This window comes from Streptomyces sp. RLA123 (assembly GCF_056270165.1).
Map to the genome: position 1 here is coordinate 3,152,816 of NZ_JBWDOR010000003.1, position 57,671 is coordinate 3,210,486.

Here is a 57,671-nt window from a genome sequence, read left to right on the forward strand (position 1 = left end):
CGCCGACGCGGGGACGGGCAGGTCGCGCACGAAGGGCTCCAGCTCGCCCACGGTCTTCGCCGCGTACACACCGTCCAGCCGCTCCGAGTGCTCCTCGGTGCTCAGACGCCCTTCCGCCAGGGCATCGCGAAGAATGTCGGCCACCCGGTCGCGGTCCGCGTCGGACGCACGGATGTCGGCTTCGGCGACAGGGGGAATCAAGGGCTGCTGCTCACGCTTCCGGAGCGAGGACTCATCCACGCGACTACGGTACACAAACGCGATAGATCGCGACTAGGCCCCTGCCCCCGGCAGTGAGGGTCACCTCACACACCCGGCGACCCGTCCGCGTTCTACGCTTGTCGGGCTTCTATGACGCAGCGCAGTGAGGATGTCCCTAATGCCCCCCTCGTCCCCCCCGGCCCGTCCCGCGTTCTCCTACACGGATCTCCTCCCCCTCGGTGAGGACACCACCCCGTACCGGCTCGTCACCTCCGAGGGCGTCAGCACCTTCGAGGCCGAGGGCCGGACCTTCCTCACGGTGGAGCCGGAGGCGCTGCGCACGCTCGCCGCCGAGGCGATGCACGACATCTCCCACTACCTGCGCCCGGCGCACCTCGCCCAGCTGCGCCGCATCCTGGACGACCCCGAGGCGTCCGCCAACGACCGCTTCGTCGCCCTGGACCTGCTGAAGAACGCCAACATCGCCGCGGCCGGCGTGCTGCCGATGTGCCAGGACACCGGCACCGCGATCGTCATGGGCAAGCGGGGACAGAACGTCCTCACCTCCGGCGGTGACGAGGAGGCCCTGTCGCACGGCATCTTCGACGCCTACACCAAGCTCAACCTGCGCTACTCCCAGATGGCCCCGCTGACCATGTGGGAGGAGAAGAACACCGGCTCCAACCTGCCGGCCCAGGTCGAGCTGTACGCGACCGACGGCGGCGCCTACAAGTTCCTCTTCATGGCCAAGGGCGGCGGCTCGGCCAACAAGTCCTTCCTCTACCAGGAGACCAAGGCGGTCCTGAACGAGGCCTCCATGATGAAGTTCCTGGAGGAGAAGATCCGTTCGCTCGGCACGGCCGCCTGCCCGCCGTACCACCTGGCCATCGTCGTCGGCGGCACCTCCGCCGAGTTCGCGCTGAAGACCGCGAAGTACGCCTCCGCGCACTACCTGGACGAGCTGCCGGCCGAGGGCTCGCCGGCCGGCCACGGCTTCCGGGACAAGGAGCTGGAGGAGAAGGTCTTCGAGCTCACGCAGAAGATCGGCATCGGCGCGCAGTTCGGCGGCAAGTACTTCTGCCACGACGTCCGCGTGGTGCGGCTGCCCCGGCACGGCGCCTCCCTGCCGGTCGCCATCGCCGTGTCCTGCTCCGCCGACCGCCAGGCCGTCGCGAAGATCACCGCCGAGGGCGTCTTCCTGGAGCAGCTGGAGACCGACCCGGCCAAGTATCTGCCGGAGACCACCGATGACCACCTGTCGGACGAGGACGTCGTGCGCGTCGACCTCAACCGGCCGATGGACGAGGTCCTTGCGGAGCTGTCCAAGTACCCGGTCAAGACCAGGCTGTCGCTGACCGGCCCGCTGGTCGTCGCCCGCGACATCGCGCACGCGAAGATCAAGGAGCGGCTGGACGCGGGCGAAGAGATGCCGCAGTACCTGCGCGACCACCCGGTCTACTACGCGGGCCCGGCCAAGACCCCCGAGGGTTACGCCTCCGGCTCCTTCGGCCCGACCACCGCCGGCCGCATGGACTCCTACGTCGACCAGTTCCAGGCCGCCGGCGGCTCCAAGGTCATGCTCGCCAAGGGCAACCGCTCCCGGCAGGTCACCGACGCGTGCGCCGCGCACGGCGGCTTCTACCTCGGCTCCATCGGCGGCCCGGCGGCGCGCCTGGCCCAGGACTGCATCAAGAAGGTCGACGTCCTGGAGTACGCCGAGCTCGGCATGGAAGCGGTCTGGAAGATCGAGGTCGAGGACTTCCCGGCCTTCATCGTGGTCGACGACAAGGGCAACGACTTCTTCACCGATCCCGCTCCGGCGCCGACGTTCACGTCGATCCCGGTGCGGGGGCCCGGTCTGGCCTAGCACCTGGGGAGCGACGGGGACGGGTTTCGCCCCGCCGCCCCGGCCTGTCCCCGGCCGAGGGGCTCCGTCCCTTCGACCCCTCTGGGGCCGCCTGCCCGGATCGCGCCCCGGCCCGGACGGCCGCGGCCTCGAGCGCCGGGCACCTGAGCCCGCGGTCGTCCCCTCTCCACCCCCGGTGCCCCACGCGCCGGGGGCGGAGGTGTTCCGGCGCCCGTACGGGTAGACGTCCCCAAGGCGGCGCCAGGAATGATTCACGCCGCGCCGCTGTCCTACCGACCAGTACTCTCCCGGCGGCGGTGGGACGCTGGGAGCGGTCCCGAGGGAAGGAACTCCAGCGATGTCCGAGCAGGGCGCAGGCGACTACCGCATCGAACACGACTCCATGGGCGAGGTGCGCGTTCCCGCCCACGCCAAGTGGCGCGCCCAGACGCAGCGGGCGGTGGAGAACTTCCCGATCAGCGGGCAGCGGCTGGAACGCGCCCACATCGCGGCGCTCGCCCGGATCAAGGCGGCCGCGGCGAAGGTCAACGCGGAGCTCGGCGTGCTGGACAAGGACGTCGCCGAGGCGGTCCAGGAGGCGGCCGCGGAGGTCGCCGACGGGCGCTGGGACGAGCACTTCCCGATCGACGTGTTCCAGACGGGCTCGGGCACCTCGTCCAACATGAACGCCAACGAGGTGATCGCGACCCTGGCGAGCGAGCGGCTCGGCCGCGACGTGCACCCCAACGACCACGTCAACGCCAGCCAGTCCTCCAACGACGTCTTCCCCTCCTCCATCCACATCGCGGCGACGGCGGCGGTCACCGGTGACCTGATCCCGGCGCTGGAGCACTTGGCGGCGGCCCTGGAGCGCAAGTCCGCCGAGTTCGCCGACGTGGTGAAGTCCGGCCGTACGCACCTGATGGACGCGACGCCGGTCACCCTCGGCCAGGAGTTCGGCGGCTATGCCGCCCAAGTGCGCTACGGCGTGGAGCGGCTGCGTGCCTCGCTGCCGCGGCTGGCGGAACTGCCGCTCGGCGGGACGGCCGTCGGCACGGGGATCAACACCCCGGCCGGCTTCTCCGCGGCGGTGATCGCGGAGGTGGCGCGGGCCACCGGTCTGCCGCTCACCGAGGCGCGCGACCACTTCGAGGCGCAGGGCGCACGCGACGGCATCGTGGAGACCTCCGGTCAGCTGCGCACGATCGCGGTCGGCCTGACCAAGATCTCCAACGATCTGCGCTGGATGGCCTCCGGCCCGCGCACCGGCCTCGCCGAGATCGCCCTGCCCGACCTCCAGCCCGGCTCGTCGATCATGCCGGGCAAGGTCAACCCGGTCATCCCGGAGGCGGTGCTGATGGTGGCCGCCCAGGTCACCGGCAACGACGCGACCATCGCCACGGCCGGCGCCGCGGGGAACTTCGAGCTCAACGTGATGCTCCCGGTGATCGCCAGGAACGTCCTGGAGTCGGTGCGGCTGCTCGCCAATGTCTCCCGGCTGCTCGCCGACCGCACCGTCGACGGCATCACGGCCGACGTCGAGCGCACCCGCGAGTACGCCGAGTCCTCGCCCTCCGTCGTCACGCCGCTCAACCGGTACATCGGCTACGAGGAGGCCGCCAAGGTCGCCAAGCGCGCGCTGGCCGAGCGCCGCACGATCCGTCAGGTCGTGCTGGACTCCGGGTACGTCGAGCGGGGCCTGCTCACCCTGGAGCAGCTGGACGAGGCCCTGGACGTGCTGCGCATGACCCGCCCGTGACGGGAGCCGTCCGCCCGGTCACGTCCCGTGGCGGCCCGTGATGAAGGTTCGGCGCAAGGTTGACGCCACCGTGACCCGTCGTCCGTAAGATCACGTCATGACGGCGGACATCCTTCTTCATCCGGGTACGGAGCAGGGCGGCGGCGAGGACCACTGGTCGCCGGGCGACCAGGTGCTGTGGCGCTATCGCGGCAACGCGACGGACCGGGTGCACATCTGCCGTCCGGTGACGGTGGTGCGCGACGACGCGGAGCTGCTGGCCGTCTGGATGGCGCCGGGCACCGAGTGCGTGCGGCCGGTGCTCTCCGACGGCACGCCGATCCATCAGGAGCCGCTGGAGACGCGCTATCTCAAGCCGCGCACCACGAGCGTCGACCGCTGGTGGGGCACCGGTGTGCTGAAGCTGGCCCGGCCCGGTGAGCCGTGGTCGGTGTGGCTGTTCTGGGAGCGGGGCTGGCTCTTCAAGAACTGGTACGTGAACCTGGAGGAGCCGCGACGCCGCTGGTCGGGCGGCGTGGACTCCGAGGACCACTTCCTGGACATCCATGTCGACCCGGACCGCGGCTGGCACTGGCGGGATGAGGACGAGTTCGAGCAGGCGCAGGCCGCGGGGCTGATGTCCGCCGTGACGGCGGAGCGGGTGCGCGAGGCCGGAAGGCGCGCGGTGGGCGTCATCGAGGACTGGGGCCACCCCTTTGACGAGGGCTGGCAGCACTGGCGTCCGAATCCGGCGTGGCCGGTACCGGCTCTTCCGGTTGACTGGGACCGTCCGGCAAGGTGACCGCGTGAGTCTTGCCGGGCCCCCCAGCCCCGATCGTAAGATCGTGCCTCATAGTGCTGCACAAATCACATGCTCACACTAGAGTTTGACGCTACGTCACACAGGTCATCACGGGAGGCCCAGGCTGTGGGAGACGGCGGCTACGAGGACATACGGCTGGACCGCACCGGGCAGGCGGAGGCCTTCGACGCCATAGGCGACCGTTACGACGAGGCCTTCCCGCACAAGGAGGGACAGCTCGCGGCCGGCGAGTGGCTCCTGGCGCGGCTGCCTGCCGGTTCCCGCGTACTGGACCTGGGGTGCGGCTCCGGACTGCCGACCTGCCGTCAGCTCTCCGACGCCGGGCACGAGGTGACGGGAATCGACCTCTCCCCCGTCATGCTGTCGCTGGCCCGCCAGTACGTGCCGCCGGCCGCGTTCCACCAGGGCGACATCGCCGACCTGCGGCCCGGCGGCCTCTTCGCCGCGGGCGGCCGGCACGATCTGGGGCGCTTCGACGCGGTCACCGCCTTCTTCGCGCTGCTGATGCTCTCCCGCGCCGAGATTCCGCTGGTCGTGCGGGCCGTGCGCGATCTACTCGTCCCTGGCGGGCTGTTCACTCTTTCGATGGTAGAAGCCGATGTGGATGACTTCCCGATTCCGTTCCTTGGTAACACCATCCGGGTATCGGGTTATCTACGGGATGATTTGCGCCAGATGGTGACCGACGCAGGATTCGAGGTCCTGAGGGAGGAGTCGTACGCCTACGCGCCGCACACCACAGAAGTGCCGCCGGAGGAGCAACTCTTCCTGCACTGCCGCCGACCCGCCTGACGCGGCCGCCCCGCCACGTGCCCCGCACGTGACGCACCCGACCGGATGGAACGACCAGCGTGAGCACGGAGCGCATTTCTGAGCAGGCCGCCGCCCAGGCGACAGCGGCCGGCCCGGCACGTCCGGGCGACCCCGAGCCGGTCCCCGATCCGCGGACCGGTTTCCGGCTGACCCCGGACGGCGCGGCGGCCGGTGAGGCCGGCACGTCCTCGCCCGGCGCGGGGCAGCCGTCACAGGACCAGGCCCCCGTCCCCTCCTCCACCCCGGCCGGGCCGTCCTCCGGCCGTCCCCGGCGGCCCCGGCGCGGCGGCACCGGAGGCGCGGCCCAGCGCGCCGCCGCCGGTGGTACTGCCGGGAGCGACCCCGGCACGCCGTCCCTCCAGCCCGTACCGCCCACCCAGCGGCAGTCGGGCGGCGAGGCCGGCGCACCCGCCAAGGCCGGCCGGACCGGCCGCCGCGGCACTCGCGGCACCCGTCCCGACCGCAGATCCGCCGAGGTGAGAGACCGTCAGGCCGTCCGCGTGGTGGCCGGGGAGGCCCCCACCGGCGTCCAGCACGTGATCGCGGGCACCGCCGCCGAGTCCGCCCCGGACCGGCAGTCCACGCATCCGCGCCTGCCCGGTTCCCCCGGCGAGGAGTCCGCCGGTAAGCCATGGGACGGGCCCTCCACGCACGACCTGCGGGCGGCCACCGCCATGGCCGCACCGGTCGAGCCCGGCCGCCGCACCTCCGCCGCCGCCGGCACCCCGGGCACGCCCGGCTCCGCCGGTCCCGCGCAGCCCGAGGGCGGCGAGCCGCGCACTCGTCCGCGGATGCCGGACACCGGCGTCCCCGCCGCCCGTTCGGGCGGCCGGACCGGCGGCCCCGGCGCCCGGCCCGACGGCCACCCGGTCGACGACGACTCCACCGCCGGCCGCCCGCTGAAGAAGGTCGGCCCGCAGAACCGCGGCCGGGCCGGGCAGGCCGAGGCCGAACGGCTGCGCTACGTCGGCGCGGCCACCCGCCGCATCGCCCGCGGCCTGGACCTGGACGAGATCGTGCTGGGCCTGTGCCGCTCGACGGTGCCGGCCTTCGCCGACGCGATCCTGGTCTATCTGCGTGACCCGCTGCCGGTCGGCGACGAGCGTCCCTCGGGCCCGCTCGTGCTGCGGCTGCGCCGGACCGACCGGGTGCCGGACGACACCGAGCAGCCCGTCGAGGGCCTGATGATGCCGGTCGTGCCGTCCACCGAGGGTGAGTACGGCGCCGCCCCCGAGGTCGTGAACGTCGCGCTGGACGGTCCGCTGGCGGAGGTGCTGCGCGGGGTGCGCCCGATCTTCTCCGACAGTCCGCAGGCCTCGGCCGCGCTCCTGGAACTGGTGGGCGGCTGCCCGGACGCGGGGTCCGGCGACACGTTGGACCTCCCGACCGGCCGGCGCGCCATCCTGGCCCCGCTGCGCGGCCGCCGCCGGGTGATCGGCGCGACGGTGCTGCTGCGCCGCCCTGAGCGCACCCCCTTCGACCCCGACGACCTGCTGGTGGCCGCGCAGTTGGCCACCCACACCGCGCTCGGCGTCGACAAAGCGGTGCTCTACGACCGCGAGGCGTCGATCGCCGACTCCCTGCAGCGCGAGATGCTGCCGGACTCCCTGCCGGAGCCGACCGGGGTGCGGCTCGCCAGCCGCTATCTGCCGGCCGCCGAGTCCGCCCGGGTGGGCGGCGACTGGTACGACGCGATCCCGCTGCCCGGCAGCCGGGTGGCGCTGGTCGTCGGTGACGTCATGGGCCACTCCATGACCTCGGCGGCGATCATGGGGCAGCTGCGGACCACCGTGCAGACCCTGGCCGGACTGGACCTGTCGCCGCAGGAGGTCCTCTACCACCTGGACGAGCAGGCGCAGCGACTCGGCCAGGACCGCATGGCCACCTGCATCTACGCGGTCTACGACCCGATCGCGCACCGGGTGACCATCGCCAACGCCGGTCATCCCCCGCCGGTGCTGCTGCACGCCGACGGACTGGCCGAGGTGCTGCGCGTGCCGCCGGGCGCGCCGATCGGCGTGGGCGGCGTGCCGTTCGAGGCGGTCGAGCTGCCCGCCCCGGCCGGGGCGACGCTGCTGCTGTACACCGACGGCCTGGTGGAGTCCCGGGCGCGGGACGTCTGGGGCGGCATCGAGATGCTGCGCGAGCGGCTGCAGACCGCCGCGGCGGTGATGTGCCCGCCGCCGCTGGAGCCGCTCTGCGACGAGGTGCTGGAGATCGTCGGCCCGGGCGACCGGGACGACGACATCGCGCTGCTCGCCGCCCGTTTCGACGGCATCGCGCCGCGCGACGTGGCGTACTGGTTCCTCGAGCCGCGCGCCCAGACCGCGGGCCGGGCCCGGCGGCTGGTGCGCCAGGCGCTGAACCGCTGGGGGCTGGAATCGCTGGCGGAGGCGACCGAGCTGCTGGTCAGCGAGGTGGTCACCAATGCGGTGCGGTACGCCGAACGGCCCATCACCCTGCGGCTGCTCCGCACGGACGTGCTGCGCTGCGAGGTGGGCGACGACGCCCCGACGCTGCCGCGGATGCGCCACGCCCAGCCGCAGGACGAGGGCGGCCGTGGGCTGTACCTGGTCAACCGGATGGCCCAGCGGTGGGGAGCGACCCGGCTGAGTGCCGGAAAGGTGGTCTGGTTCGAAATGGGTATTCCGGGCGGTGTCCAGCGCTAGACGCTCCGTGTCCGTAACGGATTTATTTCTGGACTTTGTCCAGAACGGCCGCCGGAAGGCATTGCCCGGCGTGCCGAGCCGGTGATTCAGTGTTTGTGTGGTCGTGAGCGACCAGGAGCCCCCGACGGACTCTTCCGAAGATCGACGGGAGGACACATTCACATGAGCACCCCTTACACCACCAACAACGCCGGGATTCCGGTGGAGAGCGATGCCCATTCGCTCACGGTGGGCTCGGACGGGCCCGTCCTCCTTCAGGATCACTACCTGATCGAGAAGATGGCGCAGTTCAACCGCGAGCGGGTTCCGGAGCGCGTGGTGCACGCCAAGGGTTCGGGCGCGTACGGCGTCTTCGAGGTGACGAACGACGTCAGCCAGTTCACCAAGGCCGACCTCTTCCAGCCGGGGCGGCGAACGGAGATGCTGGCCCGCTTCTCGACGGTCGCCGGCGAGCTGGGCAGCCCCGACACCTGGCGCGACCCGCGCGGCTTCGCGCTGAAGTTCTACACCGAGTTCGGCAACTACGACATGGTCGGCAACAATACGCCGGTCTTCTTCGTGCGCGACGCGATGAAGTTCCAGGACTTCATCCGCAGCCAGAAGCGCCGCCGCGACAGTTCGCTGCGCGACAACAACATGCAGTGGGACTTCTGGACGCTGTCCCCGGAGTCCGCGCACATGGTCACGTGGCTGATGGGCGACCGCGGCGTGCCCAAGTCGTACCGCCACATGAACGGCTACAGCTCCCACACCTATATGTGGGTCAACGGCGGCGGCGAGCGGTTCTGGGTCAAGTACCACTTCAAGACCGACCAGGGGATCGACTTCCTCACCCAGGAGGAGGCCGACCACTACGCGGGCGCCGACGGCGATCTGCACCGCCGTGACCTGTACCAGGCCATCGAGCGCGGCGATCACCCCTCGTGGACGCTGTACATGCAGATCATGCCGTTCGACGACGCGGCCGACTACCGGTTCAACCCCTTCGACCTGACCAAGGTGTGGCCGCACGGCGACTACCCGCTGATCGAGGTCGGGCGGATGACGCTCAACAAGAACCCCGAGGACTACTTCATCCACATCGAGCAGGCCGCTTTCGAGCCCAACAACATGGTGCCCGGCATCGGCCCCTCCCCGGACAAGATGCTCCTCGGCCGGCTGTTCTCGTACGCGGACACCCACCGCTACCGGATCGGCCCCAACTACGCGCAGCTGCCGCCGAACCGTGCGCACACCGAGGTCCGCTCCTACGCGAAGGACGGCCCGATGCGCTACGAGCCGTCGCGCACCGCGGCCCCGTACGCGCCGAACTCCTTCGGCGGGCCCGAGGCCGACGTCCAGCGCTTCGGCGACCCGGCCGGCTGGGAGGTCGCGGGCAACATGGTGCACGAGCCCTACAAGCTGCACCGCGAGGACGACGACTTCGGCCAGGCCGGGACCATGGTCCGGCAGGTCCTGGACGACGCCCAGCGCGACCGGCTGGTCTCCAATGTCTCCGGGCACCTGAAGAACGGGGTCAGCGCACCCGTCCTGGAGCGCGCGGTCCAGTACTGGCGCAACATCGACAAGGAGGTCGGCGACCGCATCGCCGCCAACGTCAACGGCTTGTGACCTCCTCCTGATCGCAGCCCCGGCGCACGTGATGTCCGTCCGTGCCCCGGGGCTGCATCGTGTCTGCGTTCTCGTGAAATGCCTGTTCAGAGCAGGTTCTGTCACACCCTCGTCACTATGCACAAGATCTATACACCGCAGGTATACCCCTCATGTAGAGTCCTCCGCATGAGTATCGGCCACACCCTGCTCGGGCTCCTGGAGTCCGGCCCTCGCCACGGGTACGACCTGAAGCGGGAATTCGACGACAAGTTCGGCCACGACCGTCCGCTGCACTACGGCCAGGTCTACTCGACCATGGCGCGGCTGCTGAAGAACGGGCTCGTCGAGGTCGACGGCATCGAGACCGGCGGCGGCCCGGAGCGCAAGCGGTACGCGATCACCGACGCCGGGATCACCGACGTGGGCAAGTGGCTCGCGGAGCCGGAGAAGCCCGAGCCCTACCTGCAGAGCACCCTGTACACCAAGGTCGTCCTCGCCCTGCTGACCGGGCGCAGCGCCGCGGACCTGCTGGACACCCAGCGCTCGGAGCACCTTCGCCTGATGCGGGAGCTGACCGTGCGCAAGCGCGACGGCGATCTCGCGGACCAGCTGGTCTGCGACCACGCCCTGTTCCACCTCGAGGCGGACCTCCGGTGGCTGGAACTCACCACGGCACGACTGGACCGACTCGCGGAGGCACTCGCATGACCACCACGGACCTGCTGCTGGAGGCCGTCGACCTGCACAAGGCGTACGGGCCGACCCCGGCACTGGACGGCGCCGACTTCGGCATACGCGCCGGCGAGGTCGTCGCCGTGATGGGGCCGTCCGGCTCCGGCAAGTCGACGCTGCTGCACTGCCTGGCCGGCATCGTGCGGCCGGACTCCGGCCAGGTGCTCTACCGGGGAGGGGACCTGACCGTGATGAGCGACGCCGAGCGCAGCGCGCTGCGCCGCGGCGAGTTCGGCTTCGTCTTCCAGTTCGGCCAGCTCGTTCCCGAGCTGACCTGCGTGGAGAACGTGGCGCTGCCGCTGCGCCTGAACGGCGTCAAGCGCAAGGAGGCCGAGGCCCGTGCCACGGAGTGGATGGCCCGGCTGGAGGTCGACGACCTGACCGGCAAGCGGCCCGGCGAGGTCTCCGGCGGTCAGGGCCAGCGGGTCGCGGTGGCCCGTTCGCTGGTCACCGGCCCGCGGGTGGTCTACGCCGACGAGCCGACCGGTGCCCTGGACTCCCTCAACGGCGAGCGGGTGATGCGCCTGCTGACCGACGCGGCCCGCGACACCAACGCCGCCGTCGTCCTGGTCACCCACGAGGCGCGGGTCGCCGCGTACTCCGACCGCGAGGTCGTCGTCCGCGACGGCAAGTCGCGGGACATGGAGCGGGTGGCATGAGTTCCGGAACCGAAACACGGGGCGGCCTCCTGTCCGGCTGGGTCCGCGACGTGGGCCTGGGCTTCCGCTTCGCCACCACCGGCGGCCGCGAGGGCTGGACCCGCACCGTGCTGACCGCCGTCGGCGTCGGCCTCGGCGTGGCACTGCTGCTGGTGGCCGCATCCGTCCCGGCGATGCTGGGTGCCCGCAACGACCGCGGCTACGAACGGGACTACTCCTGGTTCCACGACCCGCCCAAGGTCAGCGCGAGCACCGTGCTGTACGCCGAGATGGACACCACCTTCCACGACGACGACATCCGGGGCCTGCTCCTGAAGGCCGACGGCGACCGGCCCGTGCTGCCGCCCGGTGTCAAGGCGATGCCCGCCCCCGGCGAGATGGTGGTCTCCCCCGCTCTGAAGCGCCTGCTCGACAAGCCTGGCAGCAAGCTGCTGCGCGAGCGCCTGGACTACCGGATCACCGGCACCATCGGCGACAAGGGCCTGGTCGGACCGGCGGAACTGACCTACTACGCCGGCAGCGACAAACTCGTCGCCTGGGGCACCGGTGACAACGCGGGTACCGGGAACGCCACCCGCATCCCGTACTTCGGACGCGGCACCACCGGGTCGGATCCGCTCGGCGGGATCCTCAGCCTTCTGGTGATCATCATCTTCGTGGTGCTGCTGCTTCCGGTGGCGGTCTTCATCGGCAGCGCCGTCCGCTTCGGCGGTGAACGACGGGACCGCAGACTGGCCGCGCTGCGACTGGTGGGCGCGGACAGCCGGATGACCCGGCGGATCGCGGCCGGGGAGGCGCTGTTCGGCTCACTGCTCGGACTTGCCGTCGGTGCCGCGCTGTTCCTGGGCACCCGGCAGTTCGCAAACGACGTGACGCTGTACGACCTCAGCGTCTTCCCCTCCGACATCACGCCCGGCGCAGGCCTCGCCCTGCTCGTGGCCCTGGCGGTGCCCACCGCGGCGGTCGCCGTGACCCTGCTGGCCATGCGCGGCATCGCGGTCGAGCCGCTCGGTGTCGTGCGCAACGCCACGGCGCGCCGCCGCCGGTTGTGGTGGCGGCTGCTGATCCCGCTGGCCGGCATCGGGCTGCTGGCTCCGCTCTTCGGCGCGATCAGCCAGGAGAGCGAGGTCAACTCGTACCAGGTGGCCGCCGGCACGGTCCTGCTACTCGTGGGGCTGACCGCCCTGCTGCCCTGGGTGGTCGAGGCGGTCGTCGGCCGGTTCCGCGGCGGCCCGGTGCCCTGGCAGCTGGCCACCCGCCGGATCCAGCTCAACAGCGGCGCCTCGGCCCGCATGGTCAGCGGCGTGACGGCCGCGGTGGCGGGGGCGATCGCCCTGCAGACCCTCTTCACCGGAATCCAGTCCGACTTCGTCACCGACAGCGGCAAGGACCCGCACCGGGCCCAGATGGTGGCCACCACGCAGGTCACCAACGGCGCCGAGGCCCAGCGGGCCGAGCAGGCCTTCGCCGCCACCCCGGGCGTGCGCGCCGCCCTCGGCATCGTCTCCTCGAGCGCCGTACCGGCGGACACCTCCACCAAGAAGGCCACGACCGACATGCCGTCGGTGCCGGTCCTGGTCGCCGACTGCGCCACGCTGCGCGAACTGGTGAACACCGGCCCCGGCTGCAAGGACGGCGACGTGTTCCTCGCCGACGACCCGAACGGCTACGGCGACATCGACGCGTTCGTACGGGCGGGGCGCGCGGTAGACCTCAACACGCCCCTGGGGGACCACTACACCGGCACGCCCGAGCTGTGGACCGTGCCGGCCGGAGCGCACCGGGTGACCTCGCGCACCTCCCCGGAGGGCAACCAGGAGTGGGGCGTGCTCGCCACCCCCCGGGCCCTGGACGTGGCAATGCTGCACAGCCCCGACGTCAGGATCATGCTGCGGACCGACCCGCACGCGCCGGACGCGTTCGAGCAGGCGCGCAACACCTCCGTCCGCCTCGATCCACTCGACGGCGACATCTACCAGCTGCAGGGAACGAACGAGAACAAGAAGTTCGCCACCATCCGGCGCGGTCTGCTCATCGGTGCCGCCGCCACCCTGGCTCTCATCGGCGCGAGCCTGCTCGTCTCGATGCTGGAGCAACTGCGCGAACGCAGGAAGCTGCTGGCGGTCCTGGTCGCCTTCGGCACCCGGCGCTCGGTGCTCGGGCTGTCCGTGCTGTGGCAGACCGCGCTCCCGATCGGGCTCGGTCTCGTCCTGGCCGTGATCGGCGGTGTCGGGCTCGGCGCGGCCCTGCTGAAGATGGTCAACGCGCCGCTGCACTTCGCCTGGGGCAGCGTCGCCACCATGAGCGGCATCGCCGCGGGGGTCGTCCTGGTGGTGACCCTGCTCAGCCTGCCGCCGTTGTGGCGCATGATGCGCCCGGACGGACTGCGCACGGAGTGACGCCCGGCCGGTGCGGTTCAGCAGGCGAACCGCACCGGCAACGGCTTGAGGGCACCGCGCAGCGCGGAGGCGAACGCCTCGAACTCCTCCGCGCGCGCGGTGCCCGTGCGCATTGCCAGGGCGATGCGCCGCGACGGCGCCGGGTGCGCGAAGTAGCCCGTCGCGAGGTCCGCGCTGCGCCCCGTCTCCACCGTCACCGCGGTGCGCGGCAGCAGGGTCACCCCGAGCCCGCCGGCCACCAGCTGCACCAGCGTGGACAGCCCTGCGGCGCTGGTCGTCGCGACCGCGCCCTCCGTGCGGCCGGCCTCCCGGCAGACGTCGAGCGCCTGGTCGCGCAGGCAGTGGCCCTCGTCCAGGAGCAGCAGATCCAGCTCGCGCAGCGTCTCGCGGGGCAGGTCCACGCGTCCGGCCAGCCAGTGGTCGCTGGGCGTCACCAGGACGAAGTCCTCATCGAAGAGCGGCAGTTCGACCACGCCCGGCGCGGCCAGGGGCACCGCGAGCATCAGCAGGTCCAGCCGTCCGGCCGCCAGGCCCTCCAGCAGGGAGGCGGTCTGCTCCTCGTGCACCTGAAGATCGAGGTCGGGATACGCGCCGTGCACCAGCCGCAACACGCTCGGCAGGAGGTAGGGCGCGACGGTCGGGATCACCCCGAGCCGCAGCACGCCCGTGAACGGGGCCCGCGCCGCGTCCGCCTCGTCCTGGAGGTCGCCCACCGCCTCCAGCACCGCCCGCGCCCGCACCGCGACCCGCTCACCCGCCGAGGTCAGCAGCACCTTGCGGGTGGTGCGCTCGACCAGCACCACGCCGAGCGCCTCCTCCAGCGCGGCCAGCGCGCCCGACAGGGCCGGCTGGCTGGTCCCGATCGCGGCGGCCGCGTCCCGGAAGTGCAGGTGCTCGGCTACGGCCGCGAAGGCCCGCAACTGGGACAGACTGGGCTGGCGCCGGGTTACGCGCTGAGTACTGATAACCGTCTCCTATCAACGGCCGCACAGTTTAGCCGCGCAAGCGGACCGGAGCCGTCCGGGCCGCCCCGCCGCCTCAGTCGACCAGGCGTGGACTGTGGGCGGTCACCGGGAACTCCGTGTGCGCACCGGAGACGGGCACCGGTACCGACGCGTCCGCCGGGCTCCCTGTCGCGTCGACGCGCACCTCGATCCGGAAGACGGGAGGCGTGCCGGAGCAGCCGACACCCGGTCCGTACGGCGGTGCCGCTGTCTCCGGCGTGAGTAGGCGCCGGGACGTCGGACTCAGGGAGCCGTTCGCCGGGACTGCGGTGCCGCGGTCGCCGGGAGGCGGCCGCTCCGCCTCGTCCCGGACCGTCCAGGCCTCGTACGACGGCCGTCACTGTCCGCAGCGCCCGCCCGCGAAGCACCGAGCCGATAAGCGCAACCGATCAATGTGACCCGCTGGGACGATTTCACTGATCAATGGGCTTGTGGCAGGGTGATCGCGACCAGCCCATGGGACCGTGCGGCCACCCCGCAGCCGGCTCCCTACCCTCACAAGGAGTACGCGTGCTCACCGTCGGTGACAAGTTCCCCGAGTTCGAACTGACCGCCTGTGTCGACCTCGACCCCGAGAAGGCCTTCGCCCAGATCGACCACAAGTCGTACGAGGGCAAGTGGAAGGTCTACTTCGCGTGGCCGAAGGACTTCACCTTCGTCTGCCCCACGGAGATCGCGGCGTTCGGCAAGCTGAACGACGAGTTCGCCGACCGCGACGCGCAGATCCTCGGCTTCTCCGTGGACTCCGAGTTCGTGCACCACGCCTGGCGCAAGGACCACGACGACCTGCGCGACCTGCCGTTCCCGATGATGTCCGACATCAAGCGCGAGCTCTGCGCCGACCTCGGCATCCTCGGCGAGGACGGCGTCGCCCAGCGCGCGACCTTCGTCGTCGACCCGAACAACGAGATCCAGTTCGTCATGGTGACCGCCGGCTCCGTCGGCCGTAACCCCAAGGAGGTCCTGCGGGTCCTCGACGCGCTGCAGACGGACGAGCTGTGCCCCTGCAACTGGAAGAAGGGCGACGAGACCCTCGACGTCGTCAAGCTGCTGGCCGGTGAGTGACCGTGTCGCTCGCTGAGCTGAAGTCCGCGCTGCCGGACTACGCCAAGGACCTCAAGCTCAACCTGGGCTCCGTGATCGGCAACGCCGAGGACGCGGGCCTGCTCACGCGGCAGCAGCTGTGGGGTACGGTGCTGGCCACCGCCATCGCCTCCCGCTCGGCGATCGTGCTGCGCGCGCTGGAGCCGGAGGCCCGCGAGAACCTCACGCCCGAGGCGTACCAGGCCGCGAAGGCCGCCGCCGCCGTCATGGCGATGAACAACGTCTACTACCGGACCCGGCACCTGCTGTCGGACCCGGAGTACGGCAACCTGCGGGCCGGTCTGCGGATGAACGTCATCGGCAACCCGGGCGTCGAGAAGACCGACTTCGAGCTGTGGTCGCTGGCGGTCTCGGCGATCAACGGCTGCGGGATGTGCCTGGACTCCCACGAGCAGGTGCTCCGCACGGCGGGAGTCGAGCGCGAGACGGTCCAGGAGGCGTTCAAGATCGCCGCCGTTGTGCAGGCCGTCGCCGCGACGCTGGACGCCGAGGCGGTCCTCGCCGGCGCGTGACGCGTACCCGACGGGCCCGGCCACCCTTGCGGGCGGCCGGGCCCGTCGGCTGCCGGCCGAAGGCGGCTCAGACGCCCTGCTCCGGGGCGGGGCCGGGGACTCCGTGCGCGGCCGCGGGGACGGTCCCGTCAGTGGCGCTCTGCGTTCCTTCCCCGGCTTCGCCCTCGGCGGACAGCGCCGACGTCTCCCGGGAGTTGGCCCGCAGGTGGACCACAACGGCGTTGGTGACCGCGACCAGGGGCACGGCCACCACCGCGCCGCCGATCCCGGCGATGAGCGATCCGGCGGCGACGGAGAGGATCACGCCCAGCGGGTGCACCCGCACGGCCCGGCCGAGGATGAACGGCTGGAGGATGTGGCCCTCGATCTGCTGCACCGCCAGCACGACGACCAGCACCATCAGCGCGGTGAACGGCCCCTGTGTCACCAGCGACACGACCATCGCGATCGCACCCGAGGCCACCGCGCCCACCAGCGGCACGAACGCCGCCAGGAAGATGATGACGGCGAGCGGCACCGCCATCGGCACCCCGAGGAAGTAGATGCCGATACCGATGAATATGGCGTCGATCAGCGCGACGATCACCGTGCCGCGCACATAGAGGGTGAGGGTGCGCCAGGCGCGCGGGCCGGCCCCGCCCAGTCCGTCGCGGGCGGCCACGGGGAAGAGCTTGAGGCACCAGTTCCAGATGTTGCGGCCGTCGTAGAGCAGGAAGAGCGTGCTGAACATCGCCAGCAGGATGCCGGTGAGCAGTTCCACGACGACGGTGACGCCCTGGAGCCCGGCGTCGGTGAGCGCCTTGGAGTTGGTGCCGATCGCGTCCTGGAGGTTCGAGGCGATCTGGTTGATCTGATCCTCGGTCACATGGAACGGGCTGTTGAGCAGCCAGCGCTTCAGCTCGTTGATGCCGTCCTGGAGGCTGCTGGAGAGGTTGTCGACGTTCTCCATGACCTGCCAGACCACGAACCAGCCGACCAGGCCCATCACCACGAAGCCGCCGATGAAGACGATGGCGGTGGCCACTCCGCGCGGCACCCCCAGCCGCTTCAGCCGGCCCACGAAGGGCTGCAGCAGCGCGGTGATCAGCAGCGCGGCCACAAAGGCCAGCACCACCAGCTGGATCGTGCCGATCACCCGCATCAGCACCCAGACGGTGCCGGCCAGCACCAGCAGCCGCCAGCCGGCCTCGGCGGCGACGCGCATGCTCCACGGCACCTGGGCGACCGGGTCGCCGGGGCCCGCGCCGCGGGGCACGGACCGGCGCGCGGCAGCGGCCTGTTCCTCCTGACGGCGGGTCTCGGCGCGCGCCTCCGCGCGCGCCTTCTCGGCGGCGGCCCTGCGCTGCTCCTCCAACCGGCCCGCCAGCCTGGCCACTTCGGCGGCCAGACCGGCGCCCCACTGGCGCTTCTCCGACATCGTTGTACCCCTGTCCCCCGCCCCCCGCGGCCTTTCCGACCGCACCACCGTACGCGCACAAAGCCCCCGACCCCACATAGGGGGTCAGGGGCTCGGCGGAGCTTTGCGGCGGTACCGGGAGGTACCAGGCGAATCGCCTAGTACCAGTGGTTGTTCTGCCAGAAGGTCCAGGCGCCGCACGGGCTGCCGTAGCGGCTGTTCATGTAGTTGAGGCCCCACTTGATCTGGGTGCCCGGGTTGGTCTGCCAGTCGGCGCCCGCGGTGACCATCTTGGAACCGGGCAGGGCCTGGACGAGGCCGTACGCACCGGAAGAGGAGTTCGTCGCGGTGTAGTTCCAGCCGCTCTCGCGAGTGACGATGTTGGAGAAGCACTGGAACTGGCTGGAGTCGCCGATGATCCCCTGCGCCATCGCCTGGACCTCGGCGGTGGAGTAGGAGGCCTTCACGACGAGGGCGGCGCGCTCGGCGGCACGGGAGGCGGCTTCCTGCTTCCGCTGCTCCTCGGCCTTCTTCTCGGCGTCCTTGCGGGCGGCGGCGTCCTTGGCGGCCTGCTTGCGGGCAGACTCCTCGGCGGCCTTCCTCGCGGTCGCGTCGGCGGCGTCCGTCTGTGCCTGCACCTGCTGCGTCAGCGATGCCTGCTGAACCTGCTGTCCCGCGGGTATGTCCGCGAGAACGGTCATCGCGTCGGTGGCGGCGACGGGCTGCAGGCCCGGCTGCTCGCTACCAGAGGCGACACCGACGACAGCGCCCACGGTGGTGACCGCAGTGGCCGAAGCCACCGCGAATCCCCGGACCGAGATCCGGCTCACACGGTTTCCTTCCAGCGTCGCCCGTTGGACCTCACGGACGCGATCGTGCCCCTCGCACTGGCTTCTTCATGCACCGGTCACAGAAGCTTCTGGCCCGGTGGGTCTCCCACCTGCTGGCGGGAGTCCGCTGATTCAGCTCGGGCGGCCCACGGCGAACGCTGTTCAATTCTGGGGTTCCGCACGCTTGTAGGTACGGGTGTGCCATGGGCAGGGCCTGACAGAACCGACAGCCTGCCCTAGCCCCACACGTCAACGCAATTCCCTGTCAGGTGTCAAACCTCACACGGCACGTGGGCCACGGAATTTTCTCGTACCCCCCAGTAGCCGCCCCGGACGCCGCTAGGCTGCTGCGTCCTTGCGGCGCAGCAGCCTAGCGGTGTTGTCCCACTGCCGTGACGGCAGGGTCAGGTCACGTCCGCCCGTCCTCCAGCATCTCCGTGACGAGCGCGGCGATCGGCGAGCGCTCGGAGCGGGTCAGCGTGATGTGCGCGAAGAGCGGGTGCCCCTTGAGCTTTTCCACGACGGCCACCACGCCGTCGTACCGACCCACCCTCAAGTTGTCGCGCTGGGCGACGTCATGGGTGAGAACAACCCGGGAATTCTGTCCGATGCGCGACAGAACGGTCAAAAGGACGTTACGCTCGAGGGACTGCGCCTCGTCCACGATCACGAAGGCGTCGTGCAGCGACCGCCCGCGGATGTGGGTGAGGGGCAGGACCTCCAGCATGCCGCGGGCCACGACCTCCTCGATGACGTCCTTGGACGTCACCGCGCCCAGGGTGTCGAAGACCGCCTGCGCCCAGGGGCTCATCTTCTCGGCCTCGCTGCCCGGCAGGTAGCCGAGCTCCTGCCCGCCCACGGCGTACAGCGGCCGGAAGACCATGACCTTCTGGTGCTGCTGACGCTCCAGCACCGCCTCGAGACCCGCGCACAGCGCGAGTGCCGACTTGCCGGTGCCGGCCCGGCCGCCCATCGACACGATGCCGACGTCCGGGTCGAGCAGCAGGTCGAGCGCGATCCGCTGCTCGGCGCTGCGGCCGTGGATCCCGAACACCTCCCGGTCCCCACGCACCAGCCGCACACGTCCGTCCGCCGTGACCCGGCCGAGTGCCTTGCCGCGCTCGGACTGCAGGACCAGACCCGTGTGCACCGGCAGCCCGTCCGCCTCGCGCAGATCGACGACCTCGCTCTGGAAGAGCTCGTCCACCTGCTCGGCCGGGACCACCACCTCCTCCATACCGGTCCAGCCCGAGGTGATCGCCAGCTCGGCCCGGTACTCCTCGGCCAGCAGGCCGACGGCGGACGCCTTGACCCGCAGCGGCAGGTCCTTGGACACGACGGTCACGTCGTAGCCCTCGGCCTGCAGGTTGCGGGCCACCGCCAGGATGCGCGAGTCGTTGTCGCCGAGCCGGAAGCCGGCCGGCAGCACCCCCGGGTCCGAATGGTTCAGCTCGACGCGCAGGGTGCCGCCCAGCTCGCCGATCGGGATGGGCGCATCCAGCCGCCCGTACCGGACCCGGTACTCGTCGAGCAGCCGCAACGCCTGGCGGGCGAAGTAGCCGAGCTCCGGGTGGTGGCGCTTGGCCTCCAACTCGGTCACCACCACGACCGGAAGTACCACCTCGTGCTCGTCGAAGCGGAGGAGGGCATGCGGGTCGGCAAGCAGCACGCTGGTGTCGAGTACATATGTGCGCCGGTCGTGCTCACGGCGATTCTTGCTGGTCACCACGTGTGGACGAACCCCCTCGGAAGAGGTCGGGGTGCGACGGCGTCGCGCGGGACAGGGCCGGGAGCGACCACCAGGGCCGAACCACGGCCCTTCGAGTCGACGCGGTCAGTGCCGTATGAGTCAAGTGCTGACAACGGCACGTCCGTGAGCAAAGGGCCTCCCGGGCGGACAGCCAGGTGCCGTCCGCTGCTGTCCGACATCCATGGGCCGGATGCCGGTCTGACGGATCTATTCCCTCGAAAGTGGAGGCCTATGCGACTGCATATGACAGCCGTTGGCCCAAGCCCGCGCGTCTCCGCCGCTTCTCCGGCCGTTTTCCCACCGGCCCCCGCAGCGCAATCCGGCCACGTCCGCCACGGCATTCGGCCCCGCCCCGGTGTGGCGTATCTCTCACCCCGGGCGCTCTCCGGGCCTGCGACCTGCGGCACCGGCGCTCCGGAGAGGGCGCTGCCGGTCGTGCGAAGGGCAGCCGGGCGCGTGCGGAGGTCCGGCGTGCGGACCACGGTGCGGAAGTTCTCGCGGCGGCACTGCGGGACCGTAAGGCAATACTCCGAACGGGTGCTCCACCCCGGCGTGTCGTTTCACGCGGGAAACCGGCCCCTCGGACCGGCCGCCGTCAGCTGCCGTAACGGCGGTGGCGGGCCGTGTAGTCGCGCAGGGCCCGCAGGAAGTCGACCTTGCGGAACGCGGGCCAGAAGACCTCGCAGAAGTAGTACTCCGAGTGGGCGCTCTGCCACAGCATGAAGCCCGACAGCCGCTGCTCGCCGGAGGTCCGGATGACGAGGTCGGGGTCGGGCTGGCCGCGGGTGTAGAGGTGCTCCGCGATGTGGTCGATGTCGAGGATCTCCGCGAGGTCCTCGATGGAGGTGCCGCGTCCGGCGTGCTCGTGGAGGAGGGAGCGGACGGCGTCGGCGATCTCCTGGCGGCCGCCGTATCCCACGGCGACGTTCACGAGTATGCCCTCGACGCCCTCGGTGGCCTGTTCGGCCTCCTTGAGGACGGACTGCGTACGCGCGGGCAGGAGGTCCTTCGCCCCGACGTGGTGGACGCGCCAGCGGCCGGTCGCCGCGAGGCCGCGGACCGAGTCCTCGATGATGCCGAGCAGCGGGACGAGTTCCTCGGCCGGGCGGTCGAGGTTGTCGGTGGACAGCATCCAGAGCGTCACGACCTGGACGCCGGTCTCCTCGGACCAGCCCAGCATCTCGGTGATCTTGTCCGCGCCGGCCTGGTGGCCCTGTTCGGTCGTGCGCGCCGCGGCCTTGGCCCAGCGGCGGTTGCCGTCCAGGATGACGCCGATGTGCTTGGGGCTCTGAGCCGGGTCCAGGCGCCGCTCCACCCGGTGGGCGTACAGATCGGTCAACCTGAGGCGTACCAGGTCGCGCAGATTCATTGCCGGGCCCCTCCTGCGGTCGTCCCCCCGCGGCAACCCTAACGCGCCTCCCCACGGGGCGCCGAACCGGGTGCGGGGGCTCCCGGGGGCCTTCGTGATAGGACGACTTCCGTGGATATTCGCACCCTTTACCGCGCCGCCGACGAGCGCTACGACGCCATGGAGTACCGCCGGTCGGGCCGCAGCGGCCTGAAGCTCCCGGCGATCTCGCTCGGCCTCTGGCACAACTTCGGCGACGACCGCACCCTCGACTCGCAGCGCGCCATCCTGCGCCGCGCGTTCGACCTCGGCGTCACGCACTTCGACCTGGCCAACAACTACGGCCCGCCCTACGGTTCGGCCGAGTCCAACTTCGGCACGATCTTCGCCCAGGACTTCCGTCCCTACCGCGACGAACTGGTCGTCTCCACCAAGGCCGGGTACGACATGTGGCCCGGCCCCTACGGCGAGTGGGGCAGCCGCAAGTACCTGCTGGCCTCCCTCGACCAGTCGCTGGGCCGCATGGGCCTGGACTACGTCGACATCTTCTACTCGCACCGCTACGACCCCGAGACCCCGCTGGAGGAGACGATGGGCGCCCTGGCGTCCGCCGTCCGGCAGGGCAAGGCGCTGTACGTCGGCATCTCGTCCTACGGCCCGCAGCGCACCCGCGAGGCGGCCCGGCTGCTGCGCGAGATGGGCGTGCCGGCGCTGATCCACCAGCCCTCCTACTCCATGATCAACCGCTGGGTGGAGGACGAGGGCCTGCTCGACGTCCTGGACGAGGAGGGCATGGGCTGCATCCCCTTCGTCCCCCTGGCCCAGGGCCTGCTGACGGACAAGTACCTCAACGGGATCCCGGAGGGCTCGCGCGCCGCCCAGGGCAAGTCCCTGGACCCGACGCTGATCACCGACGAGGTCGTCCGGCGGCTGCGCGGCCTGAACGACATCGCCGCGGGCCGCGGCCAGTCGCTGGCGCAGCTCGCGCTCAGCTGGGTGCTCCGCGACCCGCGGATCACCTCGGCGCTGATCGGCGCGAGCAGCGTCGCCCAGCTGGAGGCCAACGTGGCCGCCTTGGGCGCACCGGCCCTCACCGACCAGGAGCTCGCGCAGATCGACACGTTGGCCCTGGAGTCGGGCGTCAACCTCTGGTCGCGCAGCAGCGAGGCGTAACCCGGAAGCACCGTCACCGCCCGGCGTCCTGGTCAGGGGAGCAGCAGCACCCCGGCCAGGGCGCCGGCCAGCATGAACGGCCCGAAGGGCAGCGGCGTGCCGCGCTCCGCGCGACCGCTCGCCAGCAGGGCCAGCCCGGTCACCGCGCCCAGCAGGAAGGCCGTGAAGGTCCCGGCCAGCAGCGCGTCCCAGCCGTACCAGCCCAGCACGAGCCCGGCGGTGGGCGCGAGTTTGACGTCCCCGAAGCCCATGCCCCCGGGGTTGACCAGGTGCAGCACGAGATAGAGCAGCCCCAGCACCAGCGCCCCGAGCAGGGCGCGCGGCCACGACCCGGCGTGTCCTGGGGCCAGCGAGGCGGCCCCGAGCAGCGCCGCCGTCCCCGCGGCGGCAGGGAACGTCAGCACGTCCGGCAGCCGCAGAACCGTCAGGTCGACCCGGGCGAGCAGCACCGCCAGAGGCACCAGCAGCAGCCAGACGGCGAGCTCGGGCCGGGCCCCCAGGCGGCCGGCGAGCACCGCGCACAGCGCCGCCGTGCACAGGGCGAACCACCGGCCGGCCGCCCAGTGCGCGCCGCGCACCGGACCCAGCCAGCCCGCCGCTCCCGCCGGGTACACCTCCCCCTCGGGGCTCCCGGTCCGCCACCGATGCTCCTCGCCGACCGCCAGGCGGTGGGCCGCACGCGGCAGGACCAGGCCCGCGCACGTTCCCCAGACGACGGCCACGGCGATCGGATAGACATGCACCGGGCGACCGTACACGGGCCCGTGACCCGAAGGGACGTGACCGCATTGCGCACCCGCCTGCACGACGGCACCGCGCAACTGCGCCTGCCCGCCGCTGTGGTGCCGCTGGAGGTCGCCGCCTCCTACCGCGCCAGGACCCGCGGTCTGCTGGGGCGTGACGGTGTCGCCGGCGCCCTGCTCCTGACGCCCGCCGCGAGCGTCCACACCCTCGGCATGCGCTTCGCCATCGACGTCGCCTACCTCGACCGGCGGCTGCGCGTGCTGTCCGTGCGCACCATGGCCCCGGGCCGGCTCGGCCGGCCGCGGCTGCGGGCCCGGTACGTGCTGGAGGCGGAGGCGGGCGCGATGTCCGGCTGGGGGCTGGTGCGCGGGGTGACGGTGGGCGTGGAACCCGGGGAGCGCTGACCGCGAGCCCGCTGCCGACCCGCCGCCCAGGGCGGGGTGCCACCCGCGCCACCGATGCGTCAGGGCAGTCGGGGCAGTCGTCCGGCGGTTTCCCTGAGGCACCTTTTGATCACGGTGCGTGTTCGGTATTCCCGGGCCGGAGGAGAAAGGAGACGGGCCGGTCCGCAGGGGGGGAGAGCGGACCGGCCCGAGGGGGGGGTTTCCAAGGTACCGCGTATCCGCCGCAGTGCAGGACCAAGGTCATGAGGGAGATGTGAAGGTTCCTTTCAGAAAGGACCGCACCCGGAATCCGATTCACCCCTTTGGCCCCATAAGCGGTGTCCTTCTACCCAAAACATACCGATGACGTGCCCCTTTCGTCACTCCGCGTGACGGGGCGGGTAGACGGGGAATTTAACAGCCCATGGGTCCGGCGTACCCCGGCCGGGTGAGTCGCGCCGTTGACCCGCCGCGGTGCGCGCGTCAGGAGGGCCGGAACGTGATCTCCACCCGGCGGTTCTGCCTGCGGCCCGCCTCGGAGGAGTTGTCGGCGATCGGGTAGTCCTCGCTGTATCCGCGGACCTGGAAGGAATGGCTGTCGTTCCCGAGTGAGGCCAGCTCCCCGGAGAGGATCTTGTAGACCGCGTCAGCGCGCTTCTTGGAGAGCACCTGGCCGTGCTCGTAGGAGCCGAGGTTGTCCGTGAAGCCGAAGACCCGGATCGGCTGCGTCACGTTCCTGGCATCGATGTCGGACGCGATCGCCCGGATCCGCGCCGCCGCGGCCGGGTTGAGTTTCGCGCTGTCCCTCGGGAACAGCACGTCGGACTGGAGGGCGTACGTCACCGAGGAGTTGGACTCCTCGTGCCGCTCCTCCCCGTCGTCGGCGGAGGCGTCCTCCGAGGAGGACCCGTCCGTCACCGACACGATGTCCAGCACCTTCGGCGGCGCCAGCTTCGCGCCCTCCGGGAGCTCCAGCTCCGGGTCCTTCGCGTCGACCTCGGTCGGCGCGGACGGGGTCGGCTGCGCCGTCGGGACGTCGTCCGCGTGCGCCGCCGGCACGGGGGCGACAAGCGCCAGCGCGAGGGCCAACGCGGCCGCGGCCACGGCCTTTTGTCGGGGACGGGGCATGACTCACCCCTCCGAAAGCGTGATCTTGGCCGGAGGCATCGTCGGCAGCTGGAACTCCACCTCGGTGGTGGTGGCCGGCGGAGCCGGGAACTGGGCGAAGATCGGCCGGGTCTCCTCGGGTCGGATACCGATCAACTCAGTCGTACAGAGGCAGATGCCGTCGGTATCCCGGAGCACGTAATAGCGCTTCTTGCCAACCTCATCGATCAGCATCGCCCCGGCGACCGATGCACCAGACTTCGCGAGCCCCACCTCCGGTCCGATCCAGCTTGTGGCGTTGAACGAGCCAGAGCCGTGGTTCGCAACAGTGCCCTTCACCGTCACGAAGCCCCCGGAATCGCGCGTCGCCTCGTTAATCGTGACCGTGATGCCCTTCTCGCCCCTCATTTGGGCCAGAATCTGCGTGGGCTCCGTGGACGGCGACGCAGCCCCGACACCCGGACTACTCGGAGCAGGCCCGGACTTCGAGGGAGTGCTGCCCTCCGGCTTGTCGCCGCTGCCGCCTCCGCAGCTCGTCAAGGCAAGGACCAGGCCCGCCGTCACGACCAAGACGGTCATGCCCCTGCGCCCGTTGATCCGCTCCCGGAATCGCATCGGTCCCCCGTTCCTTACTCGCTGAGATGGACGGAGTAGAACTCCGCCAGGTTCAGATCGAAGTCGTCGGCTGTCGGGTCCACGCTCAGGTCCCCGTTGTCGCAGCTGAACTTCACCGTGTCACCGTCCTTGTCGTCCACCGTGCACCGGGCTTCGACCACGCCGGTGGCGGTGGCGCGGGCGTGCATGTTCTCAGTGCCGTGCACCACCGACCTGCCCACCGTCCCCTCCGTATGGAGGGAGACCTTCGCGCCGTTCGGTCCGCTGACGAGGTCGCAGGTGTCAATGACTGCGCGGTTCTCGGCAGCGAAGGTACTCGCTGCACCGCACACACCCGCGCCGTGCATGCCGTTGCCGGCGAGGAGGTCCGTCAGCTTGTCGAGGTCCCCGGCTTTCAAGGCGTCCAAGAACTCGTCACGGATACCGTCGCGCGTCTCCCGGGCGGCAGCCAGCGCCGCCGCGTCCGCCGCCGTCTGCGCGCTGTTGCGCACGGACGAGGCTTGGCCGACGGCGAAGAAAGCGAAAGCGAGGAAGAACAGGGCAGCCACAGCAACGATGTAGAGGCCCAGCGTCTGCCCCTTATCGGATTGGAGGCGGCCTCCGCTCAGCCACCGGCGTCGATGATGTCCTGGATCTTTCCGAGGATGCCGTTCAGAACTGTTGTCCCGATGTTCGTCGTGCCGGCGAGCACCCCGATGATCACCGCGATCACGACCGCGATCCCCAGATACTCGAAGGACGTCTGCCCCGCGTCGCCGCGCAGCGCCGTCAGCCGTTTCACAACCCACCTGCTCATGTTCCGTGCCCCAAACCGTAGTCACGTGACGTACGCCGGCCGCGCCCCTTGCGTCGGCCGGGCTCTGGCTGTCGCGGCGGGACAGGGCGGCGGCGAGGTTCACGGTGCGCCGCCTCCCCTCGGGCCAACCCGCTGCGATCCGTGCTCGATTGCAGGTGCAAATATGGTTGCGACTGCAAAGGTACACCGCAACCTCGGACTTCCGCACCCGATGGGGCGGGCTTCGGTCACTACCCGCCCCGGCCCCCGGCCATTCACCCATGTCGCCCTCACCCCAGCAGATCGCCGAAGTTGATCCGGGACCCGAGGATCGTCCCGGTCATGAGCAGGATCATCGTCGCGGGGACGAGCAGCGTCGTGATGACGCCCGTCGCGCGCGGCACCGTGCGGGCCGCGCGGCGGCGGGCGTTCTGCGCCTCGGTGCGCCGCATGTCCGTGGCGATCTGGAGCAGCGTGCGGGCGATGGGCGCGCCCAGTTCCTCGCCCTGCTGGAGGGCGGAGACGAACTGCCCCACCTGTTCACTGCTGTTGCGCCTGCGCAGTTGGTCGAAGGCGTCGCGGCGGCTGACGCCCACGTCCATCTGGCGCAGGGCGATGCGGATCTCGTCGCTCCACGGCCCCTTGTAGACGGAGGCGACGCGTTCGAGCGCCTGGCGGAAGCCGAGTCCTGCGCTGACCACGACCGCGAGGACGTCGAGGAAGTCCGGGAGGGTGCGCTCGATCTCGTCGCGGCGTTTGCGGACGGCGAGCCAGATGCCGAGGTCGGTCCAGCCGAGGCCGTAGGCGACCATCAGCAGCGCGGCGAACCAGTTCCCGGCCTGGAGGAGGACGAGGGCGGCGAGCCCGCCCAGGGCGCCGTAGACCGCGCGCCGGGCGGCGTAGCGGTCGACGGTCAGGCCGTAGGGGTGGCCCGCGTGGTCGATGCGGGCGCGGACGCGGCTGACGCGGGTGGGGCCCATGAGGCGCAGGACGAGCGGCGCCCAGCGGATGCCGAGGCGGTCGACGGCGTTGCCGACCCGCGTGGTGCGGGTCCGGCCGACCTCCAGGGCGAGTTGGAGGTCGCTCGGCAGCTTGGCCTCGGAGCGGTAGAGGCCGATGCCGTAGCACAGGCCGAGGACGGCCAGCGCGGCGGCGGCGGCCAGGGCGAGGGAGATCACCGGTGCCCCACCCCCCTCAGACGTCGATCCGCGACATGCGGCGGATGAGGGCGAACCCGACGACGTACAGGCCGAGGGCGACGACGACGGCGATCCGCCCGGCCCCCGAGCCGGTCATCGCGGCGAGCGAGCCCGGCATGATCCGGTCCAGGAGCAGCAGGGATCCGATGCCGATGAACGGCACCGCGTACGCCGTGACCGTGACCTGGGACATCTGGGTGCGGATCTCGCGCCGGGTCTCCTTGCGCTCCTCCAGTGTCACCGTGAGGTTCCGCAGCGACTCCACGACCGAGCCGCCGGCCCGCGAGGACAGGACGAGGGTCGACACCAGCACCACCAGCTCCCGGCTCGGGAGGCGTTCGCGCAGTTCCTCCAGGGCGTCCTCGATGGAGTGGCCGAGCGCCATCGCGTCGGCGACCTTGCGCAGTTCCTCGCCGGCCGGCGCGTCCAGTTCCTCCGCGGCCATGGCGACCGCCGTGCGCAGGGCGAGCCCGGCCTGGGTGGCGTTGGCCAGGACGCGCGCGAGGTCGGGCAGCTGGGCGATGAAGCGCTCGGTGCGCACCCGCCGCCGCCAGCCGAGGAAGGAGCTGACCGCCCATGCCGCGAGCAGCGCGGCGATCGGCCCGAAGAAGGGCGCCAGCACCACGTCGGCCACCAGCCACGCCCCGCCGACCACGCCCACTGCCGCGGCGGTGAACTGGCCGGGTGTCAGGTCGGTGCCGGTCGCGGCGAGCCGGGCCGCGAGCCGCCTGCCCCACCCGGTGGTGCGCACCCGGCGGTCCAGTCCGGAGAAGGCGACCGCGCTGCGCCGGCCGGCCGGGACCTCGGCCAGCCGGTCGACCAGGGCGGCCCGCTCGGCGCGGCCGCCGGACCAGGCGTGCAGTCCCCACACGCCGAGCAGCAGGGCGATGCCGGTCACGCCCAGCACGGCCAGTGCCATCGTCGCGGAACTCACTTCGCCTCCCTGGTGGACAGCTCCAGCTCGGTGTCCCCGACCCCGAACGCCGCGGGGACCGACTCCCCCGCCAGGTACAGGCGTTCCGCCATCTCCCGGGGCACCGGCTGGTGCTGGAACCAGCCGCGTACGATCCGGTCGGCGCCCATCGGCTCGGCGCGGAAGCGGGTGGCGCTGGTGAGCCGGAAGGTGTCCCGGCCGCGGGAGGAGAGCATCGCGATCTCGGCGATGCGGCGGGTGCCGTCCACGTCGCGGCGGAGCTGGACGATCACGTCCACCGCGCTGTTGATCTGGTCGCGCAACGCCTCGAAGGGGATCTTCACCTCGGACATCGACGCCAGGGTCTGCAGCCGCAGCACCGCGTCCTCGGCCGAGTTGGCGTGCACGGTGGCCAGCGAGCCGTCGTGGCCGGTGGACATCGCCTGGAGCATGTCGAGGGTCTCGCCGCCGCGCACCTCACCGACGATGACCCGGTCCGGGCGCATGCGCAGCGAGTTGCGCACCAGGTCGCGGATGGTGATCCGGCCGTGGCCCTCGACGTTGGGCGGCCGGCTCTCCAGGCGGACGACGTGCTCCTGCTGGAGCTGGAGTTCCGCCGCGTCCTCGACGGTGATGATGCGCTCGCCGTCGGGGATCAGCCCGGACAGCGAGTTGAGCAGGGTGGTCTTGCCGGAGCCGGTGCCGCCGCTGACGATGATGTTGAACTTCGCCCGGACGAGAGCGGAGAGCAGCATCAGCATGTGCTCGTCGAGCGTGCCGAGTCCGATCAGCTCGTGCAGGGCGTACGCGCGGGGGAAGCGGCGGATCGTCAGGATCGGGCCGGTCAGCGAGAGCGGCGGGATGATGACGTTGACGCGCTCGCCGGACGGCAGGCGGGCGTCGACCATCGGGTTCGACTCGTCCACCCGGCGGTTGACCGTGGAGACGATCCGCTCGATGGTCTGCAGCAGTTGCTCCGCGCTGCTGAAGCGGGCGTCGACGGGCTCGACCCGGCCGCCGCGTTCGATGTAGATCCGGTCCGGGCCGTTGACCATGATCTCGGTGATCGACGCGTCCTCCAGCAGCGGTTCGAGGATGCCGAGGCCCAGGGCCTCGTCGACGACCCGGCGGATGACGCCCGTGCGCTCCTTCGTGGAGAGCACCGGGCCCTCGCGGCTGATGATGTGGCCCAGTACGCGCTCCAGGCGTACGCGGCGCTCGGCGGCGGCGAGCGCCGACATCTCGGCGAGGTCGATCTCCTGGAGCAGCTTGGCGCGGTAGACGGCCACGAGGTGGCCCTCCTGCGTCTGCGGGGCGGTGTCGTCGCCGGCCGCGATCCGGTCGCGCAGGCTCATCCGTCGGCCCCTTCCTCGTCCTCCCTGGGCATGGTGGCGCTGCGGGTGACGGAGCCGGGGCTCAGGCCCGGGATCACCGAGGGGATCTCGATCGTGGCCGTGGCGCGCGTGGCGTCGCCGCCGTCGCCGGTGGTCACGTTCGTGCCGTCCCGCAGCCAGGAGCTGACGGCCTGGGTGCCGGCCGCCGAACCGCTCAGGGGGTGGTCGTGGCGGGCCTCCATGCGGGCGGCGGCGCGGGCGGCGGTGCCGGCCTGGGCCGCGGTGTAGGCCGCGAGGCCCAACTGGACGCCGGCCAGGGCGATGAGCAGCAGGATGGGCAGCATCCCCAGGAACTCCAGCGAGGCGCTGCCCCGGTCCCGCCGCCGGGAGCGGGGCGTCACGGGGCGTCCACCTCCTCGTCGACCGCCGAGGCGTGGCCGTGGATCCACAGCGGGAAGTCGACGGCGCCGGGGAAGAGCACGGGCACCCTCAGTCCCACGGTCACGTCCACCATGCCGTCGGCCCTGCCGGAGTCCACGGTCACCTGGTCCCAGGCGCCCGGCAGGTCGTCGACCGCCGCGGCGCGGGCGTCCTTGCCGACCGCGGCGGCGCGGGCGGCCTGGTCGGCGGCGTGCCCGGCGAGGGTGAAGGTGTAGCCGGTGAGCACCGCCTGCCAGACCAGGATCAGCACGACGAGGATCAGCGGCGTCATGCCGAGCGTCTCCAGCACGACCTGGCCCTGGTCGCCGCGCGCGCGGCGGCCCTTCCGGGGGACGAGGGCGCTGCCGGCCGCGGACAGGCCCACCTCGGCGGCCAGCGCCCACACGCCCTGCTTGACGGTGGAGCGGTTGTCGAGGTCCTGGAGCCGTCCGGCGTCGACGACGGCCTGGAGTTCCCTGAACGCCGCGGGCACGACGGCGGCGGAGACCCTGGTCCCGGTGATGCGGGCGACCAGCGAGGGCTGGATCTCGCTGCCGCGGGTGTGCCGGTTGACGGTGACGAGGACGTCCTGCGGTTTGCGGATCTGGAGCCGGTCCCACAGGCGCACCATGCGCTTGGCGGCGCGCACGGCGACGACGTCCGGGGTGGTGACGAGCAGCGCGGTGTCGGCGGTCTCGACGGCGACCGCGTTGGCGCCGGTCATCTGGGTGCCGCAGTCCACGACGACGACCTCGTAGCGCTGCCGCAGCGCGTGCAGGACGTGCCGTGCCGAGCGGTCGGTGACCTCCTCGCCGCGCTCGCCGTCGCCGGGGGCGAGCAGGAGCGCGGGCCCGGACTCATGGACGTACATGGCGTCCTGGAGCACGCGGCTGGTCACGTCGGGGATGTCCGCGAGGTCGGCGACCGAGCGGCGGAACTGGACGTCGAGGTAGGAGGCGATGTCGCCGCCCTGGAGGTCGAGGTCGACCAGGGCGGTCGACTTGCCGGCGGCCTGCGCGGCGAGGGCGAGCTGGACGGCGATCACGGTGGTGCCGACCCCGCCCTTCGCCCCGGCGACGGCGACCATGGTCCCGCCGGGCACGGCGGGCAGCGCGGCCTGCTGCGGGCTGAGATGGCGCCGCACGCCCGTGGCCCAGCCGGCGGCCGCCTCGATACGGGCCCCGAGTTCGTCGTACGACAGGGGCAGCGAGACGACGCCGCGCGCGCCGGCGTCCATGGCGCCGGAGAGGACCGCGGGGCTGGCGTCGGTGGTGAGCAGGACGACGCCGACGGCCGGGAAGCGCAGCGCGATCTCCCGGATGACCTCCAGGGCGGGCATCGGGCTGATGCGGTCGTGGACGACGACGGCCTCGGGCAGTTCGTCGATCCCGGTGTCCGCGGCCCGCGCGAGGACGTCGAGGAGGGTGGTCGAGTCGGGCAGCGCGGGGCCGGGGTCGGCGCCGGGCAGCTGGTGGAGCAGACCGGTGAGGGCGCGGGCGGTGTCGGGGTCCGGGGTGCCGGACAGGATGCGGACGCCGTTCACGAGGCGGCCCCGTCGCGGGCGAGGGTGTAGGTGCGGTCCCGTGCGGACGGCGCGGTGTCGTCTCCCGGGGCGACCAGGGCGAGGCGCACGTGCCGGGCGAAGGACTCGGCGAAGGCGACGCGCTGGGCGTCCTCGGCGCCGAGGGCGAAGGTGATGGGGACGCCCTTGCCCCCGGCCCGCTGACTGTCGCTGCCGGTGTCGAACGCCTTGATCTCGCCGACGTCGATGACCCGGGCGTTCGCCACGATGATCTTCGAGACCTCGGGATCGGTGTCCTTGCGGGGCGCGAAGGTCGCGAAGATATTGACCCCGGCGCCCGGTGTGATCTTGCCGGCGACGCCGGTCTCCGCGTCGATCATGATCGCGATCTCCATCTGGCCGGCCTGAAGGGCGGGACGTTGGGCGACCATGTCGGTCTGCAGCAGCGATCCGCGCTCCAGCGGGACGGCGGCGATCTTGCCGCTGAGCTGCCCGACGTCCCGGACGGCCGTGGCGGGCAGCCAGCGCTCGGGTATCCGGACCACCTCCAACTGGCCGCGGCCGATGGGCTCGTACGCGGGGACGTCCTTGGCCAGCCGGTACGCGGTCACCTTGGGTCCGACCTGGGAGCGCGCGTCGCCGATGACGGTGACGACTCCCGCGAACGCGGCGAGCGCGCAGAGCACGGAGACCACGAGGAGGACGACGCCGCGACGCTGACGTGAGTTCATAGAGGTGGGGCCCTATCGCTCAAGTGCCGAGTGCTGGTGGGGAGAGCCTTCGGAGGGAGGGGACGGGAGGGAGGGGGTGGTGCGGGACGCGAGGGTGTGCGTGCTCCGCTGGGTGTGCACGACCTGACGCGGCCGCTCCGGCGGCCGGATGCGCTGGAGTCCGTCCACCGGGGCCGAGCAGAACAGGCAGCGGTCGCCGATGACCGCGAGGCCGCACCAGCCGCAGCTGTCCCGGCGCACGGAGGTGACCAGTTGGTAGAGCACGCCCACGTCGGAGATGTACGCGGTGAACTCGACCAGCTTGCCGGTCCCCCACCAGCGCGCGGAGTCCGCGGGCAGCGGCACCTCGCGCACGTGCTGGGCGCGCCAGGCGCGGGCGAGCGGGCCGGTGACCCAGCCGGGGTCGAGACCGTGGCCCTGGGCGAACGCGAGCTGGGTGAGGAAGGCCGGGCCGGCGGGCACCGCGGAGGGGTCGGCTTCGACCAGGTGCGGCTCGGGGTGGGCGAGGACGGCGAAGTGGCGGCCGGGCATCAGCGATTTCAGGTGCGCGCCGACGGGGACCTCCACGCGGTCGAGTCTGGCGACGGAACCCACCAGGGCGCCGGAGTGGAGATAGTGCGACAGCAGACGGGCGGCCCCCGCGAGCACCCCCGGCCCGAGGTCGGTCGCGGCGAGCTGCCGCAACTGCTCGGCGAGCAGCACGGCGGCCAGCGGCGGCAGGTCGACGGGCACGATCGCCACCCGGTCCGCCTCCAGGGCGGTCCGTACGGTGTGCACACGGCGGCGCACCGGATCGGCGGGGTCGGGCGGCACGAGGAGGACGAGGTGGCCGTGGGCCTCCAGAGCGGCGACGGTGCGGCTCACGTGCTCCTCCAGGGGGAGCGCGAGGTCGTCCGTCGTGACCGCTATGACACTCGACACGCGTTGCCTCCCGGAACTCCCGCCCAGTCCCATCGCGGTGAGCCTATCGGTGTGTAGTGGGAGCAGTGCGCTAAGTCGCCGAACACTTGATGAAGTCGGTACCCATGTGACGGGACGAATACGCGCGCGGGCGCAGATGCTCGGCGCATATGCGCGGCCGGGGCCGCGCGGCGGCGGGCCACGCCGGGGTATTGACCGCGGCATTGGTCTGGACCAAACTGCGATCCCACAAGAGTGGCCACTCGCGTACCCGTTGCCCAACTCCTCGCCCCCAGGAGGCAGTAGTGGAACTCGCACGCCCGCGGAGTACCGCCCTCAGAGCCGCGGCGGCCGTCGGCGCCGCCGCCCTCGCGGTGGCGGGACTCGTCGCCAACTCCGGCAGCGCGAACGCCGCCGACACCAATCTCGTGACCAACGGCGGATTCGAGAGCGGGCTGTCCGGCTGGACGTGCACCGCCTCCAGCGGCGCGGTCGTCGGCTCCCCCGTGCACGGCGGCACCAAGGCCCTGCAAGGCACGCCGTCCTCCTCGGACAACTCCCGCTGCTCGCAGACCATCAGCGTCCGGCCCAACTCGGCGTACACGCTGAGCGCCTACGTCCAGGGCAGTTACGTCTACCTCGGCGCCACCGGCACCGGCATGGCGGAGGCCTCGGTCTGGACCCCGTCCGCGACCTCGTACCAGCCGCTGTCCACGAGCTTCACCACGGGCGCGAGCACCACCTCGGTCACCGTCTACCTCCACGGCTGGTACGCGCAGCCCGCCTACCTCGCGGACGACGTGAGCCTGCTGGGTGCACCCGGCTCGGGGACGCCCACCCCGACGCCCACCCCGACCCCGACGCCCACCCCGACGCCCACCCCGACCCCGACGCCGACCCCCACGCCGACCCCGACGCCCACCGGTGGCGGCTCGCTGCCCAAGCACGTGCTCACCGGCTACTGGCAGAACTTCAACAACGGCGCCACGGTGCAGACCATCGCCCAGGTGCCGAGCCAGTACGACATCATCGCGGTCAGCTTCGCGGACGCCACCACCACGCCCGGCGCGGTCTCCTTCACCCTCGACCCGGCGCTGAACTACTCCGTCAGCCAGTTCAAGGCCGACATCGCGGCGAAGAAGGCGGCCGGCAAGAAGGTCGTCGTCTCCGTCGGCGGCCAGAACGGCACGATCAGCGTCACCGACTCCACCTCGGCGAACAACTTCGCCAACAGCGTCTTCTCGCTGATGCAGACCTACGGGTTCGACGGCGTCGACATCGACCTGGAGAACGGGATCAACGCGACCTGGATGACGCAGTCGCTGCGCTCCCTGTCGGCCAAGGCGGGCTCCGGGCTGATCATCACCATGGCCCCGCAGACCATCGACATGCAGTCGACGTCCTTCGGCTACTTCCAGACCGCGCTCAACATCAAGGACATCCTGACCGTCGTCAACACCCAGTACTACAACAGCGGTTCCATGAACGGCTGCGACGGCAAGGTGTACTCGCAGGGCACGGTCGACTTCATCACCGCCCTGGCCTGCATCCAGTTGCAGAGCGGCCTGGCCCCCTCGCAGGTGGGTCTCGGCCTGCCGGCGTCCACCCGGGCGGCGGGCAGCGGCTACGTCTCGCCGGCCGTGGTGAACAACGCCCTGGACTGCCTGACCAAGGGCACCAACTGCGGTTCGTTCAAGCCCTCCACCACCTGGCCGGGGCTGCGCGGCGCGATGACCTGGTCCACCAACTGGGACGCGACGAACGGCAACGGCTTCTCCGGCACGGTCGGCCCGCACGTGCACGCCCTGCCGTAACCCGCCGGGTCCACCGCCCACCGCCGCACCGCGCCCCCGGGAGAGGTCCCGTTCCCCGGGGGCGCGGTGTCCCCCTGTGGTGTCCCCCCGGGATGTCCCCCCCCCCGCACCCGCCGGCGACGACCGGCCTCAGCCCAGGACGGCGAGGGCGTCGATCTCGACGAGCAGCCCGGCGGGCAGGCCGACGTAGACCGTCGTACGGGCGGCGGGGACGCCCTTCAGGCCGGCGAAGTACTCGTCGAAAAGGGCGTTGAACTCGGGGAAGTGCGCGGTGTCCGTGAGGTAGACACGGATCATGACGGCGTCCTCCCAGGAGGCGCCGCCCGCCTCCAGTACCGCCTCGACGTTCGCGAGGGTCTGCAGGGCCTGTTCCCGCAGCCCCGGCCCGACCGGGGCGGGGGCCCGGCCCGGCACTGCGGGGCCGAAGCCGACCTGGCCGGCGACCTGGAGGATGTTGCCCTTGCGGACACCGTGGGAGAACTTCGCCGGCGGGGTGGTGTGGCTCGCCGGGGTGATCGCGCTCTTGTCGCTCATCGGGCTCCTTGGCTGGGTTTTCCGCAGTACTCGCGGCTGATCGCCTCAGCGGTGCGCTGGACCTGCGGACGCAGTTCGAGCAGGTCCTGCGCGCTGACGACCACATTGGGGGCGGACAGGGAACAGGCGGCCGTGACGCGCCCGTCGGCGCCGCGGATCGGCGCGGCGACGCAGTTGATCGACTCCTCGTGCCCGCCGAGGTCGCTCGCCCAGCCCTGCTCCCGGACCCGGGCGAGTTCGGCCAGGTGGGCCGCGGCATCCGGGATGGAACGGGACGTGTAGCGCGGGTACTCCAGCCCCTTGGCGACCGCGCGCCGCTCGGCCTCGGGCAGGTCGGCCAGCAGCAGTTTGGCGACGGCCGCCACGGTGATGGCCACGGGCTTGCCGATCCGCGAGTACATGCGCACCGGGTAGCGGCTGTCGACCTTGTCGATGTAGACGACCTCGCCCTCCTCGTACACGGCGAGGTGCACGGTGTGGCCGGTCAGTTCGCCCAGGGCGACGAGGTGCGGGTGGGCGATGCCGCGGACGTCCAGGTTCTCCATCGCCTCCTGGGCGAGGGCGAACAGCCGGGTGCCCAGGCGGTAGCGCTGGTCGTCCTGGCGGTAGACCATGCCGTGCTCGTGCAGGGTGCGCAGCAGCCGCAGCGCGGTGGACTTGTGCACGTCCAGGCGGACGGCGACCTGTTCGAGGTTGGCGGGTCCCTCCGCGAGCAGGGGCAGGATGCGCAGGGCGCGGTCCACGGTCTGGCTCATGCGCGCAGTCTCCCCCATGCCTCCTCGCCGAGTGGGGCAAGGGAATCGCCGCGTACCCCGATCACCGCGGCGGCGAGCGCGTGGCCGCGGGCGAGACGGTCCGGCAGCGGCTGCGCGCGCAGCGTCGCGGACAGGAATCCGGCGGCGAAGGCGTCGCCCGCGCCGACGAGGTCGACCACGGGCGTGGCGGCCGCGGGGACGAAGACGCCGTCGCCGCCGCCCTCGTACGCGGTGGCTCCCAGCGCGCCCTGTTTGACGACGAGGACGGCGGGCTCCGGCAGCGCCTCCCGCACGGCGTCGGCGTCCGGCAGGCCCCAGGCGGCCTCCGCCTCGTCCTCGCCGACCAGGACCAGGTCGCAGCGGCGGGCGAGTACGGCGAGCAGCGCCGGGTCACCGGACCGCCACAGTACGGGGCGGTAGTTGACGTCGAAGGAGACCAGCGGGCGCCCGGGTCCCGGCGCGGTCAGCTCACGCACGAGGTCGGCGCAGCCCGCCGAGAGCGCGGCGGTGATGCCGGACAGGTGCAGGACCCGGCCCGCCCAGGCCTCCTCGCGGCCGACGGCCGCCGGGGACAGGGCGGTCGCCGCGGAGCCGGCCCGGTAGTAGGCGACTTCGCCGTCCCCGGTGCGGAAGTAGACACCGGTGGGGCGGTCGGGGTCGCGGCGCACGCCGGAGACGTCGACCCCGGCCGCGGCGATCTCCGCGAGCAGGTGGTCCCCGAACGGGTCCGCGCCGACCCGGCTGACCCAGCGGGCGGTATGGCCGAGCCGGGCGAGAGCGCAGGCGACATTGGACTCGGCGCCGCCGGTCCCGCGCGTGAACGAGGCGGCCTCGGCGAGGCGCTGCCCCGGCGCGGAGGGCACGAAGGTCACCATGGATTCGCCCACGCACACAACGTCCACGGTCACTTGGGCTCCCTTCCGGGCACCGTTGACCCGGCGCCGGCAGGGATGTTAGACACGTCGGAACACAGCACGCAATGACCATTGCACATACTGCAACACTCCTGGGAGGCGCGATGCGGATCGACGAGCTGCGCGAGGAACGCGTGGATCACCGCTTCAAGGGCCTTCCGCCCGACGCGGACGGACGCACCGTCGGCGAACTCGCCGCCGAACGCCGCTCCCTGTTCGACGGCGGCTTCACCACCCCGCTGCTCACGCTCTCCGCGCCCGCCCTGGAGCACAACCTCGCCCAGCTCGCCGCCTACGCCGGCAAGCACGGGCTCGCCTTCGCCCCCCACGGCAAGACCACCATGGCCCCGCAACTGTTCGCCCGCCAGATCGAGTACGGCGCCTGGGGGATCACCGCCGCGACCCCGCACCAGGTGCGGGTCTACCGGGCGTTCGGCGTGCGGCGGGTCTTCCTCGCCAACGAACTCGTCGACGCGGCGGCGCTGCGCTGGCTCGCCCGCGAGCTCGCGGCAGACCCGGACTTCCGCTTCGTCTGCTACGTCGACTCCGTGCGGGGGGCCGAGCTCATGGACGCGGCCCTCACGCACGTCGTGGACGTCGTCGTGGAACTCGGCGCGGACGGCGGCCGCACGGGAGTGCGCGGACCGGCCGAGGCGGCGCGCGTCGCCGACGCGGTGACCCGCGCTCGGCACCTGCGCCTGGTCGGCGTCGCCGGCTACGAGTCGCCGGCGGCCGACCCGCGGGCCTGGCTGGCCGAACTGGTCGCACTGACACGGGACTTCGACGCGGCGGGACGCTTCGGTGCGGCCGAGGAGATCGTGGTCAGCGCAGGCGGCAGCGAATGGTTCGACGCGGTCGCGGAGTCCTTCGCCGCACTCGGGGACCTCTCCTTGTCACGGCCCGTGCTGAAGCTCCTGCGGTCCGGTGCCTACGTCACGCACGACGACGTCCACTACCGGGACGTCACCCCCTTCCGCGACCGCATCGCCGGGGAGGGGTCGCTGGAGCCCGCGTTCCGGTTGTGGGCCCAGGTGCTCTCCCGGCCCGAACCGGGGCTCGCCCTGCTCAACGCGGGCAAGCGCGACGCGCCCTACGACCTCGGCCTCCCGGTGCCGCAGGTCGTGCGCCGCGGCGGAGGCTCCGACCCCGCCGTCCCGGCGACCGGGCTCACGGTCACCAGACTCGCCGACCAGCACGCGTTCGTGTCCGTGGCGCCCGAAGGGGCTGACCTGGCGGTCGGGGACTGGGTGGGCCTGGGGGTGTCGCACCCCTGCACGGCGTTCGACAAATGGCAGCTTGTGCCGGTCGTGGGCGAGACCGGGGTCGTGACGGACTTCGTCCGCACGTTCTTCTGACCTCCATTTTCCCCGCCCGCCCTCCCGTGTGCCCCGGGAAGCCAGGTGCCCCCGGCGCGAGTTTTCTGGGGGCCGGGTCCGGGGCCGGCCCTTCTGGACAGCGCATTCAGGTGCCTCAGGCGCTTGGTGCCGCGCACTCCGGGTCATGCACCCACAGATGCTCCAGTGTCCAGAACACCCACCCTCCCCCAGCCTCCGGCCGGGGGTGCCCCCACCACCCCCGCCCACTCCGTGAGCTTTCGCGCCTGATCCCCGGTGGGGTGTCTGTTGGCGCCGCGCTGTCCAAAGGCGTAGCCGTCGCCGCCAACAGACACCCCACCGGCCGTCAGTCGCCCAGCCGGACTCGGGAGGGGGTGTGGCGGCGTGCGCCCGCAGGCGACGAGCGGCGACCGCGTGGCCCGATGCCGGACGATGTGGGGCCGAACCGCGAGCGCCGAGGACGGACTCCGGCGCGGCACCGACCCCCACCACGAACAAAGCGCAGGGCCCCGCACTTACCGCGCCGGGCACACGGGCGGGCGGGCGGGGAAAAGCACGGCGTGAGAGGAAAAGGCCCGCATGGACTTGGCCATTCGCAATGCGACCGTCGTGGACGGCACCGCAGGTACCCCGTACAGAGCGGACATCGGCATCGACCGAGGCCGCGTCGCGGCAATCGGCACCGTGCGCGGCGCCCGCCGCGAACTGGACGCCACCGGCCTGGCGCTCGCGCCGGGATTCATCGACATGCACGCGCACAGCGACCTCGCCCTGCTGACCGACCCCGCGCACGAGGCGAAGGCGGCGCAGGGGGTGACCTTGGAGGTGCTGGGCCAGGACGGGCTGTCGTACGCGCCCGTGAACGACGCCACCCTCGCCGGACTGCGCAGCCAGCTCGCGGGGTGGAACGGCGCCCCGGAGGGGCTGGAGTGGGACTGGCGGAGCGTCGGGGAGTACCTGGACCGCCTGGACCGGGGGGTGGCGGTGAACGCCGCGTACCTCGTGCCGCAGGGCAGCGTGCGGATGCTGGCCGTGGGGTGGGAGGACCGCCCGGCGACGCCGGCCGAGCTGGACCGGATGAGGGAACTGGTCGCGGAGGGCATGGCGCAGGGGGCGGTGGGAATGTCCTCGGGGCTGACGTACACCCCGGGCATGTACGCCTCGGACGCGGAACTGACCGAGTTGTGCCGGGTCGTGGCCGCCCACGGGGGCTACTACTGCCCGCATCACCGCAGTTACGGCGCGGGCGCGCTGGAGGCGTACGCGGAGATGATCGCGCTGACCCGCGAGGCCGGCTGCGCCCTGCATCTGGCGCACGCGACGATGAACTTCGAGGTGAACGAGGGCCGCGCCCCGGAGCTGCTGGCGCTGCTGGACGAGGCGCTGGCGGCGGGCGCTGACATCAGCCTGGACACATATCCGTATCTGCCGGGCTGCACGACGCTCGTGGCGACGCTGCCGAGCTGGGCGACCGAGGGCGGTCCCGAGGCGACGCTCGCCCGTCTGCGGGACGGGGTGACGGCGGACCGCATCCGGCACGCGATGGAGGTGGAGGGTTCCGACGGCTGCCACGGGGTGCCCGTGGACTGGTCGGCGATCGAGGTGTCCGGGGTGCGCGAGCCGGCGCTCGCGGCTCATGTCGGCCGCCGGGTACCGGACTTCGCCACCGCGCGCCGGCTGCTGCTGGAGGACCGGCTGGGCACGACGATCCTCCAGCACGTGGGCCATGAGGGGAACGTGCGGGCGATCATGCGGCACCGCGTGCACACCGGGGGCAGCGACGGGCTGCTCGTCGGGGACAAGCCGCATCCGCGTGCGTACGGCACGTTCCCGCACTATCTCGGCCGCTACGTGCGGGAGCTGGGGGTGCTCTCGCTGGAGGAGTGCGTCGCGCATCTGACCGGGCGGCCCGCCGCCCGGCTGCGGCTGCCCGACCGCGGGCTGGTCCGCGAGGGCCACCGCGCCGACCTGGTGCTGTTCGACCCGGCGACGGTGGCGGCGGGCGCGACGTACGAGCGGCCGCGCGCGGCGCCGATCGGTGTTCCGCACGTGCTGATCGACGGCCGGTTCGTCATCGAGGACGGCCGCCGCACGGACGTGCTGGCGGGCCGTTCCGTACGGTCCTGACGTCACCTGTACGGCTCACACGTGGCCAAGAACACGGGGCGAGGGGGATGGGCTGGCCGTAAGCTCACGAACATGCAGGTGATCCAGTCCACGAAGCTCTCCAACGTCTGCTACGACATCCGCGGCCCGGTGCTGGAGGAGGCCATGCGGCTGGAAGCGGCAGGTCACCGCATCCTGAAGCTGAACACCGGCAATCCGGCGGCCTTCGGTTTCGAGTGCCCCCCGGAGATCCTGGAGGACATGCTGCGCAGCCTCGGCGGCGCGCACGGCTACGGCGACTCCAAGGGCATCCTCCCGGCGCGGCGGGCGGTCATGCAGCACTACCAGACCAGGGGCATCGACCTGGACGTCGAGGACATCTACCTCGGCAACGGGGTGTCCGAGCTGATCCAGATGGCGATGCAGGCGCTGCTGGACGACGGCGACGAGGTGCTGATCCCGGCGCCGGACTACCCGCTGTGGACGGCGGCGGTCTCCCTGTCCGGCGGTACGCCGGTGCACTACCGCTGCGACGAGCAGGCCGACTGGTTTCCCGACCTGGCCGACATCGAGCGGAAGATCACCGACCGCACCAAGGCACTGGTGATCATCAACCCGAACAACCCGACGGGCGCGGTGTACGACGACGAGCTGCTGCGGCAGCTGACCGACATCGCCCGCCGGCACAACCTGATCGTCTGCTCCGACGAGATCTACGACAAGATCCTCTACGACGGGGTGACCCACACCCCGACCGCGGCCATCGCCCCCGATCTGCTGACCCTCACCTTCAACGGCCTGTCGAAGGCCTACCGGGTGGCGGGCTACCGCAGCGGCTGGCTCGCGGTCTGCGGCCCCAAGGAGCACGCGACCAGCTATCTCGAGGGCCTGACCATCCTGGCCAACATGCGGCTGTGCGCCAATGTGCCGGCGCAGCACGCGGTGGCCACCGCGCTGGGCGGCCGCCAGTCGATCAAGGACCTGGTGCTGCCGGGCGGCCGGCTGGCGGAGCAGCGCGACGTGGCCTACGAGCTGCTCACGCAGATCCCGGGGGTCAGCTGCGTCCGCCCCAAGGGCGCGCTGTACGCGTTCCCGCGGCTGGACCCCAAGGTCTACAAGGTCAAGGACGACCAGCAGATGGTGCTGGACCTGCTGCGCGCGGAGCGGATCCTGGTGGTGCAGGGCACCGGCTTCAACTGGCCGGAGCCGGACCACTTCCGGCTGGTCACGCTGCCGTCCAAGGAGGACCTGACCGACGCGGTCGGCCGTATCGGACGGTTCCTGGACGGCTACGGTCAGCCGTAGTCCGGACCGACTCCTTGAATCACTCCCTCCTTAGACTGTGTCCAAGGTAAGATGCACTCCTGAATGCAGGAGGAGTGCACCCATGTACGAGCCGATCCGCACCAAATCGGTCCATACGGCGGCGGCACCGCGCCTTCCGCGACGCAGCCGTGACGAGGAGCTGGACCTCCAGCTCGCCGGACACCTCGCCGCCCTGCTGACCGTCACCGACGAGCTGCGGGGACCGGTACCGTGCCCCGAACTCGACCGTGCGGCGGAACAGCTCGCGGAGGTGGTGGCGCGACTGCACCACGGGCGGCGGCCGCTCCGGCTCCCCGCCGGCCGCGGGGCCGGGGATCCCACCCGTACGGCCGCCCTCCACCGGCGGGCGCACGCGCTCGCCGGCCGGGCACTGGTCGTCGCCGAGTCACGGCAGGACACGGAGGCCGCGGCGCTCGCCGAGCGCCGTCTCGCCGCCCACGCCGGCACCGTCTGAACCGACCCGGGGCCCGGGCACGACGTCGCGCACACGTCATGCCCGGGCCCCGGGCTGTGAGGGTCGGCCGGACCCGCCGGGCGAGGGTGGTCGGGGTCAGGGACCCCCCGCCGCCGGGCCATGCCTTCCGCCGGGGCCGCCCGCCCGCGCCGCACACGCGAGGAGGGCCGGGCGCCCCGGATTCCGGTGGACGTCAGCCCAGGCGCTTCACCAGGGCGCGGTACTCGTCCCACAGCTCCTTGGGCGTGTGGTCGCCGAAGGTCTCCAGGTGGGACGGGATGAGCGAGGCCTCCTCGCGCCAGGTCTCGAGGTCGACCGAGAGCAGCAGGTCGAGGTCCTTCTGCTCGATGTCGAGCCCCGCGGTGTCGAGGGAGCCCTCGGCCGGCAGCACGCCGATCGGGGTCTCGACGCCCTCGGCCTGGCCGTTGAGCCGCTCGACGATCCACTTGAGCACGCGGCTGTTCTCGCCGAAGCCCGGCCACACGAACCGGCCGTCCGCGTCCTTGCGGAACCAGTTCACGTAGTAGATCTTCGGGAGCTTGTCCGCGTCGTGCGACGTGCCCAGCCCGATCCAGTGGCCGAAGTAGTCGCCCATGTTGTAGCCGCAGAACGGCAGCATCGCGAACGGGTCGCGGCGCAGCTCGCCCACCTTGCCCTCGGCGGCGGCGGTCTTCTCGGAGGCGACGTTGGCGCCGAGGAAGACACCGTGCTGCCAGTCGAAGGACTCGGTGACCAGCGGGACCGCCGAGGCGCGGCGGCCGCCGAAGAGGATGGCCGAGATCGGCACGCCCTTCGGGTCCTCCCATTCGGGGGCGATCGTCGGGCACTGGGCGGCGGGGACGGTGAAGCGGGCGTTGGGGTGGGCGGCGGGGGTCCCGGACTCCGGCGTCCAGGAGTTGCCCTTCCAGTCCGTGAGGTGGGCCGGGAGCTCCTCCGTCATGCCCTCCCACCAGACGTCGTTGTCGTCGGTGAGGGCGACGTTGGTGAAGACCGAGTTGCCCCACAGGGTCTTCATCGCGTTGGCGTTGGTGTGCTCGCCGGTGCCCGGCGCGACACCGAAGAAGCCGGCCTCGGGGTTGATCGCGTACAGGCGGTCGTCCTCGCCGAAGCGCATCCAGGCGATGTCGTCGCCGATCGTCTCCACGGTCCAGCCGGGGATGGTCGGCTCCAGCATCGCGAGGTTGGTCTTGCCGCAGGCGCTCGGGAAGGCGGCGGCCACGTACTTGGCCTCGCCGCGCGGCGGGGTGAGCTTCAGGACGAGCATGTGCTCGGCCAGCCAGCCCTCGTCACGCGCCATGACCGAGGCTATACGCAGCGCGTAGCACTTCTTGCCGAGCAGCGCGTTGCCGCCGTAGCCGGAGCCGAAGGACCAGATCTCGCGCGCCTCGGGGAAGTGCGAGATGTACTTGGTGGAGTTGCACGGCCACGGAACGTCGTCCTGGCCGGGCTCCAGCGGGGCGCCCACGGTGTGCACGGCCTTCACGAAGAAGCCGTCCTCGCCGAGCTCGTCGAGCACGTCCTGGCCCATGCGCGTCATGGTGCGCATGGCGGTGGCGACGTACGCGGAGTCGGTGATCTCCACACCGATCGCGGACAGCTCGGAGCCGAGGGGGCCCATGCAGAACGGGACCACGTACATGGTCCGGCCGCGCATGGCGCCGCGGAAGAGTCCCCCGGAGCCTTCGGCCTGGGAGGTGCCGCCACCCGCACCGGTGAAGATCTCCCGCATCTCGGCGGGGGCCTTCCAGTGGTTGGTGGGGCCGGCGTCCTGTTCCCTCTCCGAGCAGATGAAGGTGCGGTCCTCGACACGAGCGACGTCGGTCGGGTCGGAGGCGGCGTAGTACGAGTTGGGGCGCTTGATCGGGTCGAGCTTCTTGAAGGTGCCCTGCTTCACGAGCCCGTCGGCCAGGCGCTGGTACTCCTCCTCCGAACCGTCGCACCACACGATCTCGTCGGGCTGGGTCAGTTCGGCGATCTCGCCGACCCAGGCGATCAGGTCCTGATGATGGGTGGGAGCCGCATTGACGCGCGCCACGATCGCTCCGTTCCGCCCGGTGTGCACTCACCTGGCGTCAGTTTTCGAGGGTGTTTTGTTGGGACCCCTTGGGGGCTGCGGCCCGGATGCTGCTTCGTGGGTTGCTCATCCGGTACCGACCGCACTCATATGAGTATCAGGACAGGAAACGCGATCTGTCCAGGGCGCGTGAGGTGAGCATCGCCACTCCCCACGTCCGGCGACATTGCAAATTACCTGCGGGTAACTTACGCGAGCGTAGGTAGCATTGACCTCATGAGCTCCGTGGACGAGACTCCCGTTGTGCCTCCCGCCCTTGATGAACTCGCCGCCGTCGCCGCCCCACTGAAGCCCAAGCTCAGGGGGTGGTTGCACGCCGGGATGTTCCCCGCCGTCCTGGTCGCGGGCGTCATACTGACCGCCTTCGCCGAGAGCACCCGCGGACGGATCGCCTGTGCCGTCTTCACCGTGACCGCCTGCGCGCTGTTCGGCGTGAGCGCGCTGTACCACCGCGGGAACTGGGGTCCGCGCGGCGAGGCCGTACTGCGCCGCCTCGACCACGCGAACATCTTCCTGATCATCGCGGGCACCTACACGCCGCTCACCCTGCTCCTGCTGCCCACCGGCAAGCAGGAGACACTGCTCTGGCTGGTATGGGCCGGGGCCCTGGCCGGCATCGCCTTCCGGGTCTTCTGGGTCGGCGCCCCGCGCTGGCTCTACACGCCCTGCTACATCGCGCTCGGCTGGGCCGCGGTGTTCTTCCTGCCCGACTTCATGCACCGCGGCGGGGTCGCCGTACTGGTGCTGATCGTCGCCGGCGGGCTGCTCTACAGCGCCGGCGCGATCGTCTACGGCACCAAGCGCCCCAACCCCTCGCCGCGCTTCTTCGGCTTCCACGAGGTCTTCCACTCGTTCACGCTCGCGGCCTTCATCGCCCACTACGTCGGCATCTCGCTGGTGGCCTACAACCACGCGTAGCCGACCCGCACCCGGCCCCGAGAGCCCCGCGCACCGCACCGGCGGTCCGCGGGGCTTTCGCATGCCCATAGTGATAGCTACTCTTTTTTGAGAGCTACTGTCACTTGATATCGGCTATCGGAAAGAGCTGTGTTATGACCACGCACGATCCCCGCCGCTGGTGGGCCCTCGGGGCCCTGGTGGCGAGCATGCTCGTCCTGGGTTTCGACATGACGATCCTGAACGTCGCCCTGCCGACCATGGCCGCCGAACTCGGCGCCGACACCGGCGACCAGCAGTGGATCGTGGACGCCTACACCGTGGTGTTCGCCGCCGCGATGCTCCCGGCGGGCCTGCTGGGCGACCGATGGGGGCGGCGCCGGATGCTCATCGCGGGCCTGGCGGTCTTCCTCGCCGGCTCCGTGCTCGGCGTCCTCGCGGACGGCCCCGCGCCGGTGGTCGCCGCCCGCACGGTGATGGGCCTGGGGGCCGCGCTAGTGATGCCGCTCGCGCTCTCCGTCCTGCCCTCGCTGTTCGGGCCCGAGGAGCGCTCGAAGGCGGTCGGCGCGGTCACCGCCGCCATGGCACTGGGCCTGCCGCTCGGGCCGATCATCGGCGGCGTCCTGCTCGACCACTTCTGGTGGGGATCGATCTTCCTGGTCAACGTCCCGCTGGTCGCCATCGGCATCACCGCCTGCCTCCTGCTGCTCCCCGAGACCCGCGACCCCGCCACCCCCCGGATCGACCTGCCGAGCACCGCGCTGGCGATGACCGGGCTCGGTGCGCTCGTACTCGGCATCATCGAGGCCCCGCGGCGCGGCTGGACCGACCCGCTGGTGCTCCTCGCGCTGTTCGGGGCCGTCGCCCTGCTCGCCGGGCTGGTCCTGCACGAACGCCGCCAGGAACGGCCGATGCTCGACCTCGGACTGCTGCGGCAGCGCGGTTTCCTGTGGAACGCCGTCGCCGCGACGCTGGTGACCTTCATCCTCACCGGTCTCCTCTTCGTGCTCCCCCAGTACCTTCAGGCCGTGCTCGGCAACGACGCCCTCGGCACCGGCCTGCGACTGCTGCCCATGATGGGCGGCCTGATGGTGGCGGCCCGGGGCAGCGCGCCGCTGGTCGCACGGTTCGGGGCGCGGCCGGTGGTGACCGCCGGGCTGGTGGTGCTCGCCGGGGCCGCCGTGCTCGGCAGCCGTACGCAGGTGCACGACGGCTACGGGTTCACCGCGCTGTGGCTCTCGGTCACCGGGTTCGCCTTCGGCTTCGCGATGGTCCCGGCCATGGACGCAGCGCTCGGCGCCCTGCCGAAGGAACGCGCGGGCGCCGGCTCCGGGCTGCTGATGACCCTACGGCAGACCGGCGGCGCGATCGGCGTGGCGATCCTGGGCAGCCTGCTCGCGGGCGCGTACACCGACCGGCTCGACACCACCGGTCTGCCCGCCTCGGCCGCCGGCACCGCGGCGGACTCCGTCGGCGCCGCGCACACGGTGGCCGCGGCCCTGGGCGACCGGGCGCTGGCCGCCTCCGCGGACGCCGCCTATGTGCACGGCATGGACCTCGCGCTGCTCGCCTGCGGCGGAGCCTCGGTGGCGGCCGCCGTCCTGGCCGCCCTGTTCCTGCCCGGCACCGGCGGGAAGCGGCAGGGCGCGGAGCCCGCCGGCGTGGCCGCGCCGGTGGTCGATGCCCGACAATGACCACGTGACGGCACCGACGACGAGACCCGGCCTCCGCGAGCGCAAGAAGATCCAGACCCGCCAGGCCATCCGCCGCGCGGCCTACCGGCTCTTCGAGGCGCAGGGGTACGACGGCACCACCGTCGAACAGATCGCGGACACCGCCGAGGTCTCCGCCAGCACGGTCTTCCGGTACTTCCCGACCAAGGAGGACATCGTCCTCACCGACGAGTACGACCCCGTCATGGTGGCCGCGCTGCGCGACCGCCCGGTGACGGAGCCCGTCGTCGAGTCGGTGCGGCACGCGCTGCTGGGGCCGATGCGGGAGATCTTCGCCGACCCGGCCGAGCTGGAGGAGATGCGGCAGCGGCTGCGACTGGTGCGCACCGTCCCGGCCATCCGCGCCCGCATGGGCGAGAACATCCAGGAGTCCAGCCGGCTGCTGGCCTCCGTCACGGCCGAGCGCCTGGGGCGCCCCGAGGACGACTTCGAGATCCGGGTCGTCGTCGGGGCGCTGATCGGCGCCTGGGGCGAGGCCGTCTTCCACTGGATCGACGCGGGCGGCGGCGCCGATCTCGCCGACACCCTCGACCGCGCGCTGACCCTGCTCGCGGCGAACCTGAACGACCGCTGACGGCCCGCCTGCCGGCTACACCGTGTCGAGGGTGCGGACCCATCCGAAGGCGGCCACCTCCTTGGTGGCCTCCTTGAGGTCCTTGGCGTTGTCGACGCCGCGCCAGTAGCCGTTGATGCGGTAGGCGGACAGGCGGTCCTGCTCGCACAGCGCGGGGAAGGTACACAGCGTCACCGGCAGTGAGCACTGCGCAGCCCTCGCGCCGTCGGCGACTCCTCCACGACTCATGATCACCCGACAGAACCGACCATGTCCGGTACCGGACGTTTTCGTTCAGCGCCTCACAGGGACACCGCGAACCAGGGCATTGCCCATGAAATCGCCCCGACAAATCGTCATCAGCGATCCCTTCGAACGCACATGTCGAGGGAGACCACCCGGACTGCACGCCGCCGAGGCGCGGCACCGTGAGCGTTCAGCGCGCGCCGAGCTGCTCCCCCAGGGCCTCGGGGTCGGCGGTCGGGGCCGCACACACGAAGTGGCGGCAGACGTACGCGGCCGGGCGGTCGCCGAGCAGCGGGCGGTCGGCCAGCAGGGCGTACTCGTCGGAGCCGGGCGCACCGACGGCGACCACGGCGCCCGGGGCGGTGCCCAGCAGCGCGACGCGGTGCAGCGCCGCCCTTCCGGCGTCGCCCGCCGGGCCCACCACGGCGACCTCGCGGGGGCCGTCGAGTGCCGCCTCGGCGACCGCCAGCCCCCAGCCGATGAACCGCGGCACCCGGCCGGCCAGGGCGCCCACGACCCCGAGCGCCTGCTCGGCGGCCTCGCGGTGCCGGTCCAAGCCGGTGTACGCGGCGTACGACAGCAGGGCCCCGGCCGCGGCCGTCCAGCCCGACGGGGCGGCGTTGTCGGTCGGGTCCTGGGGCCGGCGGATCAGCGCCTCCGCGTCGTCCGCGGTGTCGTAGAGCGCCCCGGCTTCCCCCGTGAAATGCCGCAGCACGGAGTCCAGCAGCAGTCCCGCGAAGTCCAGCCACACGCCCTCGCCGGTCACCGCGGTGAGCGCCAGGAAGCCCTCCGCGACGTCCGCGTAGTCCTCCAGCACACCGGCGTTGACACCCACGACGCCGTCCCGCGAGGTCCGGGCCAGCCGGCCGTGCTCGTCCATGTGGACCCGCACCAGCAGGTCCGCGGCGTCCCCGGCCGCCGCGACCAGGTCCGGCCGCCCGAAGTACGCGCCGGTCTCGGCCAGCGCGGCGATCGCCAGCCCGTTCCACGCGGCGACGACCTTGTCGTCCCGGCCCGGGCGCGGGCGGGACTCGCGGGCGCTGAAGAGCCGTTCCCGCACGGAGGCGATGCGTTCGGCGTCGGCCGGCCCCGCGTCGGCGGGGAGCTGGAGCACGGACGCGCCCTCGTCGAAGGTGCCCTCCTCCGTCACCCCGAAGTGCGCGGCGGCCAGTGCCGCGTCCGCCGGGCCGAGGACGTCCTCCAGCTCCGTCGGCGTCCAGACGTAGAAGGCACCCTCTCCGTGGCCGCCGCCCGGCTTGTCGCTGTCGGCATCGAGCGCGGAGGCGAAGCCGCCCTCGCGCGTGCGCAGTTCGCGGACGAGGAAGTCGGCGGTCTCCAGGGCGACTCGGCGGGCCCGATCGGAGCCGGTGGCCCGCCACAGGTGGGCGTAGACCCGGCACAGCAGGGCGTTGTCGTAGAGCATCTTCTCGAAGTGCGGCACCACCCACCCCCGGTCCACGGAGTAGCGCGCGAAGCCGCCCCCGAGCTGGTCGTAGACACCGCCGCGGGCCATCGCCTCGCAGGTGTCCGCGGCCATCTGCAACGCGCCCTCGGAGCCGGTGCGCGCGTGGTGCCGCAAGAGGAACTCCAGGGCCATCGACGGCGGGAACTTGGGCGCGCCGCCGAATCCGCCGTGCGTGGCGTCGTAGTCCCGGGTCAGCCCGAGCAGCGCCGCCGCGAGTTCCTCCTCCCCCGGCGCGGCCGTCCCGCCGAAGGCCGCCGAGCGGGAGCCCAGGTCCTTGACGATGCTCGCCGCGACCTCCCCGACCTCGTCGCGGCGCTCCCGCCAGGCCGCCTCGACGCCCTGGAGCACCTGCCGGAACGACGGCATGCCGTGCCGCGGGGCCGGCGGGAAGTAGGTGCCGAAGTAGAACGGCTCACCCTGCGGGGTCAGGAACACCGTCATCGGCCAGCCGCCCTGCCCGGTGGCCGCCTGCACGGCCTCCATGTAGACGGCGTCGACGTCGGGCCGCTCCTCGCGGTCGACCTTCACCGACACGAAGTGCTCGTTGAGGTACGCGGCGGTCTCCTCGTCCTCGAAGGACTCCCCCGCCATGACATGGCACCAGTGGCAGCTGCTGTAGCCCACGCTGAGCAGCACCGGCACCCCGCGCTCGCGCGCCGCGCCGAACGCCTCTTCCCCCCAGGGCCACCAGTCCACCGGGTTGTCCGCGTGCTGGAGCAGGTACGGCGAGGTCGCGTCAGCGAGACGGTTCGGCATGAACCCATCCTCGCCCATCCCGGCGGCCCTGACCCACACCCCGAGCCGTGAGGGCGTCGCCCCGACCCGGGGCGCCGCTTCCGCTCAGGGTCGAACCAACGAGACGGCCACCCGCTCACGTCCTGGTTCAGGTGTCGACGCATCGTGCCGTCGCCCGCACGCGGCCGGCCGGCTGCGGACAGCACTCCGCAATGCCTCAGCGCACACGTCTCGGGCAATGGCGGCAATGTCACCGTCGTCGAAGTAAATGGCCTGGTGAAGCCGGCCACCGAGGGCCGTGGCGAATCGCGCGAGCACATCCTGGCCCGACAGGTGTCCCCGCTCGATCTGCGACACCCGCCCCTTGGTGACACCCACCCTCGTTGACCAGAAAGATCTCCCACTCGCGATCCACAGGGGCAGAGGCCACGCGGCAGAACGCCGCGGCATACAGGTCATGACCTGGGTGGGCCCGCCGCCTCCGACTGTAATAGTTCTTGTCGTACACTGGCCTCATGGAGACGAACCGAGCCGGGACGACCGAGAACATCTCTGTGTCTTTGCCCTCGGAACTGGTCGGAGCACTGCGCGAGCGCGCCGGCCGACGTGGCGTGTCCGCCTACATCACCCAAGCGGTCCGGCACCAGCTCGCCATGGACGGGCTGGCCGAGATCGTCGCCGACCACGAGGCCGAGCACGGCGCCCTCACCGATCAGGAGATCGAGGCGGCGCACCGTGAACTCTTCGGCGAAGAGCCGCAGTCCCAGGGAACCGGACAGCACGCCGCGTGAAGGAGCCCGCGGCCCGAACGCTGGTCCTCGACTCCCAGGCGCTGTCCCTCCTGCTCGGCAACGACCGGCGGATGGTCACCCGCATCGAGGCATCCCGCCGGGCGGGTGTGCCGGTCCTCGTCTCCGTTCTCACCGTGGTCGAGGCCGTCCACGGCACAACGGATGTCGCCCGGCTCAACTGGATCCTCTCCCGACTCGAGGTCGAGCCGGTCAGCCAATCCGACTCGATGACCGCCGTACGCCTGCTGCTGGACGCGGGTGGCCTCCACGGACACAAGTACGCGATCGACGCTCTCGTCGCCGCGATGGCTCTGCGCTCCCCGGCCCCCGTTCTGGTCCTCACCTCGGACCGTGACGACTGGTCGAAACTGTGCGGGGACCGGGTAGGCATCGTCGACGTCTGACGGGCCGGACTGCTGCCTTTACGAAGTCACTGGCACCAGTGGCAGCTGCTGTAGCCCACGCTGAGCAGCACCGGCACCCCGCGCTCGCGCGCCGCGCCGAACGCCTCTTCGCCCCAGGGCCACCAGTCCACCGGGTTGTCCGCGTGCTGGAGCAGGTACGGCGAGGTCGCGTCAGCGAGACGGTTCGGCATGAACCCATCCTCGCCCGTCCGGAACCCCACCGACCCACACGGCGTCCCGGCCGCGTCCTGCTCGCGGCTCCACCGGACGGATCAGCACGCCATGCACCGGGCCGATCCCAGCGGGAAGACCCCGCTCCGCCTCCGGGACGGCCAGCCGGCCGAGGAACAGACGAGTTGCCCCGTTCGACGGATTCCACAACGTCTCGCCCCGGACCGCCACGCGGTTGCCCGCGGCAACCGACGTTGTCCCCGGGCGGATGTGCTGATGAAATCGACCGCCGGACGGAACGCCTCCACATACGTGGATCCCGGCGAACGCACCGGGCGGTGAAGGGAGGGGCAACATGCTCGAGACGGTGGGCCTCACGGCCTCCGAGGGCGATGTGTACCGCCTGCTGCTCGTCACCGAGTCGGCGTCCGCCGAGGAGATCTCCGGCCGCTGCGCCCTCGACGCCGCGACGGTCCTGCGGCTGCTGCTCGCGCTGGAGGCCAAGGGACTGGCGTACGCGGTGGAGGACAGCCCCGGCTGGTTCGCGGCCATCCCGCCCGAGGTCGCCCTCGTCCCGCGGCTCCAGCGCCACTCCGAGGCCCTGGACCAGACCCGGGCGGCCGTGTTCGAGATGGTGCAGGCGTACCAGCGCGGCGCGCGGGCCCGCGTCGGGGGCGAGACGATCGAGATCATCAGCGGTGCGGCCGCCCTGCGGCAGCGGCTGCGGCAGCTCCAGGACGGCAGCCGCCACGAGATGACGTGGTTCTGCAAGGCCAGTTACGTGGCCATGTCCCCGGAGAGCAACCAGGAGCAGTTCGCCGCGCACGCGCGGGGCGTGCTCTACCGGGTCCTGTACGAGCAGGCGTACTTCGACGACCCCGGCTCGGTCGACAACGTCGTCAGGGGGGTGCACGCCGGCGAGGTCGCCCGCGCCGTGCCCCGGCTGCCCTTGCGGATGGCGGTCTCCGACCGGTCGGTGGCCGTGCTGCCACTGGCCTCCTCCGGCGAGCCCGGCAATCCCAAGGAGCTCAAGGCGGCGCTGGTGCGCGAGAGCAGTCTGCTGGAGGCGCTGATCGACCTGTTCGACCACTACTGGGAGGTCGGCGCCCCGCTCCGGGTGACCGAGGAGGGGCGGATCGGCGGCGCGGGCCCCGAGGATGCCGCGTCGCTGGCCCCGGAGGACCGGCACCTGCTGTCGCTGATGGTCGCCGGCCTGACCGACGGGGCGATCGCCGGGCAGCTCCGCGTGAGCAAGCGCACCGTCCAGCGCCGCATCCAGGGGCTGATGAATCTCGCGGGCGTCGCCACCCGTATGCAACTGGGCTGGCACGCGGCGCGCCGCAACTGGCTCTGAGCGCCGCACAGCCGCAAGCGCGGGTCCGCGCTTGCGGCTGTGTCCACGGCCGTGCTCACGGCTGTGCTTGCGGTCGCGGCTACTTGAGGAGGTAGGCCTTGATCACGGTCTCCTTGAAGGAGTTGCCGGCGGCGTCCTTGACGTAGGCGCGCAGGCTGACCGATCCGCCCGTGGAGCGGTGCGGGCTGTCCACGGTCACGGTGCGCTGCATACCGGACCCCTTGACGGCGGCCGGCTGCCACGTCCTGCCCTCGTCGTAGGAGACCTCGACGGTGAAGGTGCGGATCGGGGACTCGACGGCGCCGGCCGTCCGCTGGATCAGGACCGGGACACGGAGCTCGCGACCGGCCCTGGCACGGCTCCACTCGTCCAGTTCGGGCGACATGCGCACCGCGTACAGCGGCAGGGCCTGACGGGTCGCCGTGGTCTGCGACCGGAAGCGCCATTCTGCCGACACGTGCGTGGAGACGGAGCTGGGGGCGAGGTCACGGTCCTGCTCGACCGTCAGGCGGTAGTCGGCGGGGGTGGCGTCGGCGGGCACGTCGCTCATGCTCCAGTCCTCGGAGACGACTTCGCCGTTGCGCCGCAGCTCCACCTTGGGGAGGCCGGCCGTCGTGTCGGCCACCAGGTCGAGATTTCCGTTCGCGGCCGACTGGAAGGGGCGGTACACGGTGTCGCCCTCGCGGAAGGCGGCCATCTCGGACGAGATGCCCACGGCCTGGATCCCGCCGTTCCAGCGCTCCTCGACCCGGGCCCCGGCCTTGTAGCCGTGCAGATCGCCGAGGTAGCTCTGCCCCCGGGTGTCGGGGTCGAAGATGTTGTTCTGGTCGAAGGCCGCCTGCCAGCGCAGGCCCTCGGCCGCCGAGAAGTAGTCGACCCGCCGGGTCGGAACCGGGAGCCCCGTCATCGGGGGTCCGCTGAAGCGGACGTTGTCGACGTACATCCAGACGAGGCGGGCGGCGGTGGTTCCCGGGGTGGTGGCGGCGAAGGTGGTGGTCACCTTGGCCAGCTCCGAGGTGCGGGGGCGGTAGCCCGGATCCGCAGGAATGGCGCCGTGCACCGGCCGGGAGAGGTAGTAGACCGATGAAGGGTTGCCGTCCGCGCCGGTGGGGCCACCCCAGACGGTGCTGACGAGGTAGGTGAACTTCGAGTCCTTGTACCGCGCCGTCGGGGTCGCGTACACGCCCTCGATGTGGTCGCTGCCGATCGCGTCGTACATGGTGACGGAGAGAAGCTCGTCGCCCAGGCTGATGGTGCCGATCTCCGCCGAGAGGATGCGCGCCGAGCGGCTCGGCGCCGAGACGGTGACGGGCTTCGCCTTCCGCGCGTCGATGGCGACCTGCCGGTCGGCGGTCATCACGACCTTCGGCACGCCCACGATGACGCCCTCGGTGAACGACGCGTCGAAGAAGAAGCCGCTCACCGAGTAGGTGTCCTTCGGCAGCCGCACCACGGTGCTGCTCTTGCCGAGCGCTTCCACCTCGTAGGACTTGTGGTCGGCCGACTGGACGAGCAGGTAGGCGGTGTCGGGGGCCGCGCCCGTGCGGCTCTTCATGTCGATGCGCAGGTCGTACGACGGCTGCTCCAGGTCCATGCCGAACGGCACGCGCACCGAGACCCGCCCGTCCGTGCTGACAGCGCTCACCACACCGCTGTAAGCGGCGTAGAGCGTGGTGGACTCCGGAGTCACGGTGAGGGTGACGTCCGCGCTGCCGTGCGCGGGCACGGTGACCGTGTCGGCGCCGAGCCGGAAGAGGCCGTCGGGAGCGGGCGCGTCCGTCGTGCCGCGGCTCGCGTTCTGCTTCAGCCGCAGGGTGACCGGCTCGGCGCCGGGGTTGCGGTAGGTGATCGTCCTGGTCACCGGCGGCCGCTTGCCGTCGGTCCAGCGGACCAGCCCGAAGTCCAGTCCTGCGGCATCGGCGGTGACCTCCTGGTCGACCGCCCGGGCGACATCGACGCGCCCGGCGCCCTGGTAGTAGGCGCCGTGCTCCTTGGCGCCGGTCGTCGACTGCATCAGCTGCCGCTTGACCTGCTCCGGGGTCCAGTCGGGGTGCTGCTGGAACAGGATCGCGGCGGCTCCGGCCACATGCGGCGTGGCCATGGAGGTGCCGCTCATCGCGATGTAGCCGTCGTCGGCGGTGGTGCCGCCCGCCCTGGCGGCGACCACGTTCACACCGGGGGCGATCAGGTCCGGCTTGAGGCCGGAGTCGCCGGTCCGCGGGCCGACGGAGCTGAACACGGCGCGGTCGTCGTCCTCCTCCGCCGCGCCGACGGCCAGCGCGCGGTCAGCGGAGGCGGGTGAGGAGACCCGGCTGCCCGAGCCGTTGTTGCCGGCCGCGGCCACGACCAGGGCGCCGTAGTCGCGGGTGACGGTGTCGACCATGGCCTCGACGGCGTCGGTCTCGGGGGTGTCGGTGTCGCCCAGGCTGAGGTTGATCACCTTGGCGCCGTGCTGGGCGGCCCAGGCGAGCCCCTCGATGATGTCGGAGTTGTCGCAGTTGCCGTCGGCGGTGCAGACCTTGCCGGACAGGATCTTCGCTCCGGGTGCCACGCCCTTGTACCGGCCGCCGGAGGCGGCGCCGGAACCGGCGATGGTGGAGGTCACATGGGTACCGTGACCCATCAGGTCCTCGGTGGTCGGCTCGGTGGTGAAGTTCGCCGACTCCGTGACGAGGCCCTTGAGGTCGGGGTGGTTCGGGTCGTAACCGGTGTCGAGCACCGCGACCTTGACCCCGTCGCCGGTCCAGCCCTTCTCCCAGGCGTGCGGAGCGCCGATGCGCGGCACCGTCCGGTCGAGCTGGACCTTGGAGTGGCCGTCGAGCCACACCCGGCGCACCCCCGCGCCGAAGGACGTGGCGCCGGCCCTGCCGGGGGCGATGGCCTTCCAGAACCCCGCGGCGTCCGCGCGGTGTTCGGTCAGCGTCGCGAAGGGGGTCCCGCCGACGGTCTCGACACCGCCGGCCCCGGCCGTGGTCAGCCGGCGCGCGGCCGTACCCGCGTCACCCTCGTACTGGACGATCAGCGGCAGGCCGGACCGCTCGGCGTACTTCCCGTTGACCAGGGCCGAGATGTTGAACAGCCCCGAGTCGAGGCGGCCGGTGGCCAGCAGGGGGAGGGCGTCGACGGGTATGACCGTCCAGTCCCGGCCGTCCCGGCGCTTGATGAAGGTGACGTGCTCGCGGCCCTCGGCGGGTTCGGCGGTGACGCTCTGCCTGCCGGCGGGGTCCGTCTCCAGCGTGACCCGGTCACCCGTGATCAAGGTGACCTGGTGCCGGGTGACTCCGGCCGCCGGCCCGGCGGCCCCGTCCCGCGCGCCGGAGCCGGCTTGCCCGGTGTTCCGCCCGGCACCCTGACCGGAGTCCTGACCGGAGTCCTGGGCAGCACCAGGGGTCGCCGTCAGACCGGCCAGCAGCGCCGCGAGAGCCGCGGCCGCCACGTACCGAGGGCGGGGGCTCCGGACCCTCGGCCGCCACCTGTCGTTCATGTGTCTCATGGCGAGAGCATGCCGCCGCGGATGGCGGGGGTCAGTAACCCGCCGCTGTCCAGCAGGTGCCAAGTCACCTTTGCGCCAAGGCGCAGGCGGCACAAAGCGGTCCAGGCGGGGATGAAACCACGGCGCGGCCCGGTGGCCGCCGCGTGCCCGGGGCATCGTCCGGGCCGCCTCGGCGTTCGCCCGGCCCCGGCCGTACCGATGGTGTCGCGATGCGGCGGGTTCGGCAGGACACTTGGGGCCTGGCTCGGCGACCGAGGGGGATCGCGTTGACGAAGCGGACTGCGGAACTGCACACGTCCGACCGGGCGGAGGTGTTACGGCTGCTGGAGCGCGCCGTGGCGGGAGAACGACGGCGCAGGCACCCCGAGGACGCCGACGAACTGCTGCGCAGGGGGCGGGCGGCACTCGAGGGGATCGCGGACGAGGCCGCGGGCGAGTACGCCGCCTACGCGGCGGCACGGGACGCCGAACGCGCCGGGCGGCGCACCGCGATCGGCACCCCCGCCCTGGTGACCGCCGTGGCGGCGGTCGCGGCATGCGTGGCCGACCTCGGCTGGGGCACCGGTGCCGGTACGGCGCTGGGCACCGGCGCCGTCGTCGCCGTGGCGGGGGCGGCCACGACCGCGGCCCGTTCCGCGGGCGGGTCCGGCGCGGGCGGCGGGCGCACCGGCGAACTGCGCCGCGCCTGGCTGGAGGCGGTGGACCGGCGCGGCGTCCGCCCGTTCCTGGAACGGCAGCTCACCGCGCCCGCCCCGGCCCCCGCGCCGGGTCCGGCCCTGCCCGCGCAGCGGCGCACCGACCGCAGCGCCGCCGCTCGCGGCCGCAGCGCACTCGAGCAGTCCTTCGGACAACTGCCCGCTACCGACGGGCCGTTCACCGGGCGCCGGGACCAGCTGCGGCAGATCGCGCAGTGGGTCCACCAGGCCCGGGTCGCCCCCGACAGCGGGCCCGTGGTGGTCGTGCTGCACGGCCCGGCGGGCTCCGGGCGCACCACGCTGGCCGTTCGCGCCGCGCAGCAGCTGAAGGACCAGTTCCGCGGCGCCTGTGTGGTCGACCTGAGGGGCGCGGCCCCCGGCGAGCAGCCGCTGCCCGCCCGCGACGCGCTGCTGCACCTGCTGAACCGGCTGGGCGCGCCCCGCGAGCAGTTGCTCTTCCGCGAGCGCACCTCCCAGGAGCAGCATCTGCGGCGCCTGGCCGACGAGTACCAGAAGCGGCTGACGGGGGTGCCGGTCGTCGTCGTCCTGGACGACGCGGCCGATGCCGGGCAGGTCCTGACCCTGATCCC

At 71.9% G+C, this 57,671-nt stretch carries 50 protein-coding genes and 2 pseudogenes (2 of these 52 running past the window's edge); 25 read left to right on the forward strand and 27 right to left on the reverse strand.

Going from position 1 to position 57,671, the window contains the following annotated elements; translation table 11 throughout:
* Nucleotides 1–240: the 5' end (the start) of a DUF1707 SHOCT-like domain-containing protein gene (locus RV983_RS14150; protein ID WP_475986148.1), read on the reverse strand. The gene continues 432 nt to the left of window position 1, outside the view; the window shows 240 of its 672 coding nt (coding positions 1–240); its start codon is at nt 238–240; its stop codon lies off the left edge, out of view.
* A gap of 139 nt (nt 241–379) precedes the next feature.
* Here RV983_RS14150 and RV983_RS14155 point away from each other — a divergent pair, with 139 nt between their 5' ends.
* From RV983_RS14155 to RV983_RS14195, 9 genes are all read left to right on the forward strand, one after another.
* Complete coding sequence (locus tag RV983_RS14155; protein WP_475986149.1) at nt 380–2,068, forward strand: fumarate hydratase; 1,689 nt, start codon at nt 380–382, stop codon at nt 2,066–2,068.
* Between the two features lie 337 nt (nt 2,069–2,405).
* Entirely contained in the window at nt 2,406–3,806 is a 1,401-nt protein-coding gene (locus RV983_RS14160; protein ID WP_475986150.1) for a class II fumarate hydratase, read from the forward strand.
* A gap of 97 nt (nt 3,807–3,903) precedes the next feature.
* Nucleotides 3,904–4,587, forward strand: a complete 684-nt coding sequence (gene fomD / locus RV983_RS14165; protein ID WP_475986151.1) for a cytidylyl-2-hydroxypropylphosphonate hydrolase — start codon at nt 3,904–3,906, stop codon at nt 4,585–4,587.
* Nucleotides 4,588–4,713: 126 nt separating this feature from the next.
* Nucleotides 4,714–5,400: a class I SAM-dependent DNA methyltransferase gene (locus RV983_RS14170; protein WP_475986152.1), complete on the forward strand. Its 687-nt coding sequence runs from the start codon at nt 4,714–4,716 to the stop codon at nt 5,398–5,400.
* A 695-nt stretch (nt 5,401–6,095) separates the two neighbouring features.
* Complete coding sequence (locus RV983_RS14175; protein WP_475990320.1) at nt 6,096–8,090, forward strand: ATP-binding SpoIIE family protein phosphatase; 1,995 nt, start codon at nt 6,096–6,098, stop codon at nt 8,088–8,090.
* Between the two features lie 162 nt (nt 8,091–8,252).
* The gene (locus tag RV983_RS14180; protein WP_475986153.1) at nt 8,253–9,701 is read left to right on the forward strand and encodes a catalase; all 1,449 of its coding nucleotides are present in this window, start codon (nt 8,253–8,255) and stop codon (nt 9,699–9,701) included.
* 168 nt (nt 9,702–9,869) lie between these two features.
* Nucleotides 9,870–10,391, forward strand: coding sequence for a PadR family transcriptional regulator (locus RV983_RS14185; RefSeq protein ID WP_475986154.1), 522 nt, complete (start codon nt 9,870–9,872; stop codon nt 10,389–10,391).
* On the forward strand, nt 10,388–11,074 hold the full coding sequence (locus tag RV983_RS14190; protein ID WP_475986155.1) for an ABC transporter ATP-binding protein: 687 nt from the start codon (nt 10,388–10,390) through the stop codon (nt 11,072–11,074). The genes RV983_RS14185 and RV983_RS14190 overlap by 4 nt, the downstream gene beginning before the upstream one ends.
* Nucleotides 11,071–13,473: an ABC transporter permease gene (locus RV983_RS14195; RefSeq protein ID WP_475986156.1), complete on the forward strand. Its 2,403-nt coding sequence runs from the start codon at nt 11,071–11,073 to the stop codon at nt 13,471–13,473. Before RV983_RS14190 ends, RV983_RS14195 begins: the two co-directional genes overlap by 4 nt.
* Before the next feature lie 17 nt (nt 13,474–13,490).
* On the opposite strand, the gene RV983_RS14200 is transcribed toward RV983_RS14195, so the two are convergent.
* Nucleotides 13,491–14,393, reverse strand: a complete 903-nt coding sequence (locus RV983_RS14200) for a hydrogen peroxide-inducible genes activator (RefSeq protein WP_475986157.1) — start codon at nt 14,391–14,393, stop codon at nt 13,491–13,493.
* 594 nt (nt 14,394–14,987) lie between these two features.
* Between RV983_RS14200 and RV983_RS14205 the strand changes: the two genes are divergently transcribed.
* Together RV983_RS14205 and ahpD are read left to right on the forward strand one after the other, a co-directional pair.
* Complete coding sequence (locus tag RV983_RS14205) at nt 14,988–15,542, forward strand: peroxiredoxin (RefSeq protein WP_475986158.1); 555 nt, start codon at nt 14,988–14,990, stop codon at nt 15,540–15,542.
* Between the two features lie 2 nt (nt 15,543–15,544).
* Complete coding sequence (gene ahpD, locus RV983_RS14210; RefSeq protein WP_475986159.1) at nt 15,545–16,093, forward strand: alkylhydroperoxidase, AhpD family; 549 nt, start codon at nt 15,545–15,547, stop codon at nt 16,091–16,093.
* A gap of 67 nt (nt 16,094–16,160) precedes the next feature.
* On the opposite strand, the gene RV983_RS14215 is transcribed toward ahpD, so the two are convergent.
* The 4 genes from RV983_RS14215 to RV983_RS14230 form a co-directional block, all read right to left on the reverse strand.
* Nucleotides 16,161–17,510 carry an AI-2E family transporter gene (locus RV983_RS14215; protein WP_475986160.1) on the reverse strand — a complete coding sequence of 450 codons (1,350 nt, stop codon included), beginning with the start codon at nt 17,508–17,510 and terminating at the stop codon, nt 16,161–16,163.
* Nucleotides 17,511–17,647: 137 nt separating this feature from the next.
* Complete coding sequence (locus RV983_RS14220) at nt 17,648–18,319, reverse strand: aggregation-promoting factor C-terminal-like domain-containing protein (protein WP_475986161.1); 672 nt, start codon at nt 18,317–18,319, stop codon at nt 17,648–17,650.
* A 409-nt stretch (nt 18,320–18,728) separates the two neighbouring features.
* The gene (locus RV983_RS14225) at nt 18,729–20,048 is read right to left on the reverse strand and encodes a PhoH family protein (protein WP_475986162.1); all 1,320 of its coding nucleotides are present in this window, start codon (nt 20,046–20,048) and stop codon (nt 18,729–18,731) included.
* Between the two features lie 616 nt (nt 20,049–20,664).
* On the reverse strand, nt 20,665–21,438 hold the full coding sequence (locus tag RV983_RS14230; protein WP_475986163.1) for an isoprenyl transferase: 774 nt from the start codon (nt 21,436–21,438) through the stop codon (nt 20,665–20,667).
* Between the two features lie 111 nt (nt 21,439–21,549).
* Here RV983_RS14230 and mgrA point away from each other — a divergent pair, with 111 nt between their 5' ends.
* The gene (gene mgrA, locus RV983_RS14235) at nt 21,550–22,590 is read left to right on the forward strand and encodes an L-glyceraldehyde 3-phosphate reductase (protein WP_475986164.1); all 1,041 of its coding nucleotides are present in this window, start codon (nt 21,550–21,552) and stop codon (nt 22,588–22,590) included.
* 32 nt (nt 22,591–22,622) lie between these two features.
* On the opposite strand, the gene RV983_RS14240 is transcribed toward mgrA, so the two are convergent.
* Entirely contained in the window at nt 22,623–23,333 is a 711-nt protein-coding gene (locus RV983_RS14240; RefSeq protein WP_475986165.1) for a prepilin peptidase, read from the reverse strand.
* 36 nt (nt 23,334–23,369) lie between these two features.
* On the opposite strand from RV983_RS14240, the gene RV983_RS14245 reads away from it, so the two are divergent.
* Nucleotides 23,370–23,738 carry a DUF192 domain-containing protein gene (locus tag RV983_RS14245; protein ID WP_475986166.1) on the forward strand — a complete coding sequence of 123 codons (369 nt, stop codon included), beginning with the start codon at nt 23,370–23,372 and terminating at the stop codon, nt 23,736–23,738.
* A gap of 462 nt (nt 23,739–24,200) precedes the next feature.
* Here RV983_RS14245 and RV983_RS14250 read toward each other — a convergent pair whose 3' ends face one another.
* From RV983_RS14250 to RV983_RS14300, 11 genes are all read right to left on the reverse strand, one after another.
* Nucleotides 24,201–24,845 (reverse strand): OmpA family protein, encoded by a 645-nt coding sequence (locus RV983_RS14250; protein ID WP_475986167.1) that lies wholly within the window; start codon nt 24,843–24,845, stop codon nt 24,201–24,203.
* A gap of 3 nt (nt 24,846–24,848) precedes the next feature.
* The gene (locus tag RV983_RS14255; protein WP_475986168.1) at nt 24,849–25,232 is read right to left on the reverse strand and encodes a hypothetical protein; all 384 of its coding nucleotides are present in this window, start codon (nt 25,230–25,232) and stop codon (nt 24,849–24,851) included.
* Nucleotides 25,233–25,453: 221 nt separating this feature from the next.
* A complete protein-coding gene (locus RV983_RS14260; protein ID WP_475990321.1) occupies nt 25,454–26,047 on the reverse strand; it encodes a pilus assembly protein TadG-related protein in 594 nt (197 codons plus the stop codon).
* Nucleotides 26,044–26,235, reverse strand: a complete 192-nt coding sequence (locus tag RV983_RS14265) for a hypothetical protein (RefSeq protein ID WP_475986169.1) — start codon at nt 26,233–26,235, stop codon at nt 26,044–26,046. The genes RV983_RS14260 and RV983_RS14265 overlap by 4 nt, the downstream gene beginning before the upstream one ends.
* Before the next feature lie 269 nt (nt 26,236–26,504).
* Nucleotides 26,505–27,389: a DUF5936 domain-containing protein gene (locus RV983_RS14270; RefSeq protein ID WP_475990322.1), complete on the reverse strand. Its 885-nt coding sequence runs from the start codon at nt 27,387–27,389 to the stop codon at nt 26,505–26,507.
* Nucleotides 27,390–27,408: 19 nt separating this feature from the next.
* Nucleotides 27,409–28,332: a type II secretion system F family protein gene (locus tag RV983_RS14275; protein ID WP_475990323.1), complete on the reverse strand. Its 924-nt coding sequence runs from the start codon at nt 28,330–28,332 to the stop codon at nt 27,409–27,411.
* An 11-nt stretch (nt 28,333–28,343) separates the two neighbouring features.
* Nucleotides 28,344–29,681, reverse strand: coding sequence for a CpaF family protein (locus RV983_RS14280; protein WP_475986170.1), 1,338 nt, complete (start codon nt 29,679–29,681; stop codon nt 28,344–28,346).
* A complete protein-coding gene (locus tag RV983_RS14285) occupies nt 29,678–30,061 on the reverse strand; it encodes a TadE/TadG family type IV pilus assembly protein (protein ID WP_475986171.1) in 384 nt (127 codons plus the stop codon). The genes RV983_RS14280 and RV983_RS14285 overlap by 4 nt, the downstream gene beginning before the upstream one ends.
* Nucleotides 30,058–31,623 carry a CpaE/TadZ family protein gene (locus tag RV983_RS14290; RefSeq protein ID WP_475986172.1) on the reverse strand — a complete coding sequence of 522 codons (1,566 nt, stop codon included), beginning with the start codon at nt 31,621–31,623 and terminating at the stop codon, nt 30,058–30,060. The genes RV983_RS14285 and RV983_RS14290 overlap by 4 nt, the downstream gene beginning before the upstream one ends.
* A complete protein-coding gene (cpaB, locus tag RV983_RS14295) occupies nt 31,620–32,333 on the reverse strand; it encodes a Flp pilus assembly protein CpaB (protein ID WP_475986173.1) in 714 nt (237 codons plus the stop codon). The genes RV983_RS14290 and cpaB overlap by 4 nt, the downstream gene beginning before the upstream one ends.
* 12 nt (nt 32,334–32,345) lie before the next feature.
* Nucleotides 32,346–33,254: a hypothetical protein gene (locus RV983_RS14300; protein ID WP_475986174.1), complete on the reverse strand. Its 909-nt coding sequence runs from the start codon at nt 33,252–33,254 to the stop codon at nt 32,346–32,348.
* Between the two features lie 284 nt (nt 33,255–33,538).
* Here RV983_RS14300 and RV983_RS14305 point away from each other — a divergent pair, with 284 nt between their 5' ends.
* The gene (locus tag RV983_RS14305) at nt 33,539–35,047 is read left to right on the forward strand and encodes a chitinase (RefSeq protein ID WP_475986175.1); all 1,509 of its coding nucleotides are present in this window, start codon (nt 33,539–33,541) and stop codon (nt 35,045–35,047) included.
* 129 nt (nt 35,048–35,176) lie between these two features.
* On the opposite strand, the gene RV983_RS14310 is transcribed toward RV983_RS14305, so the two are convergent.
* From RV983_RS14310 to RV983_RS14320, 3 genes are read right to left on the reverse strand one after another with little or no spacing between them, the layout of a single operon-like run.
* On the reverse strand, nt 35,177–35,581 hold the full coding sequence (locus RV983_RS14310; protein ID WP_475986176.1) for a RidA family protein: 405 nt from the start codon (nt 35,579–35,581) through the stop codon (nt 35,177–35,179).
* Entirely contained in the window at nt 35,578–36,336 is a 759-nt protein-coding gene (locus RV983_RS14315; RefSeq protein ID WP_475986177.1) for an IclR family transcriptional regulator, read from the reverse strand. Before RV983_RS14315 ends, RV983_RS14310 begins: the two co-directional genes overlap by 4 nt.
* Nucleotides 36,333–37,244, reverse strand: a complete 912-nt coding sequence (locus RV983_RS14320) for a sugar kinase (RefSeq protein WP_475986178.1) — start codon at nt 37,242–37,244, stop codon at nt 36,333–36,335. The genes RV983_RS14315 and RV983_RS14320 overlap by 4 nt, the downstream gene beginning before the upstream one ends.
* Nucleotides 37,245–37,354: 110 nt before the next feature.
* On the opposite strand from RV983_RS14320, the gene RV983_RS14325 reads away from it, so the two are divergent.
* From RV983_RS14325 to RV983_RS14340, 4 genes are all read left to right on the forward strand, one after another.
* Nucleotides 37,355–38,605 (forward strand): alanine racemase, encoded by a 1,251-nt coding sequence (locus RV983_RS14325; RefSeq protein WP_475986179.1) that lies wholly within the window; start codon nt 37,355–37,357, stop codon nt 38,603–38,605.
* Between the two features lie 558 nt (nt 38,606–39,163).
* Nucleotides 39,164–40,711 (forward strand): N-acyl-D-amino-acid deacylase family protein, encoded by a 1,548-nt coding sequence (locus tag RV983_RS14330; RefSeq protein ID WP_475986180.1) that lies wholly within the window; start codon nt 39,164–39,166, stop codon nt 40,709–40,711.
* 72 nt (nt 40,712–40,783) lie between these two features.
* Nucleotides 40,784–41,995 carry a pyridoxal phosphate-dependent aminotransferase gene (locus RV983_RS14335; protein ID WP_475986181.1) on the forward strand — a complete coding sequence of 404 codons (1,212 nt, stop codon included), beginning with the start codon at nt 40,784–40,786 and terminating at the stop codon, nt 41,993–41,995.
* A gap of 82 nt (nt 41,996–42,077) precedes the next feature.
* Nucleotides 42,078–42,470, forward strand: a complete 393-nt coding sequence (locus RV983_RS14340) for an SCO4983 family protein (RefSeq protein WP_475986182.1) — start codon at nt 42,078–42,080, stop codon at nt 42,468–42,470.
* A 193-nt stretch (nt 42,471–42,663) separates the two neighbouring features.
* Here RV983_RS14340 and RV983_RS14345 read toward each other — a convergent pair whose 3' ends face one another.
* Nucleotides 42,664–44,505 (reverse strand): phosphoenolpyruvate carboxykinase (GTP), encoded by a 1,842-nt coding sequence (locus RV983_RS14345; RefSeq protein ID WP_475986183.1) that lies wholly within the window; start codon nt 44,503–44,505, stop codon nt 42,664–42,666.
* A 255-nt stretch (nt 44,506–44,760) separates the two neighbouring features.
* Here RV983_RS14345 and trhA point away from each other — a divergent pair, with 255 nt between their 5' ends.
* The 3 genes from trhA (at nt 44,761) to RV983_RS14360 (ending at nt 47,748) form a co-directional block, all read left to right on the forward strand.
* Entirely contained in the window at nt 44,761–45,462 is a 702-nt protein-coding gene (trhA, locus tag RV983_RS14350; protein ID WP_475986184.1) for a PAQR family membrane homeostasis protein TrhA, read from the forward strand.
* Nucleotides 45,463–45,596: 134 nt separating this feature from the next.
* On the forward strand, nt 45,597–47,135 hold the full coding sequence (locus RV983_RS14355) for an MFS transporter (protein ID WP_475986185.1): 1,539 nt from the start codon (nt 45,597–45,599) through the stop codon (nt 47,133–47,135).
* Nucleotides 47,122–47,748 (forward strand): acyl-CoA-like ligand-binding transcription factor, encoded by a 627-nt coding sequence (locus tag RV983_RS14360; RefSeq protein ID WP_475986186.1) that lies wholly within the window; start codon nt 47,122–47,124, stop codon nt 47,746–47,748. Before RV983_RS14355 ends, RV983_RS14360 begins: the two co-directional genes overlap by 14 nt.
* A 15-nt stretch (nt 47,749–47,763) precedes the next feature.
* Here the strand turns inward: RV983_RS14360 and RV983_RS14365 are convergent, their stop codons facing one another.
* Nucleotides 47,764–47,922, reverse strand: a complete 159-nt coding sequence (locus RV983_RS14365) for a hypothetical protein (RefSeq protein ID WP_475986187.1) — start codon at nt 47,920–47,922, stop codon at nt 47,764–47,766.
* A 241-nt stretch (nt 47,923–48,163) separates the two neighbouring features.
* On the reverse strand, nt 48,164–50,194 hold the full coding sequence (locus tag RV983_RS14370) for a thioredoxin domain-containing protein (RefSeq protein WP_475986188.1): 2,031 nt from the start codon (nt 50,192–50,194) through the stop codon (nt 48,164–48,166).
* 494 nt (nt 50,195–50,688) lie between these two features.
* Here RV983_RS14370 and RV983_RS14375 point away from each other — a divergent pair, with 494 nt between their 5' ends.
* Nucleotides 50,689–50,964 (forward strand): ribbon-helix-helix domain-containing protein, encoded by a 276-nt coding sequence (locus RV983_RS14375; RefSeq protein ID WP_475986189.1) that lies wholly within the window; start codon nt 50,689–50,691, stop codon nt 50,962–50,964.
* Nucleotides 50,961–51,368 (forward strand): PIN domain-containing protein, encoded by a 408-nt coding sequence (locus RV983_RS14380; RefSeq protein WP_475986190.1) that lies wholly within the window; start codon nt 50,961–50,963, stop codon nt 51,366–51,368. Before RV983_RS14375 ends, RV983_RS14380 begins: the two co-directional genes overlap by 4 nt.
* Before the next feature lie 32 nt (nt 51,369–51,400).
* On the opposite strand, the pseudogene RV983_RS14385 reads toward RV983_RS14380, so the two are convergent.
* Together RV983_RS14385 and RV983_RS14390 are read right to left on the reverse strand one after the other, a co-directional pair.
* Nucleotides 51,401–51,559, reverse strand: a pseudogene (locus RV983_RS14385) (DUF255 domain-containing protein); the annotation flags it as partial.
* A 94-nt stretch (nt 51,560–51,653) separates the two neighbouring features.
* A pseudogene (locus RV983_RS14390) lies at nt 51,654–51,770 on the reverse strand (DUF6086 family protein); the annotation flags it as partial.
* Nucleotides 51,771–51,894: 124 nt separating this feature from the next.
* On the opposite strand from RV983_RS14390, the gene RV983_RS14395 reads away from it, so the two are divergent.
* Complete coding sequence (locus tag RV983_RS14395) at nt 51,895–52,893, forward strand: helix-turn-helix domain-containing protein (RefSeq protein WP_475986191.1); 999 nt, start codon at nt 51,895–51,897, stop codon at nt 52,891–52,893.
* A 79-nt stretch (nt 52,894–52,972) separates the two neighbouring features.
* Here RV983_RS14395 and RV983_RS14400 read toward each other — a convergent pair whose 3' ends face one another.
* Nucleotides 52,973–56,329 carry a S8 family peptidase gene (locus RV983_RS14400; RefSeq protein WP_475986192.1) on the reverse strand — a complete coding sequence of 1,119 codons (3,357 nt, stop codon included), beginning with the start codon at nt 56,327–56,329 and terminating at the stop codon, nt 52,973–52,975.
* 344 nt (nt 56,330–56,673) lie between these two features.
* Between RV983_RS14400 and RV983_RS14405 the strand changes: the two genes are divergently transcribed.
* Nucleotides 56,674–57,671, forward strand: partial view of an AAA family ATPase gene (locus RV983_RS14405; protein WP_475990324.1) — the beginning only. Its footprint extends 2,164 nt past the window's final position; the window shows 998 of its 3,162 coding nt (coding positions 1–998); the start codon lies at nt 56,674–56,676; the stop codon falls past the right edge of the window.

Coding starts and splice junctions, on each gene's coding strand:
- RV983_RS14265 (WP_475986169.1), bottom strand. CDS start 26,235: ATGAGCAGGTGGGTTGTGAAACGGCTGACGGCGCTGCGCGGCGACGCG.
- RV983_RS14230 (WP_475986163.1), bottom strand. CDS start 21,438: ATGAATCTGCGCGACCTGGTACGCCTCAGGTTGACCGATCTGTACGCC.
- RV983_RS14175 (WP_475990320.1), top strand. CDS start 6,096: ATGGCCGCACCGGTCGAGCCCGGCCGCCGCACCTCCGCCGCCGCCGGC.
- RV983_RS14250 (WP_475986167.1), bottom strand. CDS start 24,845: ATGCCCCGTCCCCGACAAAAGGCCGTGGCCGCGGCCGCGTTGGCCCTC.
- RV983_RS14280 (WP_475986170.1), bottom strand. CDS start 29,681: ATGAGCCTGCGCGACCGGATCGCGGCCGGCGACGACACCGCCCCGCAG.
- RV983_RS14325 (WP_475986179.1), top strand. CDS start 37,355: ATGCGGATCGACGAGCTGCGCGAGGAACGCGTGGATCACCGCTTCAAG.
- RV983_RS14375 (WP_475986189.1), top strand. CDS start 50,689: ATGGAGACGAACCGAGCCGGGACGACCGAGAACATCTCTGTGTCTTTG.
- RV983_RS14360 (WP_475986186.1), top strand. CDS start 47,122: ATGCCCGACAATGACCACGTGACGGCACCGACGACGAGACCCGGCCTC.
- RV983_RS14255 (WP_475986168.1), bottom strand. CDS start 25,232: ATGAGGGGCGAGAAGGGCATCACGGTCACGATTAACGAGGCGACGCGC.
- RV983_RS14275 (WP_475990323.1), bottom strand. CDS start 28,332: ATGGCACTGGCCGTGCTGGGCGTGACCGGCATCGCCCTGCTGCTCGGC.
- RV983_RS14355 (WP_475986185.1), top strand. CDS start 45,597: ATGACCACGCACGATCCCCGCCGCTGGTGGGCCCTCGGGGCCCTGGTG.
- RV983_RS14155 (WP_475986149.1), top strand. CDS start 380: ATGCCCCCCTCGTCCCCCCCGGCCCGTCCCGCGTTCTCCTACACGGAT.
- RV983_RS14310 (WP_475986176.1), bottom strand. CDS start 35,581: ATGAGCGACAAGAGCGCGATCACCCCGGCGAGCCACACCACCCCGCCG.
- RV983_RS14370 (WP_475986188.1), bottom strand. CDS start 50,194: ATGCCGAACCGTCTCGCTGACGCGACCTCGCCGTACCTGCTCCAGCAC.
- RV983_RS14340 (WP_475986182.1), top strand. CDS start 42,078: ATGTACGAGCCGATCCGCACCAAATCGGTCCATACGGCGGCGGCACCG.
- RV983_RS14160 (WP_475986150.1), top strand. CDS start 2,406: ATGTCCGAGCAGGGCGCAGGCGACTACCGCATCGAACACGACTCCATG.
- RV983_RS14315 (WP_475986177.1), bottom strand. CDS start 36,336: ATGAGCCAGACCGTGGACCGCGCCCTGCGCATCCTGCCCCTGCTCGCG.
- cpaB (WP_475986173.1), bottom strand. CDS start 32,333: ATGAACTCACGTCAGCGTCGCGGCGTCGTCCTCCTCGTGGTCTCCGTG.
- trhA (WP_475986184.1), top strand. CDS start 44,761: ATGAGCTCCGTGGACGAGACTCCCGTTGTGCCTCCCGCCCTTGATGAA.
- RV983_RS14330 (WP_475986180.1), top strand. CDS start 39,164: ATGGACTTGGCCATTCGCAATGCGACCGTCGTGGACGGCACCGCAGGT.
- RV983_RS14185 (WP_475986154.1), top strand. CDS start 9,870: ATGAGTATCGGCCACACCCTGCTCGGGCTCCTGGAGTCCGGCCCTCGC.
- RV983_RS14335 (WP_475986181.1), top strand. CDS start 40,784: ATGCAGGTGATCCAGTCCACGAAGCTCTCCAACGTCTGCTACGACATC.
- RV983_RS14215 (WP_475986160.1), bottom strand. CDS start 17,510: ATGTCGGAGAAGCGCCAGTGGGGCGCCGGTCTGGCCGCCGAAGTGGCC.
- RV983_RS14180 (WP_475986153.1), top strand. CDS start 8,253: ATGAGCACCCCTTACACCACCAACAACGCCGGGATTCCGGTGGAGAGC.
- RV983_RS14195 (WP_475986156.1), top strand. CDS start 11,071: ATGAGTTCCGGAACCGAAACACGGGGCGGCCTCCTGTCCGGCTGGGTC.
- RV983_RS14395 (WP_475986191.1), top strand. CDS start 51,895: ATGCTCGAGACGGTGGGCCTCACGGCCTCCGAGGGCGATGTGTACCGC.
- RV983_RS14190 (WP_475986155.1), top strand. CDS start 10,388: ATGACCACCACGGACCTGCTGCTGGAGGCCGTCGACCTGCACAAGGCG.
- fomD (WP_475986151.1), top strand. CDS start 3,904: ATGACGGCGGACATCCTTCTTCATCCGGGTACGGAGCAGGGCGGCGGC.